57 protein-coding genes (1 of these 57 only partly in view) are annotated in these 54,534 nt (G+C 68.2%); 38 read left to right on the forward strand and 19 right to left on the reverse strand.

What is annotated here, in order from left to right; genetic code table 11:
• The 6 genes from H165_RS18505 to pqqE form a co-directional block, all read left to right on the forward strand.
• On the forward strand, positions 1 to 244 hold a 244-nt coding region (locus H165_RS18505; protein WP_017938756.1), incomplete at its 5' end, for an aldehyde dehydrogenase family protein.
• A 372-nt stretch (positions 245 to 616) separates the two neighbouring features.
• Positions 617 to 688 carry a pyrroloquinoline quinone precursor peptide PqqA gene (gene pqqA / locus H165_RS19155; RefSeq protein ID WP_003239771.1) on the forward strand — a complete coding sequence of 24 codons (72 nt, stop codon included), beginning with the start codon at positions 617 to 619 and terminating at the stop codon, positions 686 to 688.
• Between the two features lie 47 nt (positions 689 to 735).
• Positions 736 to 1,650, forward strand: a complete 915-nt coding sequence (gene pqqB / locus H165_RS0109805) for a pyrroloquinoline quinone biosynthesis protein PqqB (RefSeq protein WP_017938757.1) — start codon at positions 736 to 738, stop codon at positions 1,648 to 1,650.
• 24 nt (positions 1,651 to 1,674) lie between these two features.
• Positions 1,675 to 2,412 (forward strand): pyrroloquinoline-quinone synthase PqqC, encoded by a 738-nt coding sequence (pqqC, locus tag H165_RS0109810; protein ID WP_017938758.1) that lies wholly within the window; start codon positions 1,675 to 1,677, stop codon positions 2,410 to 2,412.
• A complete protein-coding gene (gene pqqD / locus H165_RS0109815) occupies positions 2,409 to 2,711 on the forward strand; it encodes a pyrroloquinoline quinone biosynthesis peptide chaperone PqqD (RefSeq protein ID WP_017938759.1) in 303 nt (100 codons plus the stop codon). The genes pqqC and pqqD overlap by 4 nt, the downstream gene beginning before the upstream one ends.
• Positions 2,683 to 3,837 carry a pyrroloquinoline quinone biosynthesis protein PqqE gene (pqqE, locus tag H165_RS0109820; RefSeq protein WP_017938760.1) on the forward strand — a complete coding sequence of 385 codons (1,155 nt, stop codon included), beginning with the start codon at positions 2,683 to 2,685 and terminating at the stop codon, positions 3,835 to 3,837. The genes pqqD and pqqE overlap by 29 nt, the downstream gene beginning before the upstream one ends.
• Positions 3,838 to 3,895: 58 nt before the next feature.
• On the opposite strand, the gene fahA is transcribed toward pqqE, so the two are convergent.
• Positions 3,896 to 5,200, reverse strand: a complete 1,305-nt coding sequence (gene fahA / locus H165_RS0109825) for a fumarylacetoacetase (protein WP_017938761.1) — start codon at positions 5,198 to 5,200, stop codon at positions 3,896 to 3,898.
• 1 nt (position 5,201) lies between these two features.
• Positions 5,202 to 6,488 (reverse strand): homogentisate 1,2-dioxygenase, encoded by a 1,287-nt coding sequence (hmgA, locus tag H165_RS0109830; protein ID WP_017938762.1) that lies wholly within the window; start codon positions 6,486 to 6,488, stop codon positions 5,202 to 5,204.
• A gap of 101 nt (positions 6,489 to 6,589) precedes the next feature.
• Here hmgA and H165_RS0109835 point away from each other — a divergent pair, with 101 nt between their 5' ends.
• A complete protein-coding gene (locus tag H165_RS0109835) occupies positions 6,590 to 7,387 on the forward strand; it encodes an IclR family transcriptional regulator (RefSeq protein WP_017938763.1) in 798 nt (265 codons plus the stop codon).
• A 40-nt stretch (positions 7,388 to 7,427) separates the two neighbouring features.
• Here H165_RS0109835 and H165_RS0109840 read toward each other — a convergent pair whose 3' ends face one another.
• Positions 7,428 to 8,240, reverse strand: coding sequence for a class I SAM-dependent methyltransferase (locus tag H165_RS0109840; protein ID WP_017938764.1), 813 nt, complete (start codon positions 8,238 to 8,240; stop codon positions 7,428 to 7,430).
• Positions 8,241 to 8,526: 286 nt separating this feature from the next.
• Here H165_RS0109840 and H165_RS0109845 point away from each other — a divergent pair, with 286 nt between their 5' ends.
• From H165_RS0109845 to H165_RS0109855, 3 genes are all read left to right on the forward strand, one after another.
• A complete protein-coding gene (locus H165_RS0109845; RefSeq protein ID WP_017938765.1) occupies positions 8,527 to 9,060 on the forward strand; it encodes an OsmC family protein in 534 nt (177 codons plus the stop codon).
• Positions 9,060 to 10,043, forward strand: a complete 984-nt coding sequence (locus H165_RS0109850; RefSeq protein ID WP_017938766.1) for an AraC family transcriptional regulator — start codon at positions 9,060 to 9,062, stop codon at positions 10,041 to 10,043. Before H165_RS0109845 ends, H165_RS0109850 begins: the two co-directional genes overlap by 1 nt.
• 133 nt (positions 10,044 to 10,176) lie before the next feature.
• Positions 10,177 to 10,590: a PaaI family thioesterase gene (locus H165_RS0109855; RefSeq protein WP_017938767.1), complete on the forward strand. Its 414-nt coding sequence runs from the start codon at positions 10,177 to 10,179 to the stop codon at positions 10,588 to 10,590.
• A 46-nt stretch (positions 10,591 to 10,636) separates the two neighbouring features.
• On the opposite strand, the gene H165_RS0109860 is transcribed toward H165_RS0109855, so the two are convergent.
• The 3 genes from H165_RS0109860 to H165_RS0109870 all read right to left on the reverse strand — a co-directional run bounded on the left by H165_RS0109860 (position 10,637) and on the right by H165_RS0109870 (position 13,746).
• A complete protein-coding gene (locus tag H165_RS0109860; RefSeq protein WP_017938768.1) occupies positions 10,637 to 11,317 on the reverse strand; it encodes a TIGR04211 family SH3 domain-containing protein in 681 nt (226 codons plus the stop codon).
• A 243-nt stretch (positions 11,318 to 11,560) separates the two neighbouring features.
• Positions 11,561 to 13,144, reverse strand: a complete 1,584-nt coding sequence (locus H165_RS0109865) for a rhodanese-related sulfurtransferase (RefSeq protein WP_017938769.1) — start codon at positions 13,142 to 13,144, stop codon at positions 11,561 to 11,563.
• On the reverse strand, positions 13,141 to 13,746 hold the full coding sequence (locus tag H165_RS0109870) for a cysteine dioxygenase family protein (protein WP_017938770.1): 606 nt from the start codon (positions 13,744 to 13,746) through the stop codon (positions 13,141 to 13,143). Before H165_RS0109870 ends, H165_RS0109865 begins: the two co-directional genes overlap by 4 nt.
• A gap of 92 nt (positions 13,747 to 13,838) precedes the next feature.
• Here H165_RS0109870 and H165_RS0109875 point away from each other — a divergent pair, with 92 nt between their 5' ends.
• The 9 genes from H165_RS0109875 to H165_RS0109915 all read left to right on the forward strand — a co-directional run bounded on the left by H165_RS0109875 (position 13,839) and on the right by H165_RS0109915 (position 23,705).
• Complete coding sequence (locus H165_RS0109875; RefSeq protein WP_017938771.1) at positions 13,839 to 14,753, forward strand: LysR family transcriptional regulator; 915 nt, start codon at positions 13,839 to 13,841, stop codon at positions 14,751 to 14,753.
• 270 nt (positions 14,754 to 15,023) lie between these two features.
• Positions 15,024 to 16,088 carry an LLM class flavin-dependent oxidoreductase gene (locus H165_RS0109880; protein WP_155943604.1) on the forward strand — a complete coding sequence of 355 codons (1,065 nt, stop codon included), beginning with the start codon at positions 15,024 to 15,026 and terminating at the stop codon, positions 16,086 to 16,088.
• Between the two features lie 17 nt (positions 16,089 to 16,105).
• Positions 16,106 to 17,053, forward strand: coding sequence for an ABC transporter substrate-binding protein (locus H165_RS0109885; RefSeq protein WP_017938773.1), 948 nt, complete (start codon positions 16,106 to 16,108; stop codon positions 17,051 to 17,053).
• A 59-nt stretch (positions 17,054 to 17,112) separates the two neighbouring features.
• Positions 17,113 to 18,192 carry an LLM class flavin-dependent oxidoreductase gene (locus tag H165_RS0109890; RefSeq protein ID WP_017938774.1) on the forward strand — a complete coding sequence of 360 codons (1,080 nt, stop codon included), beginning with the start codon at positions 17,113 to 17,115 and terminating at the stop codon, positions 18,190 to 18,192.
• The gene (locus tag H165_RS0109895; protein WP_017938775.1) at positions 18,189 to 19,364 is read left to right on the forward strand and encodes an acyl-CoA dehydrogenase family protein; all 1,176 of its coding nucleotides are present in this window, start codon (positions 18,189 to 18,191) and stop codon (positions 19,362 to 19,364) included. The genes H165_RS0109890 and H165_RS0109895 overlap by 4 nt, the downstream gene beginning before the upstream one ends.
• Before the next feature lie 247 nt (positions 19,365 to 19,611).
• Positions 19,612 to 20,106: a tripartite tricarboxylate transporter TctB family protein gene (locus tag H165_RS0109900; RefSeq protein WP_017938776.1), complete on the forward strand. Its 495-nt coding sequence runs from the start codon at positions 19,612 to 19,614 to the stop codon at positions 20,104 to 20,106.
• 10 nt (positions 20,107 to 20,116) lie between these two features.
• Entirely contained in the window at positions 20,117 to 21,616 is a 1,500-nt protein-coding gene (locus H165_RS0109905; RefSeq protein ID WP_017938777.1) for a tripartite tricarboxylate transporter permease, read from the forward strand.
• A 114-nt stretch (positions 21,617 to 21,730) separates the two neighbouring features.
• On the forward strand, positions 21,731 to 22,708 hold the full coding sequence (locus tag H165_RS0109910) for a Bug family tripartite tricarboxylate transporter substrate binding protein (protein ID WP_026146524.1): 978 nt from the start codon (positions 21,731 to 21,733) through the stop codon (positions 22,706 to 22,708).
• Between the two features lie 16 nt (positions 22,709 to 22,724).
• On the forward strand, positions 22,725 to 23,705 hold the full coding sequence (locus tag H165_RS0109915) for a Bug family tripartite tricarboxylate transporter substrate binding protein (protein WP_017938779.1): 981 nt from the start codon (positions 22,725 to 22,727) through the stop codon (positions 23,703 to 23,705).
• A gap of 15 nt (positions 23,706 to 23,720) precedes the next feature.
• On the opposite strand, the gene H165_RS0109920 is transcribed toward H165_RS0109915, so the two are convergent.
• From H165_RS0109920 to H165_RS0109965, 10 genes are all read right to left on the reverse strand, one after another.
• Positions 23,721 to 24,080 carry a hypothetical protein gene (locus H165_RS0109920; protein ID WP_017938780.1) on the reverse strand — a complete coding sequence of 120 codons (360 nt, stop codon included), beginning with the start codon at positions 24,078 to 24,080 and terminating at the stop codon, positions 23,721 to 23,723.
• Complete coding sequence (locus H165_RS0109925) at positions 24,077 to 24,535, reverse strand: pyrimidine dimer DNA glycosylase/endonuclease V (protein WP_017938781.1); 459 nt, start codon at positions 24,533 to 24,535, stop codon at positions 24,077 to 24,079. The genes H165_RS0109920 and H165_RS0109925 overlap by 4 nt, the downstream gene beginning before the upstream one ends.
• 10 nt (positions 24,536 to 24,545) lie before the next feature.
• Complete coding sequence (locus H165_RS0109930) at positions 24,546 to 25,376, reverse strand: SDR family oxidoreductase (RefSeq protein ID WP_017938782.1); 831 nt, start codon at positions 25,374 to 25,376, stop codon at positions 24,546 to 24,548.
• Positions 25,377 to 25,422: 46 nt separating this feature from the next.
• Positions 25,423 to 25,887, reverse strand: coding sequence for a hypothetical protein (locus tag H165_RS0109935; RefSeq protein ID WP_017938783.1), 465 nt, complete (start codon positions 25,885 to 25,887; stop codon positions 25,423 to 25,425).
• A 156-nt stretch (positions 25,888 to 26,043) separates the two neighbouring features.
• The gene (locus H165_RS0109940; RefSeq protein ID WP_017938784.1) at positions 26,044 to 27,147 is read right to left on the reverse strand and encodes an enoyl-CoA hydratase/isomerase family protein; all 1,104 of its coding nucleotides are present in this window, start codon (positions 27,145 to 27,147) and stop codon (positions 26,044 to 26,046) included.
• Between the two features lie 66 nt (positions 27,148 to 27,213).
• On the reverse strand, positions 27,214 to 28,032 hold the full coding sequence (locus tag H165_RS0109945) for an enoyl-CoA hydratase (protein WP_017938785.1): 819 nt from the start codon (positions 28,030 to 28,032) through the stop codon (positions 27,214 to 27,216).
• Between the two features lie 88 nt (positions 28,033 to 28,120).
• The gene (locus tag H165_RS0109950; RefSeq protein WP_017938786.1) at positions 28,121 to 28,546 is read right to left on the reverse strand and encodes a SufE family protein; all 426 of its coding nucleotides are present in this window, start codon (positions 28,544 to 28,546) and stop codon (positions 28,121 to 28,123) included.
• Entirely contained in the window at positions 28,543 to 29,748 is a 1,206-nt protein-coding gene (locus H165_RS0109955) for an aminotransferase class V-fold PLP-dependent enzyme (protein WP_017938787.1), read from the reverse strand. Before H165_RS0109955 ends, H165_RS0109950 begins: the two co-directional genes overlap by 4 nt.
• Positions 29,749 to 29,827: 79 nt before the next feature.
• Positions 29,828 to 30,862, reverse strand: a complete 1,035-nt coding sequence (gene dapD / locus H165_RS0109960) for a 2,3,4,5-tetrahydropyridine-2,6-dicarboxylate N-succinyltransferase (protein ID WP_017938788.1) — start codon at positions 30,860 to 30,862, stop codon at positions 29,828 to 29,830.
• Positions 30,863 to 30,893: 31 nt separating this feature from the next.
• The gene (locus H165_RS0109965) at positions 30,894 to 31,241 is read right to left on the reverse strand and encodes an ArsC family reductase (RefSeq protein WP_017938789.1); all 348 of its coding nucleotides are present in this window, start codon (positions 31,239 to 31,241) and stop codon (positions 30,894 to 30,896) included.
• Between the two features lie 944 nt (positions 31,242 to 32,185).
• Here H165_RS0109965 and yfiR point away from each other — a divergent pair.
• From yfiR to yfiB, 3 genes are read left to right on the forward strand one after another with little or no spacing between them, the layout of a single operon-like run.
• Entirely contained in the window at positions 32,186 to 32,740 is a 555-nt protein-coding gene (gene yfiR, locus H165_RS0109970) for a regulatory sequestration protein YfiR (protein WP_017938790.1), read from the forward strand.
• On the forward strand, positions 32,737 to 34,020 hold the full coding sequence (dgcN, locus tag H165_RS18510; RefSeq protein WP_017938791.1) for a diguanylate cyclase DgcN/YfiN: 1,284 nt from the start codon (positions 32,737 to 32,739) through the stop codon (positions 34,018 to 34,020). Before yfiR ends, dgcN begins: the two co-directional genes overlap by 4 nt.
• The gene (gene yfiB, locus H165_RS0109980; protein ID WP_017938792.1) at positions 34,017 to 34,502 is read left to right on the forward strand and encodes an outer membrane lipoprotein YfiB; all 486 of its coding nucleotides are present in this window, start codon (positions 34,017 to 34,019) and stop codon (positions 34,500 to 34,502) included. Before dgcN ends, yfiB begins: the two co-directional genes overlap by 4 nt.
• A 42-nt stretch (positions 34,503 to 34,544) precedes the next feature.
• On the opposite strand, the gene dapC is transcribed toward yfiB, so the two are convergent.
• The 3 genes from dapC to map are packed head-to-tail and all read right to left on the reverse strand — an operon-like array spanning position 34,545 to position 39,325.
• Entirely contained in the window at positions 34,545 to 35,741 is a 1,197-nt protein-coding gene (gene dapC / locus H165_RS0109985; RefSeq protein ID WP_017938793.1) for a succinyldiaminopimelate transaminase, read from the reverse strand.
• Complete coding sequence (locus tag H165_RS0109990; RefSeq protein WP_017938794.1) at positions 35,738 to 38,512, reverse strand: [protein-PII] uridylyltransferase; 2,775 nt, start codon at positions 38,510 to 38,512, stop codon at positions 35,738 to 35,740. Before H165_RS0109990 ends, dapC begins: the two co-directional genes overlap by 4 nt.
• A 27-nt stretch (positions 38,513 to 38,539) precedes the next feature.
• Positions 38,540 to 39,325 (reverse strand): type I methionyl aminopeptidase, encoded by a 786-nt coding sequence (gene map, locus H165_RS0109995; protein ID WP_017938795.1) that lies wholly within the window; start codon positions 39,323 to 39,325, stop codon positions 38,540 to 38,542.
• A gap of 272 nt (positions 39,326 to 39,597) precedes the next feature.
• Here map and rpsB point away from each other — a divergent pair, with 272 nt between their 5' ends.
• From rpsB to H165_RS0110075, 16 genes are all read left to right on the forward strand, one after another.
• On the forward strand, positions 39,598 to 40,338 hold the full coding sequence (gene rpsB / locus H165_RS0110000; RefSeq protein ID WP_017938796.1) for a 30S ribosomal protein S2: 741 nt from the start codon (positions 39,598 to 39,600) through the stop codon (positions 40,336 to 40,338).
• 131 nt (positions 40,339 to 40,469) lie between these two features.
• A complete protein-coding gene (gene tsf / locus H165_RS0110005) occupies positions 40,470 to 41,339 on the forward strand; it encodes a translation elongation factor Ts (RefSeq protein ID WP_026146526.1) in 870 nt (289 codons plus the stop codon).
• 186 nt (positions 41,340 to 41,525) lie between these two features.
• Entirely contained in the window at positions 41,526 to 42,269 is a 744-nt protein-coding gene (gene pyrH, locus H165_RS0110010; RefSeq protein ID WP_017938798.1) for a UMP kinase, read from the forward strand.
• Positions 42,266 to 42,823 carry a ribosome recycling factor gene (gene frr, locus H165_RS0110015; RefSeq protein WP_017938799.1) on the forward strand — a complete coding sequence of 186 codons (558 nt, stop codon included), beginning with the start codon at positions 42,266 to 42,268 and terminating at the stop codon, positions 42,821 to 42,823. The genes pyrH and frr overlap by 4 nt, the downstream gene beginning before the upstream one ends.
• 12 nt (positions 42,824 to 42,835) lie before the next feature.
• Positions 42,836 to 43,591 (forward strand): isoprenyl transferase, encoded by a 756-nt coding sequence (locus H165_RS0110020; RefSeq protein ID WP_017938800.1) that lies wholly within the window; start codon positions 42,836 to 42,838, stop codon positions 43,589 to 43,591.
• Positions 43,591 to 44,418 (forward strand): phosphatidate cytidylyltransferase, encoded by an 828-nt coding sequence (locus H165_RS0110025; RefSeq protein WP_017938801.1) that lies wholly within the window; start codon positions 43,591 to 43,593, stop codon positions 44,416 to 44,418. Before H165_RS0110020 ends, H165_RS0110025 begins: the two co-directional genes overlap by 1 nt.
• Complete coding sequence (ispC, locus tag H165_RS0110030; RefSeq protein WP_017938802.1) at positions 44,415 to 45,605, forward strand: 1-deoxy-D-xylulose-5-phosphate reductoisomerase; 1,191 nt, start codon at positions 44,415 to 44,417, stop codon at positions 45,603 to 45,605. The genes H165_RS0110025 and ispC overlap by 4 nt, the downstream gene beginning before the upstream one ends.
• On the forward strand, positions 45,605 to 46,957 hold the full coding sequence (rseP, locus tag H165_RS0110035; RefSeq protein WP_017938803.1) for a sigma E protease regulator RseP: 1,353 nt from the start codon (positions 45,605 to 45,607) through the stop codon (positions 46,955 to 46,957). Before ispC ends, rseP begins: the two co-directional genes overlap by 1 nt.
• A 74-nt stretch (positions 46,958 to 47,031) precedes the next feature.
• Positions 47,032 to 49,425 carry an outer membrane protein assembly factor BamA gene (gene bamA, locus H165_RS0110040; RefSeq protein WP_026146527.1) on the forward strand — a complete coding sequence of 798 codons (2,394 nt, stop codon included), beginning with the start codon at positions 47,032 to 47,034 and terminating at the stop codon, positions 49,423 to 49,425.
• Between the two features lie 48 nt (positions 49,426 to 49,473).
• Positions 49,474 to 49,977: an OmpH/Skp family outer membrane protein gene (locus H165_RS0110045; RefSeq protein WP_017938805.1), complete on the forward strand. Its 504-nt coding sequence runs from the start codon at positions 49,474 to 49,476 to the stop codon at positions 49,975 to 49,977.
• 2 nt (positions 49,978 to 49,979) lie between these two features.
• Complete coding sequence (gene lpxD / locus H165_RS0110050; protein WP_040640616.1) at positions 49,980 to 51,041, forward strand: UDP-3-O-(3-hydroxymyristoyl)glucosamine N-acyltransferase; 1,062 nt, start codon at positions 49,980 to 49,982, stop codon at positions 51,039 to 51,041.
• Positions 51,042 to 51,090: 49 nt separating this feature from the next.
• Entirely contained in the window at positions 51,091 to 51,534 is a 444-nt protein-coding gene (gene fabZ / locus H165_RS0110055; RefSeq protein WP_017938807.1) for a 3-hydroxyacyl-ACP dehydratase FabZ, read from the forward strand.
• Positions 51,531 to 52,307, forward strand: a complete 777-nt coding sequence (gene lpxA, locus H165_RS0110060) for an acyl-ACP--UDP-N-acetylglucosamine O-acyltransferase (protein ID WP_017938808.1) — start codon at positions 51,531 to 51,533, stop codon at positions 52,305 to 52,307. The genes fabZ and lpxA overlap by 4 nt, the downstream gene beginning before the upstream one ends.
• 5 nt (positions 52,308 to 52,312) lie before the next feature.
• Positions 52,313 to 53,446 (forward strand): lipid-A-disaccharide synthase, encoded by a 1,134-nt coding sequence (gene lpxB / locus H165_RS0110065; protein ID WP_026146529.1) that lies wholly within the window; start codon positions 52,313 to 52,315, stop codon positions 53,444 to 53,446.
• Complete coding sequence (rnhB, locus tag H165_RS0110070) at positions 53,446 to 54,051, forward strand: ribonuclease HII (RefSeq protein ID WP_017938810.1); 606 nt, start codon at positions 53,446 to 53,448, stop codon at positions 54,049 to 54,051. The genes lpxB and rnhB overlap by 1 nt, the downstream gene beginning before the upstream one ends.
• A 143-nt stretch (positions 54,052 to 54,194) precedes the next feature.
• Positions 54,195 to 54,534, forward strand: partial view of an alanine/glycine:cation symporter family protein gene (locus H165_RS0110075; protein ID WP_017938811.1) — the 5' end (the start) only. 1,073 nt of this gene lie beyond the right edge of the window; 340 of the gene's 1,413 nt are visible here — the first part of the coding sequence; its start codon is at positions 54,195 to 54,197; the stop codon falls past the right edge of the window.

Consider the following 54,534-nt stretch of genomic DNA (forward strand, 5'->3'; position numbering starts at 1 on the left):
CGAGTTCGGCCTGGGCGCTGGGGTGTGGACCCGCGACATCAACCGTGCCTACCGCATGGGCCGCGGCATCAAGGCCGGCCGCGTGTGGACCAACTGCTACCACCTGTACCCGGCCCACGCGGCCTTCGGCGGCTACAAGAAATCCGGGGTGGGCCGCGAGACCCACAAGATGATGCTCGACCACTACCAGCAGACCAAGAACCTGCTGGTCAGCTACGACATCAACCCGCTGGGCTTCTTCTGATCCCCGGTGGACTGGCGCCCGCCCTCCAGGTCTGGAGGGGGAGGGCTGGGTCGCCAGACCGTGCCCGGTTCGATCCTCGTGCTCGGTACGCCGCCTGCGCGTGCCGGTGAATTTTGCCGACGCACTTCGGTGCGCTCTGCCTGCGGGCTGCAACCCCTACTCCATTGCTTGGGCAGAGCCATGTCGCGACGCGGTCCTCGGACCGCGTTTTTTGTTTGTGCGGCCGCCTGCGCGGAGCTCCGGCGGCGCCGGACGCTGTCCTACCAATGCCAGCCGGAATTCCTCCCAAAGTACCATTCTGCCGCTCTGGTCCTCGGCGCCTAATGGAGCTCCCGGAACGTTCCGGTATTCCAACAACAAGAGGACGCCATCATGTGGACCAAACCTTCCTACACCGACCTGCGCATTGGCTTTGAAGTCACCCTGTACTTCGCCAACCGCTGAAACCGCATGCCCCGGCGCGTCCGGGGCATCCCCACCGGAACGCCGTCATGCTCATCCAGATCCTCGGTTCCGCCGCCGGCGGCGGTTTCCCGCAGTGGAACTGCAACTGCCGCAATTGCGCCGGCGTGCGCAGCGGCCGCCTCAACGCCAGGCCGCGCAGCCAGTCGTCCATCGCCCTCAGCGACGGCAGCGGCAACTGGATACTCTGCAACGCCTCGCCGGACATCCGTAGCCAGATCGAGGCCTTCCCGGCACTTCAGCCTGCCCGCCGACTGCGCGACACGGCCATCGCCGGGATCATCCTGCTGGACAGCCAGATCGACCACACCACTGGCCTGCTGACCCTGCGCGAGGGTTGTCCCCATGAGGTGTGGTGCACCGAGATGGTCCACCAGGATCTGACCAGCGGCTTCCCGCTATTCCACATGCTCGAGCACTGGAACGGTGGCCTGCGCTGGAACCCCATCGGCCTCGACGGCGAGGCCTTCGCCATCCCGGCCTGCCCGGAGCTGCGCATCACTGCCATTCCTCTCTTGAGCAGCGCGCCGCCCTATTCGCCGCATCGTGGCAACCCGCACCCGGGGGACAACATCGGTCTGTTCGTCGAGGACCTGCGCAGCGGCGGCAGGCTTTTCTACGCCCCCGGCCTCGGCCAGGTGGACGACGCCCTGCGCGCCTGGATGCGCCGCGCCGACTGCCTGCTGGTGGACGGCACCCTGTGGCGCGACGACGAGCTGCTGGTCTGTGGTGTGGGCGACAAGCTCGGCAGCGAAATGGGTCACCTGCCGCAGAGTGGTCCCGGCGGCATGCTCGAAGAGCTCGCCGACCTGCCGGCCGCGCGCAAGGTGCTCATCCACATCAACAACACCAACCCGATCCTTGACGAGGACTCGCCGCAGCGCGCCGAACTCACCGCGCGCGGCATCGAGGTCGCCTGGGACGGGATGGCCATCGAACTCTAGGAGGTACCGCCCGTGACCGCTCCCATGTCGCTCGCCGAGTTCGAGCAGGCCCTGTGCGCCAAGGGCGCCTACTACCACATCCACCACCCGTTCCACGTCGCCATGTACGAGGGCCGGGCGACCCGCGAACAGATCCAGGGCTGGGTGGCCAACCGCTTCTACTACCAGGTCAACATCCCCATGAAGGACGCGGCGATCCTCGCCAACTGTCCGGACCGCGAGACCCGCCGGCTGTGGATCCAGCGCATCCTCGACCACGACGGCGCGCCCGGCGAGGACGGCGGCATCGAGGCCTGGCTGCGCCTCGCCGAGGCGGTTGGTCTGGACCGCGAGCAGGTGCTCTCCGAAGAGTTGGTGTTGCCCGGGGTGCGTTTCGCGGTGGACGCCTACGTCAACTTCGCCCGCCGTGCCAGCTGGCAGGAAGCGGCCAGCAGCTCGCTGACCGAACTGTTCGCGCCGACCATCCACCAGTCGCGGCTGGACAGCTGGCCGAAGCATTACCCCTGGATCGACCAGGCCGGCTACGACTACTTCCGCATGCGCCTCGGCCAGGCCCGCCGCGACGTGGAGCACGGCTTGCGCATCACGCTCCAGCACTACCGCACCCGCGAGGCCCAGGAGCGCATGCTGGAAATCCTGCAATTCAAGCTGGACGTGCTCTGGAGCATGCTCGACGCCATGAGCATGGCCTACGAGCTGGACCGCCCGCCGTACCACACCGTGACCCGCGAGCGGGTCTGGCACAAGGGGATCGCGCTATGAGCCCGTCCGCCGCCCAGCCCGTCAGCACGGTGACCCCCGACAAGACCCCGCGTCTGCGCCGCGGCTTTCGCCTGCAGTGGGAGCCGGCGCAGAACGGCCACGTGCTGCTCTACCCGGAAGGCATGATCAAGCTCAACGACAGCGCTGCGGAGATTCTCCAGCGCGTCGATGGCCAGCGCAGCGTAGCCGCGATCGTCGCCGATCTGAGCGAGCGCTTCCCCGGCGTGCCGGGCATCGACGAAGACATCCTCGCCTTCCTAGAGGTGGCACATGCACAGTTCTGGATCGAGCTTCAGTAAACCGGGCCACGAGCCAGGTCCGCCGCTCTGGCTGCTCGCCGAGCTGACCTACCGCTGCCCGCTGCAGTGTCCGTACTGCTCCAACCCCCTGGACTTCGCCGCCCAGGGCGAGGAGCTGTCCACCGCCGAATGGATCGAGGTGTTCCGCCAGGCCCGCGAACTGGGCGCCGCGCAGCTGGGCTTCTCCGGCGGCGAGCCGCTGGTTCGTCAGGACCTCGCCGAGCTGATCGCCGCGGCGCGCGGCCTCGGCTACTACACCAACCTGATCACCTCGGGGATCGGCCTGACCGAGCGGCGCATCGCCGAGTTCGCCGAGGCCGGCCTGGACCATATCCAGATCAGCTTCCAGGCCGCCGACGAGGCGGTGAACAACCTGCTGGCCGGCTCGCACAAGGCCTTCGCCCAGAAGCAGGCCATGGCCCGCGCGGTGAAGGCCCATGGTTATCCCATGGTGCTCAACTTCGTCACCCACCGGCACAACATCGACGACATCGACAGGATCATCGAGCTGTGCATCGAGCTGGAGGCTGATTACGTCGAGCTCGCCACCTGCCAGTTCTACGGCTGGGCGCACCTGAACCGCGCCGGCCTGCTGCCGACCCGCGCCCAGCTGGAGCGCGCCGAGCGGATCACCAACGAGTACCGCCGGAAGCTGGCCGCCGCCGGTCACCCGTGCAAGCTGATCTTCGTCACCCCGGACTACTACGAGGAGCGCCCCAAGGCCTGCATGAACGGTTGGGGCAACCTGTTCCTCGACATCACCCCGGACGGCACCGCGTTGCCCTGCCACAGCGCGCGGCAGCTGCCGGTGCGCTTCCCCAACGTGCGCGAGCACGACCTGGAATACATCTGGAAGCACTCCTTCGGCTTCAACCGCTTCCGCGGCGACGACTGGATGCCCGAGCCCTGCCGCTCCTGCGACGAGAAGGGCCGCGACTTCGGCGGCTGTCGCTGCCAGGCCTTCATGCTCACCGGGGATGCCGCCAATGCCGACCCTGTGTGTGCCAAGTCCGCCCACCACGGGATGATCCTCGCCGCACGCGAGGAGGCCGAGCAGGTGCCTCTCGGCCTGGACGCCCTGCAGTTCCGCAACGAGCGGGCCTCGCGGCTGATCTGCAAGGCCTGAGATGGCAGGCGCCGCCATGTCCCGGCAGGCGGGGCGGCGTCCTTCCGGCCGGCCGCGCTCAGCGCGCCGGGAGGATCAGCCCTCGGCACTCGCCGAAGCCGATGGAGGGATAGCCCTCGCGCTGGCAGCGGGCGCGGAGGATCACCTCGTCGCCGTCCTCCAGGAAGCTGCGTTGTTCGCCGGAGGGCAAGTCGATCGGCTGCCGGCCGCCGAAGGTGGTCTCCAGCAGGCTACCGAAGCTGTCCGGCTCGGGACCGGAAAGGGTGCCGGTGCCGAACAGGTCGCCGGGCTGCAGCCGGCAGCCGCCGACGCTGTGGTGGGCGACCAACTGGGCCACCGTCCAGTACATGTACAGACTGTTGCTCAGGGTCAGGCGCACCGGCGCCAGGCCCTGCTCGCGCATGGCGGCGCTCTGCAGCAGCACCTCCAGCTGGATGTCGAGGGCCCCGCGGGCCTGATCGGCGGGATCCAGCAGGTAGGGCAGCGGCTGCGGATCGCCGGCCGGGCGCGGCGGCTGCGGACTGCGGAAGGGTTCCAGAGCCTCGGCGGTGACCACCCAGGGCGACACGCTGGTGGCGAAGTTCTTCGCCAGGAAGGGGCCGAGCGGCTGGTACTCCCAGGCCTGGATGTCGCGCGCCGACCAGTCGTTGAGCAGGCAGTAGCCGGCCACGTGGCGTTCCGCCTCGGCGATGGGGATGGGCTCGCCGAGGGGGTTGCCGGGGCCGATCCAGATGCCCAGCTCCAGTTCGTAGTCGAGCCGCCGGCTAGGGCCGAACTGCGGCGCTTCGGCTCCCGGCGGCAGGGTCTGTCCGCAGGGCCGGCGCACCGGGGTGCCGGAGACCACCACGGTGGAGGCGCGGCCGTGGTAGCCGATGGGTACGTGTTTGTAGTTGGGCAGCAGCGGATTGTCCGGGCGGAACAGGCGGCCGACGTTGCAGGCGTGGTGGATGCCTACGTAGAAGTCGGTGTAGTCGCCGACCCGTGCCGGGAGGTGCAGTACGCAGCTGCTCATGGTCGGCAGCAGGGCCTGGCCCATGGCCTGCAGGCGCTCCCGCGCCGGGCTGTCCTCGGCGAGCAGGGCCTGCAGCTGCTCGCGCAGGGCACGGCGCGGGCCGGCGCCGAGGGCGAACAGCTCGTTGAGCTGGCTCGTGCAGGCGGCCAGCGCGGCGTCCGCGGCGGCACCGACGAACAGCCCGGCGTCGCAGGCCACCTTGAGGTCGAAGATGTGCTCGCCGATGGCCACCCCGCCGCGCGGTGTGCCGTCCGGTGGGCTGAACACGCCGAACGGCAGGTTCTGCAGGGGAAAGTCGGGATGGCCGTTGGCGGAGGAGATCCAGCTGCGGCGCAGGTCGGTGTGGGTCATGTCAGTTCCTGCCCTGGTCGAAGGTTTTTCGCAGGCCGGCCCAGCAGGCGTCGTAGTCGCTCTGCAGCTGCGGACAGTCCAGCGCGTAGCGGGTCGGCCGCAGCACGGCGCCGGTCTCGAACATGAAGGCCATGGTGTTCTCCAGCTTGTGCGGCTTCAGCTCGGCGGCGACCGCCTGCGCGGTGGTGGCCTGGTCCGGGCCGTGGGCGCTCATGCAGTTGTGCAGCGAGGCGCCGCCGGGCGCGAAGCCTTCCGCCTTGGCATCGTAGACCCCCTGGATGAGGCCCATGAACTCGTTCATCAGGTTGCGGTGGAACCACGGCGGGCGGAAGCTGTGTTCGGCGACCATCCAGCGCGGCGGGAAGATCACGAAGTCGACGTTGGCCTGGCCGGGCACGGTGCTCGGCGAGGTGAGGACGGTGAAGATCGACGGGTCGGGGTGATCGAAGCTCACCGTGCCGAGGACGTTGAAGCGGCGCAGGTCGTACTTGTAGGGCACGTGGTTGCCGTGCCAGGCCACCACGTCCAGCGGCGAGTGATCGAGCTCGCAGGCCCACAGCTCGCCGAGGAACTTCTGCACCAGCTGCACCGGCGCCTCGACGTCCTCGTAGTGGGCTACCGGGGCGAGGAAGTCGCGTGGGTTGGCCAGGCCGTTGCTGCCGATCGGCCCCAGGTCGGGCAGGCGCAGGACGGCGCCGTGATTCTCGCAGACGTAGCCGCGCGCGCCGGCGTCCAGCAGCTCGACGCGGAACCGGATACCGCGCGGGATCACCGCGATCTCCAGCGGTTCCACCTCCAGCAGGCCCAGCTCGGTGGCCAGGCGCAGGCGGCCCTGTTGCGGGACGATCAGCCATTCGCCGTCGGCGTTGAAGAACACCCGCTGCATGGAGCGGTTGGCGCAATACAGGTAGAGGCTTACCCCGCTGGCCTGCTGTGGCTCGGCGGTGGCCGCCAGGGCCAGCAATCCGTCGAGGAAGTCGGTGGGTTCGGCGGGGATCTCCAGGGGATTCCAGCGCAGCCGGTTGGGATTCACCGGGCCTAGGCCGCCGCCGGTGATCTGCCGCTCCAGACGCGCGAAGCGCGGATGCAGGGCCGAGGGGCGGATGCGGTACAGCCAGGTGCGCCGGGCCTCGGCGCGTGGCACGGTGAAGGCGGTACCGGAGATCTGCTCGGCGTACAGGCCGTAGGGCACCTGCTGGGGCGAGTTCTGACCGATCGGCAGGGCGCCGGGCAGGGCCTCGCTGCTGAACTGGTTGTTGAAACCGGACTGGTAACGGAGGGCAGACATGGCGCACCTCGATATTTTTGTAATTGAGTTACGGTTAACGTAATTTGAGCGCCGGGAGAGGTCAAGCTATAACAGCGCCTCCATTGCAGCCGGACCGACCGATGAGCAACCACGCAGAGACGCCGAAACGCCAGAAGGTGCAGGCCGCCGAGGTGGGCACGGAGATCCTCCGGGGGCTGGCCGACCTGGCGCCAGCCACCTCGCTGTCGCGCCTCGCCGCGCACCTCGGCATGCCCGCGGCCAAGGTACACCGCTACCTGCAGGCGCTGATCGCCAGCGGCTTCGCCGAGCAGGACCCCGCCACCAACCACTACGGCCTAGGCCGCGAGGCGCTCTACGTGGGCCTTGCCGCCATCGGCGGACTGGACGTGGTGCGTGCCGCCATGCCGTCCCTTGCCGAGCTGCGCGACGCCCTCAACGAGACCTGCTTCCTCGCCGTGTGGGGCAACCGCGGGCCGACCGTGGTGCACGTCGAGCAGCCCCTGCGGGCGGTGACCCTGGTCACCCGGGTGGGGTCCGTGCTGCCGCTGCTGGGTTCCTCCACCGGACTGGTGTTCAACGCCTTTCTGCCGGAAGCCGAGACCGCGCCGCTGCGCGCGGCCGAGCAGGGCCTGCCGGGTGCGCCGGGTGCGGCGGAGCTGGAGAGCTGGATGGCGGCGATCCGCCGGCGCGGCCTGCAGTCGGTGCACGGTCTGCTGGTGCCGGGGGTGAACGCGCTGTCGGCGCCCCTCTTCTCGGTGGGCGAGCAGCTCGCCGGGGTGCTCACCGTGGTCGGCCCGGGCAGCGTGTTCGCCGCGGACACCGAAGGCGAGGCGGCTGAGCGGCTGCTGGCCGCGGCGCGGGCGATCAGCGCGAAGCTGGCCGGGGGCTGGCCGCTGCCCGCGGGCGACGAGGCATAGGGGGAAGGCCCCGGAGCGGAGGGCGCTCCGGGGCGAGGCGTCAGCGCCGGGTGATCACTACTTCCAGGTATTCGCTGGGCACCACCAGGGAATCCGGCCCGGCGTGGTTGAGGCTTTCCAGCAGTTCGGCCATGTCCTGCTCCAGCGCCGGCGCCCATTCCGCGGGCAGCGCGGCGAACGCCTTGTGCACCGGCCCGTACCAGGTGCGGAACACCTCGATGAAGTGCGCCGCCGAGCGGTAGCGGAAGTTGAAGTGCCGGCGGGTCACCTCGATGCGCGCGGCGCTGTCGGCGAACAGCTCGTGGAGGTGCGACTCCACCCCCCAGAGCACCGGCGGCTGTACCCCGGGCGGTGGCGGCAGGTGACGGCCGAGGGTCTTGAACAGCTGGCCGATGAAGCCCTCCGGCGTCCAGTTGGCCAGGCCGATGCGTCCGCCCGGCCGGCAGACCCGCGCCAGCTCGGCGGCAGCCTGGTCCTGGTTGGGGGTGAACATCACCCCGAAGGTGGACAGCACCGCATCGAAGCTGGCTTCGGCGAAGGGCAGGGCCTCGGCGTCCGCGGTGCGGAAGCTGACCGGCAGGCGCTCCGCCCGGGCGCGCTCCTCGCCGCGCTCGAGCAGGGTGCTCACGTAGTCGGTGGAGGTCACCCGGCAGCCGCGACGGGCGGCGGCCAGGGTGGCGTTGCCGTTGCCGGCGGCCACGTCGAGGACTGTCTCATCGCAGCGCAGATCGCACGCCTCGGCCAGCTGTTCTCCGACGATCTGCAGGGTGGTGCCGATCACGGCGTAGTCCCCGCTCGCCCAGGTGGCCATCTGGCGGCTTTTCAGTGCGGTGAAGTCGACGGCAGTGTTCATGTTCAGGCTCCGTGTACCGGCCGTGGCCGGCAGGTTGAGGGCGCCTCGCTGCACGGAATGCCGGCCTGGAAGCCCCGCACTCGGCGCCGTGGTTTCTTGTTGCCCGCCCCGGCCGGAGTGGCCGGGCACAGGTGGGCGGATTGTCGGAGCCGGCCGCTGGCGGCGTCCTGCCTGAGCGTCGGCCATTCTTGCCCGAGCGTCCGGATCTGCCCATTCATCGCCTGGCCGGCCGGGCCGCCCGCGCGTGACCACACTCAGGAGACAGGTTCCGGCGTGGAGAACGGCCATGACGAACCAGGACATCGCCACCGCGCTGCGGCGGCTGGAGACGGTGCTGGCGCGCCGTCCCGAGATGGGGATGCACCCGGACGTGCCGGCGCTGGCCCGCTGGCAGGGCGGCACCCGGGTGGAGGTTTGCCATGAAAGCGGAGCCCGGCTGCATACCGACCTGCCGGTGGAGTTGGGGGGCAGCGGCGAGCAGGTCACCCCCGGCTGGCTGCTGCGCGCGGGGCTGGCCGCCTGTGCGGTGACCCGCCTGGCGATGAGCGCCGCCGGCGCCGGCATCGAGCTGGCCGCCCTGGAGGTGGAGGTCGCCAGCCAGTCCGACCTGCGCGGCCTGCTGGGCCTGGCTGATGGCGCCGGCAAGCCGCCGTCCGCCGGGCCGCAGCAGCTGACCCTGGTGCTGCGCCTGTCGGCGCCCGGGGTGCCGGCCGAACGTCTACGCGCCCTTGCCGAAGACAGCCAGCGCCTGTCGCCGGTGAGCTGCGCCCTGCAGGAGCCGGTGCCCATCGACCTGCGCATCGAGGTGCTCGGCGGCTGATGGACGCGCTGTCGGAAGCCCTGCGGGTGGTGCGCCTGGTCGGCGCCATCTTCATCAGTGCGCGCTTCAGTGCGCCCTGGTGCTACCAGTCGCCGCGTGCCGATTCGGTGGCGCCGCTGCTGGAGTCGGGCGCCGAGCGGGTGGTGATCTTTCATCTGATCACTGACGGCGAGTGCTACGTGGAACTGGGCAGCGAGGCGCCGGTGCATCTGGTGGCCGGCGACGCCATCGTATTTCCCCAGGGCGATGCCCACCGCATGACCTCAGAGCCGGGGCTGGCGCCGGCCAAGGGCGCGCGCCTGGACGCGGTGCTGGCACGCCGGCCGCGGTTGCTCGCCTATGGCGGCGGCGGGGCGGTGACCCGCCTGATCTGCGGCTACCTGGCCTGCGATGCGCGCTTCGCCGGGCTGCTGCTGGCCGGGCTGCCGCCGCTGGTGCGGGTCAACGTACGCGGCTCCAGCGCTGGCGACTGGCTGGAGTCCTCGGTGCGCTACGCGCTGGCCGAGGCGCGCTCGCCGCGGCCGGGCGGCGCCGGGGTGCTGGCCAAGCTGGCCGAGGTGCTGTTCATCGAGGTGCTGCGCCTGTACATGCACGAGCAGGGCGAGGGGCGCACCGGCTGGCTGGCCGGCCTCAACGACCGCATCGTCGGCGCCGCGCTCAACGCCCTGCACCGCAAGCCGGCGCATGCCTGGACCCTCGACGAGCTGGCGCGTACCGCCGGCACCTCGCGTTCGGTGCTGGTCGAGCGCTTCCAGCTGCTGGTCGGCAACGCGCCCATGCAGTACCTGACCCAGTGGCGCATGCTGCTGGCCGCCAACCTGCTGCGCCACAGCACCACGCCCTTGCTGCGCATCGCCGAGGAGGTCGGCTACCAGACCGACAGCGCCTTCAGCCGCGCCTTCCGCCGTGAGTACGGCCTGCCCCCGGCGGCCTGGCGGCGCGCCCAGAGCGCGGCAAGCGGGGCCTCGGCGTTCGGCCGTTAGCTGGGAAGATTCGACTGGGCGCGGGTGATCCGGCAGCGGCGCTCGGGGCCTGCGGCTTGCCATCCGCTGGCGAAGCCGTTAACACTCCCCCCGGCAGCCCTTCCAATGATTCCAATCAGGATGCACCCCGCCCATGCCCACTACTGCCGAAGTCGCCGAATTCATCCGCCGCGAGTTTCCCCAGGCCCGGGTCGTCATCGACGCCGTGGGCGACCGTTCCGCCACCGTGTCCCAGCAGGTCGAGGAAGCCGACCTGCGCCCCGGCGGCACCGTCTCCGGGCCGACCCTGATGGCCCTGGCCGATGTCGCCCTGTATGCCGCGGTGCTGGGGGAGATCGGCATAGTACCGCTGGCGGTGACCACCAGCCTGACCATCAACTTCCTGCGCCGCCCGGATGCCGATCGCCGGGTGATCGCCGTGTGCCGGCTGATGAAGGTCGGCAAGAGCCTCGCCATGGGCGAGGTGTCGCTCTATTCGGAAGGCCTCGAGGAGCCGGTGGCCCACGCGGTGGGCACCTACGCGATTCCGCCCCAGCACCTGCGCTGAGCGGTTCGGCAGCGGACGGGGGTTGCCCGTCCGCCTAGGGAGCGGCTCAGAACCACTGGTCGTTGCGCTTGCGCCGCACGCGCAGCAGGGTCGGCAGGATCAGCCCGGCGAACAGCCCGGCGCCGGCGATGCTGCCGCCGTAGACCATGTAGCGCATCAGCACTTGCTGCTGTTCCTCGCCTAGCTGGGCCTGCACCTCGCGCAGCTCGGCGCGTGCCTCGCTGAGCTCGGTATCCAGCGCCGAGCGCGCCGCCTGCAGCTCCTCGATCAGTGCCTTGCGGGCGTCCAGGGTTTCCTGCATGCCCTGCACGCGGGTCTTCCAGGTGTCGTTGATGTTGGCCAGCTCGGCGCTCAGGCGCTCCAGGCGGCGTTCTAGCTGCGGCAGGCGCTCGGCCTGGCCGGGCACTTCCTGCAGGTCGCGGCTGGGAATCCATACGGCCTTGCCGTTTTCGGGGCGCACCTGGCTGTAGTCGCCCTGGATGCGTAGCAGCTCCACCTTCTGCCCGGAGGTCAGGGTGCCGACGATCCGGTAGCCGTCGGTGGGACCGCTGCGCACATAGGTGCTCAGCTTGTCGCTGACCCAGCGCGCGTTGCTGGCGCCTTCCTCGCCGGAAGCCTCCTCGGCTTGCGCCGGGGCGTGGGCCAGCAGGCTGCCCAGCAGGCAGGCGGCGAGGGCACAGGAGCGGAGCGGGAAAGCACGGACGGGGAAATGACGGGATAGGGTCATGGGCAATCTTCACATGGCGATCGAAAAGGGAGCGGCGCAGCCGGCCAGATGAATGGTGTTATGTCGGACGGAGTCGGCATGGCGAAGGGCCATGTCGTCCGCCCGGGCGGCCGACGGAGGACAGACCGCAGGTGGCCGGGGGAGTTCACTGGCGGTGGGCGGCGGGGGATGAGCGGTCGTTTCGGGAGGAAAGGCGCCGATCGATGCCGGGGCAGGGCGCCGGGAGACCGGCGCCCGGGCGGGTCAGATCACGAAGAAGCCGTGGGTGCCGTCGCGGCCGAGCTGCTCGATCAGGCCGAACTCCCAGTCGAGGTAGCCCTGCATGGCTTCGCGCGGGTTGTCGGTACCCTCGTAGGGGCGGCGGTAGCGGTCGGTGCGCGGCACCGCCAGGCGGGCCTCGCCGCTTTCCGTGGGCAGGCCGGCGGCCACCCAGGCCGTGGTGCCGCCTTCCAGCAGGTACACCGGCTTGCCGGTCAGGATCTTCAGTTCATCCACCACGAAGCGCGCCAGTAGGCTGCTGCCGCAGGTGAGCACGTAGCGGCCGGCCACTGGCAGGCGCTCCAGGGCCTGGGGCAGCTGCGAGCGCAGCGCCCACCAAGCGCCGGGGATGTGTCGAGCGACGTGGTTGGCGCTGGCGGTGAAGTCCAGCACCAGGGTGTCGCCCTCGGCCAGCCAGGCGCTGAGGGTCTGCGGGTCGATCGCCGCGGGCTGCGGCAGCGGCGGCAGCGGGGCCTTCCAGGCGCCCTGCTCGGTGAAGTCGGCGGCGCTCAGGTCGTCCAGCACGAACACTTCCCAGCCCATCTGCGCCAGCCAGGAGGCGCTCATGTTGGCGCGCACGCCGTCGTCGTCGGCCAGCACCACCCGGGCACCGCGCACGCTGGCGTAGTGGTCGGTCTCCTGGACCAACTGGCCGCCGGGGGTGGAACGCGCGCCGGGCAGGTGGCCGGCCTCGTATTCCTCCGGGGTGCGCACGTCGAACAGGTAGGTGGTGCGCCCGGCTTCCGCCTGCCAGCGCTTGAGGTCGGCCAGCCTGGCGCGGCCGACGCCGGCCTGGTCGGCCACCGCGCGGGCAGACTGGGCGGCCAACTGGCGGTTGGCCTCGCTGACTTCGCCGAAGCGCCGCGACTGGCCGTGCTCCAGCTGCTGGCCGGCCAGGGTCCAGCCGATGGTGCCGTTGCGCAGCGCCGCCACCGGGTTGGGCAGGCCGGCGTTGATCAGCGACTGGGTACCGATGATGCTGCGGGTGCGTCCGGCGCAGTTGACGATCACCCGGGTCTGGGGATTCGGTGCCAGCTCGCGGACGCGCAGCACCAGCTCGGCGCCCGGCACGCTGATCCCGGTGGGGATGCTCATGGTCTGGTATTCGTCGAAGCGGCGGGCGTCGAGGACCACCACGTCGGCCTTGGCATCGAGTAGGGCCTTGACCTCCTCGGCGGACAGCGAGGGGGTGTGGCGGCGGCTTTCCACCAGCTCGCCGAACGCCTTGCTGGGCACGTTGACGTCGCGGAACAGCTCGCCACCGGCATCGCGCCAGCCGGCCAGGCCGCCGTCGAGCAGGGCCACGTCGCTGTAGCCGAGGCCCAGCAGGCGTTCTGCGGCCACCTGGGCCAGCCCCTCGCCGTCGTCATAGACAGTGATCGGCGTATCGCGGCGCGGCACCCGGGCGTAGATCTCCAGCTCCAGCTTGGACAGCGGGATGTTGGCGGCAAACAGCGGATGGGCTTCGGCGAAAGGTGCCTCTTCGCGCACGTCGAGCAGGGCCACTTCACGGCGGTCGAGCAGGGCCTGGCGGATGTCGTGGAAGCTGCGGGTGGTGATTCGGCTCATGCAAGGTTCTCTTTGGAAAGGTCCCAGATATTGGGCAGATAGATGTTGGAATAGCCGGAGATGAACGGTTTCTCGCTGCCGTCCTCGAGGAACACCGCACGGCGTACCGCGCCGATGTTGGCGCCATAGACGTGGATGCTGATGGAGGCGCGGTCGGCGAAGGCGTTGCTGACCTTATGGATGTCGCCGATGCGCGGCGACACCGCTTCCACCTGGCCGGGCTCCAGGCGCACCGCCTCGCCCTGGGCGACCAGGCGGCCGTCAGTGCCGATGGCGTAGTTCTGCGAGTATTCGGCGCCACGCAGCATGCCGATCAGCCCCCAGACCCGGTGATCGTGCACCGGGGTGCTCTGCCCCGGGCCCCAGACGAAGCTGACGATGGAGAAGCGCTGCCGCGAGTCGGCGTGCAGCAGGTACTGGCGGTAGCGTTCGGGGTCCGGCTGGGCGAATTCCGCGGGCAGCCAGTCGTCGTGGCTGACCAGCTGGCGCAGCAGGTCGCCGCCGCGCGCCAGGATGGTCGGCTCGTCGGGCTTGGCGTCGAGCAGTGTGGCGAGCTCGGCGATGAAGGTGCGCAGGCGCTTGAGGTTGGGTTGGGCGTTCATGACGGGGTTCCAGTGACGGTCGGCGCTAAGGTAGCAATCCGGCTATAATTACAAAAATGCAATTTATTCATAAGCTAATATGCGAATAAAGAATGAAGATCGATGACATGGCCGCCTTCGCCGCGGTCGTCCGCCTGCAGTCGCTGAGCCAGGCCGCGGAAGCCCTGCAGCTCACTCAGTCGGCGGTCACCCGGCGTCTGCAGAACTTCGAGGAGGCTCTGGGCGTCGAGCTGCTGGACCGCCACACCAAGCCGCTCAAGCCGACGCCCATCGGCCTGCGGGTCTACGAGCAGTGCCGCGTGGTGCTGCGCGAGATAGACGCGCTGCGCGAGTTGGTGGCGAGCGACGCCGTGCCCTCCGGCGCCCTGCGTCTCGGCGTGCCGCAAACGGTGGGCGACACCCTGCTGCTGGAGGCCCTGCAGCGCCTGCAGGAAACCTACCCGGAGCTGCACGTGCAGGTCTCCAGCGGCTGGGGCAGCGGCTTGCTCAAGCGCCTGGAGAGCGGCGAGCTGGATGCCGTGGCGGCGCTGTTCCCGGCCGGCAAGGTGTTCCCCGAGGGGCTGGTCGGCCAGTCCCTGGCGCGCATGAATCTGGTGGTGGTGGCGCCGCGCGGCTTCGCCAGCAGGAAGCACTACCGCCTCGCCGAGTGCCAGCAGCATGGCTGGATCCTCAATCCGGACGGTTGCGGCTTCCGCGCCGGCCTGCAACGTGCCCTCGCCGAGCAGGGCCTGAACCTGGCGGTGAACCTGGAGATCTTCGGCACCGACCTGCAGCTCGGCCTGGTGGCCAACGGCATGGGCCTCGGCCTGGTCCCGCTGCCGCTGCTGGGGGGTAGCCGTCACCGCGAGCGCCTGGAGGTGCTCAACGTCACCGACTTCAAACCGGTGATCGACCTCTGGCTGGTGCGCGCCGCCTTCGTCGGCAACCTGCAGGGCGCCGTGGATCTGGTCGGCGAGGTGATCACCCGGCGCCTGGGCGGCACCCCGCCGACCGTGCCGGCGGCCTGAGCCACTCCGCCCGGGCGCGGGGCGGCGCTGCGTCCGGGGCATGTCCAGCTTTCCTGAATATGCGTATTGCGCAATATGGAGAATTTCATTGATGCGTATTATGCATATTAGCTTATGCCTAAATTGAATTTCCATCCTGTGAAACTTGTCGATAGCCTTATAAGTATTCGTTAGGCACGTAGCGCTTTCTTATAATCAAAAAGCAATCTGCTGCGTGCCTCCGGTATAACCGACAGAGGATCGCAGGACATGAGCCTGGAAATCTTGGGCATGATCACGGCCACGCCGAGCGCCGAGGTGGACCAGCCGCTGGGCGAGGCCGTGGACGCCGAGTTCGTCCGCGAGTTCGCCCAGGCACACGAGCAGGCTGGCTTCGACCGTGCGCTGGTGGGCTACTTCTCCAATGGCGCCGAGGGCGCGGTGGTCAGTTCCTTCATCGCCGCGGCGACCAGTCGCCTGGGCATCCTGCTCGCCTACCGCCCCGGAGTGATCGCCCCGCCGTTGGCCGCCCGCCAGCTGGCCACCCTCGACCAGTTCAGCGACGGCCGCCTGGCCCTCAACGTGATCAGCGGCGGCAGCGACATCGACCAGCAGCGCGACGGCGACTTCCTCGACCATGACCAGCGCTACGCGCGCACCGACGAGTACCTGAGCATCCTGAAGTCGATCTGGACCGCCGAGCGGCCGGTGGACCACGAGGGACGCTTCTACCGCTTCAAGGGCGCGTTGCCCAACGTGCGCCCCCGCCAGAAGCCGCACATCCCCATCTACTTCAGCGGTTCCTCGCCGGCGGCCATCCAGGTGGCGGCGCGGCATGCCGACACCTACATGCTCTGGGGCGAGCCGCTGGCCGACTTCGCCGAGCAGGTGCAGCGCGTGCGCCGGGCCGCCGCGGCTCTGGGGCGCAGACCGCGGATCTCGGTGTCCTTCCGGCCGATCGTCGCCGACACCGAGGAGGCGGCCTGGAAGCGCGCCGCGGAGATCCTCGAACGGGTCCGCGAGAACCGTCTGCGCCTCGGCCTGCCGATCAGCGATCACGCCCCGGCCAACGCCGGCTCGCAGCGCCTGCTGGCCGCCGCCCGGCGCGGCGAGGTGCTGGACGAGCGGCTGTGGACCGGCGTAGCCCGGCTGACCGGCGCGCAATGGAACTCAACCGCCCTGGTGGGCACCCCCGAGCAGGTAGCCGAGGCCCTCGGCCGCTACTGGCAGCAGGGTGCCGATACCTTCCTGATCCGCGGCTTCGACCCGCTGGACGACGCCCGACTCTACGGCCGGGGCCTGATCCCGGCGATCCGTGAACACATTGCCGCCCTGCAACGCCGCAAGGCCGGCTGAGCCTCTGGAGACCATCGATGAACCTGCTTCGCCTGTTCCGCCGCAGCCTCGCGGCCCTCGCCATCGCCGCACCGCTCAGCCAGGCCGCCGACTCCCTGGTGCTGCGCATCGGCGACCAGAACTACTACAACGTGCGCGCCTCGGTGGAAGCCTCCGGGGTGCTGGAAGGCGCGCCCTACCAGGTGGAGTGGAAGCACTTCCAGTCCGCCGCGCCGGTGGCCGAGGGCCTCGAGGTGGGCGCCCTGGACCTGGGCTTCCTGGGCGACTCCGGCTTCCTGTTCCTGGCCGCCAAGGGCGCGCCGGTGAAGCTGATCGGCGTGTCCCGGCAGAACCCGGACACCATCGCCTTGCTGGTGCCCAAGGACTCCCCGGCGAAGAGCATCAAGGACCTCAAGGGCAAGAAGGTCGCCTACTGGCCGGGTGCCTGGAGCCAGCAGCTGACCCTGCGCGCCCTGGAGAAGGCGGGCCTGCCCAGCGACTACGTGGAGTTCGTCAAGCTGATGCCGATCGACGCCGCCGCCGCCTTCCCACGCGGCAGCATCGACGCCTTCCCGGTATGGGAGCCGTACATCTCCCAGCAGGTGGTGTTCTCCGGCGCCAGGCCGATCATCACCGCCCGCGATCTGATGCCGGGGCTCTCCAGCATCGCCGCCAACGCCCAGGCCATCGAGCCGAAGCGTGCAGCCATCGCCGACTTCCTCGGCCGCCTGAAGAAGGCCCGTGCCTGGGTGGAGGCCAACAAGGAAACCTACGCCGACCTCTGGGCGAAGAAGGCCAATCTCGACCAGGCGGTGTCCCGCCACTGGATCGGCCAGGCCAACATGACCATCGGCCCGGTGGACGAGCAGGCCGCCCGCGACTACCAGGAGACCGCCGACTTCCTGGTCGAGACCGGCGCCCTGGCCGAGCGCTTCGACACCAGCCAGATCATCGACACCTCCTTCGCGCCGGCCTACGCCGACTGACCACGGCCGGGGCCTTGACCCAGTCGTCATCCCCAACAAGAAGCAGGGAATTCGCAACCATGAGCATTCAATTCATCGGCATGATCGGCCATCGCCTCGGTTCGGAAATCATCGCTCCGACGGCACCGGTGTTCGACAAGGACTACATCGTGCGCAGCGCCCAGGCCCACGAGGCCGCCGGCTTCGACCGCATCCTGGTCGGCTACTGGTCGGATCAGCCGGACGGCTTCCTGGTCACCGCACTGGCCGGGTTGTCCACCTCGCGGATCAACTTCCTGCTCGCCCACCGCCCCGGCTTCGTCGCCCCGACCCTGGCCGCGCGCAAGCTGGCGACCCTGGAGAACCTGCTCGACGGTCGTCTCGCCGTGCACATCATCAGCGGCGGCAGCGACGCCGAGCAGCGCAAGGACGGTGACTACCTCGATCACGACCAGCGCTACGCGCGCACCGAGGAGTTCCTCGACGTGGTCAAGCAGGTCTGGACCTCGGCCCGGCCGTTCGACCACCAGGGCGAGTTCTTCCGTGCCGAGGCGGCCTTCTCGGCGCTCAAGCCGGTGCAGCAGCCGCACCTGCCGGTGTACTTCGGCGGTTCCTCGCCGGCGGCGATCCGCGTCGCCGGCCGGCACGCCGACGTCTTCGCCCTGTGGGGCGAATCCCTGGCGCAGACCCGCGAGACCATCGAGAAGGTCCGTGCCGAGGCCGCCCGGCATGGCCGGCAGATCGGCTTCAGCGTGTCCTTCCGGCCGATCATCGCCGAAACCGAGGAGAAGGCCTGGGCCAAGGCCGAGGCCATCCTGGAGCAGGCCCGCCAGCGCATGGCGGAAAGCGGCTGGGTGTTCACGGCCAAGCCGGATAGCGTCGGCGCCCAGCGCCTGCGCGAGCTGGCCGAGCAGGGCGAGCGGGTGGATACCCGGCTGTGGACCGGAATCAGCAAGCTGGTCGGCGGCGCCTACAACTCCACCGCGCTGGTCGGTACCCCGGAGCAGGTCGCCGATGCTCTGCTCGACTACTACGACCTGGGGGTGCGCAACTTCCTGATCCGCGGCTTCGACCCGCTGAACGACGCCATCGACTACGGCCGCGAGCTGTTGCCGCTCACCCGAGCCAAGGTGGCCGAACGCGAGGCGCGCGCCGCATGACCGCCATCAGCCTGGCCGTGCCGGACGCCACGCCGGTGCTCGACGAGGCCTTTCTCGCAGAGCTGACCCGCAGCCTCGCCGCGGACGCGGAGCGCTACGACCGAGACGGCGCCTTCCCGCACGCCAACCTGGCCTTGCTGCACCGCCACGGCCTGCTCGGCCTGGCCTGCGAGCGCAAGGCCGGTGGCGGTGGCGCCGACCTGGGGGAGCTGCGCCGGGTGATCGGCGCGGTGGCCAAGGGCGAGCCGTCCACCGCACTGGTGCTGTGCATGCAGTATCTCTACCACCGGCGCCTGGCCGCCAATCCCAACTGGCCGGAGGCTCTGAAGCGCCGGGTGATCCGTGAGGCGGTGGAGGAGGGCGCGCTGATCAACAGCCTGCGCGTGGAGCCGGAGCTCGGCTCGCCGGCCCGCGGCGGCCTGCCGCAAACCGTCGCCAGGCGCCAGGCCGACGGCTGGCTGCTCGACGGCCACAAGCTGTACACCACCGGCATTCCGGGGCTGACCTGGCTGGCGGTATGGGCGCGCAGCGACGATCCGGTACCGTTGGTCGGCACCTGGCTGGTGCATCGCGACGCCCCCGGCATCCGCGTCGTCGAGAGCTGGAACCACCTGGGCATGCGCGCCACCGGCAGCCACGAGGTGATCTTCGAGAACGTGCGCCTGCCCCGGGAGCATGCCGTGGACGTCTACCCGGCGGACCGTCCGCCGCCGCTCAACGCCCCGGCGCAGGCCGACTTCAACCGTTCCACCGCGGTGCTGCTTGGCGCCCTCTACGACGGCGTGGCCCAGGCTGCCCGCGACTGGCTGGTGCAGTGGCTGGCCGAGCGCATCCCGGGCAGTCTGGGCGCGCCGCTGTCCAGCCTGCCCAGGGTGCAGGAGGCGGTCGGGCAGATCGAGGGCTGGTTGCTGGCCAACCGCCTGCAGCTGGACGTGCTCGCCAGCCAGCCGCTGAGCAGCCAGGAAGCCGGACTGATCAAGGTCGCGGTCACCGAGAACGCGGTGGCCGTGGTGGAGAAGGCCCTGGAGCTGACCGGCAACCACGGCCTGTCCCTGGACCACCCGCTGCAGCGCCACTACCGCAACGTGCTCTGCGGCCGGGTGCATACCCCGCAGCGTGACAGCGCGCTGGTACTGGCCGGCCGGCTGGCCTTCGAGACGCTGCAGGACTGAACCTGCGGCGCCCTCACCCCCGGGCCCTCTTCCGCGAGGCGGGAGAGGGGAGCGAAGTGGCGCTGCCGGGATGATTTTTCCCCGCTCTCCTCCGGGGAGCGGTCAGGGAGCGGGGCATTGCCCGCTTCTCTCCCCCCCTGCCGGCGAGCAGGCGAGGGGTGAACGACGAATCGGTCTGCGACCGCACCGGCGGAGCAGGTTTCACGACTGTGACAACCGGCTCCGCTTCGGGGCCTCGGAGACGAGCATGTCAGCCGTTGCAACTTCCCGGACCGCCCGCGGCGGTCTGCAGATCCGCGAGCCGCGCGACGCCCTCGCCGGCGCCCTGTTCATCGCCTTCGCCCTGGCCGCGGGCGCCATTTCCGCCACCTACCCGCTGGGCAGCGCCATGCGCATGGGCAGCGGCTACTTCCCGCTGCTGGTCAGCACGCTGCTGGGGCTGCTTGGCGCTGTGGTGCTGCTGCGCAGCCTGTCGTTCGGACGTGTCGAACGCCGCGCCGAGGGGCCGGCCTTCGCCCTGCGCCCGGCACTCTGCGTGGCCGCCGGAGTGGTGGCCTTCGCCCTGCTGGTGTCCGACCTGGGCCTGCTGCTGGCGACCCTGGTGCTGACCCTGCTCTGCGGCCTGGCCCACCGTCAGGTGCGCTTCGCCGAGCTGGCCGGCCTGGGTGTGGTCCTGGCCTGCTTCGGGGGGCTGGTGTTCGCCTGGGGACTGGGCCTGCAGCTGCCCGTGCTGCCGGGTTGAGGACGTCGCCATGGACCTGTGGGCCAATCTCGCCGTCGGCTTCGAGGCCGCGCTGACCTGGAGCAACCTGCTGTACTGCCTGATCGGCGTGACTCTCGGCACCCTGGTTGGCGTGCTGCCAGGGCTGGGGCCGGTGGCGACCATTGCCATGCTGCTGCCGATCACTTACGGACTGTCCCCCGCGGAAGCGCTGATCATGCTCGCCGGCATCTACTACGGCGCCCAGTACGGCGGCTCGACCACCGCCATCCTGGTCAACCTGCCGGGGGAGTCCTCCTCGGTGGTGACCTGCCTGGACGGCCACGCCATGGCCCGCCAGGGCCGCGCCGGAGTGGCCTTGGGGATCGCCGCGATCGGCTCCTTCGTGGCTGGCAGCCTGGCCATCCTGCTGGTGGCCGCGGCCTCCACGCCACTGGCCGAGTTCGCCCTGAGCTTCGGCCCGGCGGACTACTTCTCGCTGATGCTGCTTGGCCTGGTGGCCGCCGTGGTGCTGGCCCAGGGCGATCTGCTCAAGGCCCTGGCCATGGCGCTGCTCGGCCTGCTGCTGGGACTGGTGGGGGTGGACGTCAACTCCGGCGAGGAGCGCTTCACCTTCGGCCTGCCGCAGCTGGCCGACGGCATCAGCTTCGTGGTCATTTCCATGGGCATCTTCGGCATCGGCGAGATCATCGCCAACCTGGAGCGCGACGAGTCGCGCTCGCCGCTGTCCCGCCAGCTGGGACGCCTGCTGCCGACCCGCGACGACTACAGGCGCGCCTGGAAGCCGGTACTGCGCGGCGCCGGCCTGGGCTCGCTGCTCGGCATCCTGCCCGGCGGCGGAGCGATGCTCAGCTCCTTCGCCTCCTACCTGGTGGAGAAGCGCCTGGCCAGGGACCCGGAGCGCTTCGGCCAGGGCGCCATCGAAGGAGTGGCCGGGCCCGAGGCGGCCAACAACGCCGGGGCGCAGACCTCCTTCATCCCGCTGCTGGTCATGGGCCTGCCGTCCAACGCGGTGATGGCGCTGATGGTCGGCGCCATGATGATCCACGGCATCGTCCCCGGCCCGCAGGTGATGGGCGAGCGGCCCGAGCTGTTCTGGGGGCTGATCGTCAGCATGTGGGTGGGCAACGTGCTGTTGCTGTTGCTCAACCTGCCGCTGGTGGGGATCTGGGTGAGGCTGCTGGCGGTGCCCTACCGGCTGCTCTACCCGGCGATCCTGCTGTTCTGCTGCATCGGCGTGTACAGCGTCAACAATAGCCTGTTCGACGTGCTGCTGACGGTCCTCTTCGGCCTGCTCGGCTACCTGCTGATCAAGCTGCGCTGCGAACCGGCGCCGCTGCTGCTCGGCTTCATCCTCGGCCCGCTGATGGAGGAGCACCTGCGCCGCGCCATGCTGCTGTCACGCGGCGACCCCAGCGTGTTCGTCACCCGGCCGCTGAGTCTGACGCTGCTGCTGACCCTCGGCCTGGTCCTGATCCTCTGTCTGCCGCGCCTGCGCGCCACCCGGCAGGCGGCGTTCAGCGAGGACTGAACGCTACGGCCGCCTTCATCGACCTGGACGTTCGTCGACCACGGCGCCGCCAACGGCTCCGCTCACGACTGTCAGGGTTCTTCTCTGCCCTCGTGAACCACAAGGAAGCCAACCATGACAACAACGAAAACCGCCTTGCGACGCCTGCTCGGGCTGACCGCCCTGTGCGCCTCGCTGCTCGCCGGCGCTGCCGAATGGCCCAGCCAGCCGGTGAAGATAGTCGTGCCCTATCCGCCGGGCGGCGCTGCCGACACCGTGGCGCGCATCTATGCCGACGCGCTAAGCGGAGCCCTCGGCCAGAGCGTGCTGGTGGACAACCGGCCGGGCGCCGGCACCGCCATTGCCGCCGAGTACGTGGCCGCCGCCCCGGCCGACGGCCACACCCTGGCATTGGTCCCCACCGGCCAGCTCACCGTGCTGCCGCATATCGTCCAGCGGCTCAAGTTCGACCCGGAGAAGAGCTTCGCGCCGATCTCCCTGCTGGCCTACACCAGCGTGGTGTTCGCCGCCAACCGACAGGTGCCGGCGCAGAGCCTGACGGAACTGGTCGAGCTGGCCAGGAGCAGGCCGGGCGAGCTGTCCTACTCCTCCAGCGGCAGCGGCACCATCATCCATCTGGCCGGCGAGTACTTCCGCCTGACATCCGGTGCCGACCTGCTGCACGTGCCCTTCAAGGGCAGCGCCCCGGCCGTCACGGCGGTGCTCGGTGGCAGCGTGGACGTGGCGGTGGACTCCCTGACCATCCTCGCCCCGCAGATCCAGGCCGGAAAGCTCAAGGGCCTGGCCATCGCCTCCCGCCAACGCTCGCCGCTGCTGCCTGATGTGCCCACCGTGGCCGAGCTTGGCTACCCGGGCTTCGAGGTCACCTCCTGGTTCGGCCTGAGCGCTCCGGCGGCCACCCCGCAGGCGATCATCGAGCGGCTCAATGTCGAGATCGCCAAGGCCGCCGCTTCGCCGGCGGTGCAGGAAAAGCTGGCCGCCCAGGGCCTGGTGGCCTGGCCGTCCACGCCCGAAGCCTTCGCCGAACAGGTGCGCAGCGACTCGGCCAAGTACGCCGAAGTCGTCGCCAAGTCCCACATCACTTTCGACTGATTCCGGGAGACCGAACATGCGCATTTCCCTTCGCATCCTGTTGCGCCGCCTGAGCCTCGGCGCTCTGCTGCTGGCCTCTGGCGCGGTCTGGGCGGCCGAGTGGCCGAGCAAGCCCCTGACCCTGATCGTGCCCTTCCCGCCGGGTGGCGGGGCCGACACCGTCGGCCGCTACTACGCCGACCAGTTGTCCAAGGCCCTCGGCCAGCCGGTGGTGGTGGACAACAGGCCGGGCGCCGGTACCGCCATCGCCGCCGAGGCCGCCGCCAAGGCTGCCCCTGACGGCTATACGCTGTCCCTGGCCACCGCCGGGCAGCTCACCGTGCTGCCCAACCTGGCCGACAACCTGCGCTACGACCCGCAGACGTCCTTCGCCCCGGTTTCGGTGGTGGCCTCGATTCCCAACGTGATTGCGGTGAACGGCAACCTCGAGGCGACCAGCCTGGAGGAGCTGGTCGCCGACGCCAGGGCGCGTCCCGGAGCGATCAGCTATTCCTCCTGCGGCAATGGCACCCTCTGCCACCTGAGCGGCGAGCTGTTCAAGCGTCTGGCCGGCATCGACCTTCTGCACGTACCCTACAAGGGCAGCGCACCGGCGATCACCGCGCTGCTCGGTGGCGAGGTGGACGTGGCGGTGGATACCCTGACCATCCTCGCCCCGCAGATCCAGGCCGGAAAGGTGCGCGGGCTGGCGCTGACCAGCGCGCAGCGCTCGCCGCTGCTGCCGGAGGTGCCGACCGCCGCCGAGGTGGGCCTGCCTGAGCTGGAGAACGCCGGCTGGTTCGGCATCGTGGTGCCGGCCCGGACGCCCAGGGCCATCGTCGAGCGGTTGAACGCGGAGATCGGTCGAATCGCCAAGGACGCGCAGACCGCCGAGCGCTTCGGACAGAGCGGAATTACCCCGGAGTACGGCACGCCCGAGGCGTTCGCCGAGCTGATCCGTGCCGACCTGAAGCGCTGGGGCGAGGTGGCCCGGGCTGCCGACGTACGGATCGACTGAAGCAGGAGGCCTGCCTCAGCCCCGGCCGAAGAGCCGGGGCGACAGGGTCAGCCACAGGCCCAGGGGATAGAGCAGGTAGTGCAGGAAGAACAGCGCGGTGCCCATGGCGCCGGGGGCATCCTGCAGGTACATCATCCCCAGCAGGCCCAGATAGAGCAGCCCCAGGCCGGCGCCATACAGGGCGGTCAGCCGCCAGCGCTCGGCGGCCGACGGCGGGCGCCCCTCCCGCCAGCGGAAGGCCAGTGCCAGGGCTGCCGCGACCAGCAGGGCGACGAGCAGGGTGGCGAAGATCCCGCCGACCCGCACGAAGCCGCGCAGCAGCAGGTTGAGCAGCACCACGCCGGCGATCCCGGCCAGAGCGTAGTAGCGGATCATTCCCGGGCCTCCGGGGTGGTGCGGCGCAGCGGGCGCTCCCAGGGCTCGACGGGCCCCGGGCGCAGTTCGAACAGCGGATGCAGGTGGGGCTCGCCGGTAGCCTGCCACTTGGCGTGGAGCGCCGGGCTGCGCCGCGCCAGCTTGGCCATCAGGTGCTGCCATTCGTAGGCGATCTGACCGCTGGAAACCGGCAGCACTACTGCCGGTCCGGGCGTGGCGATCTTCGCTCCGTCGAAGCGGTAGCCGCGGCTTACCGCCTCAGCGTGCACGGCGAGCAGGTAGTGGGCGATGGCGGAGAGCGCCTGAGGATGCTGGCGGAAGCGCTCCAGCTGCGGATGGTTGCGATAGCCTCGGGTTTCCCCGCGCAGCACGGCCTGGGCGAGCAACGCCTCGCGCCACAGGGCGACCAGGCCCGGCGGATCGAGGTAGGCGGGGTGCAGGGACCAGAGGCGCATGGCGATTCCTTCAGAGGCGGCGGTCGAGGCCGAAGCGCCTGATCAGCACCCGCTCCAGCAGGGCCTTGGGCAGCAGGCTGGCGAGCAGCGGCAGGCTGTGGCTGCCGTTGCCGAGGCGCAGCAGGCGCGGCGGATTGGGCTTGCGTGCTGCGGCGAGCAGGCCGTGGGCGAACTCCTCGGCCGGGGTGGGCCTGTCCTGGGAGGCCCGGGCGCGGGCCAGGATGCCGTCGCGGAACGGCCACCAGGGCGAGTCCTCGCGCAGCAGTTGTTCGGCCTCGCGACTGGCGTGGCTGCCGAAGTGGGAGGCGATGGCTCCCGGCTGCACTTCCATGACGCGGATGCCGAATGGTGCCAGCTCCAGGCGCAGGGCGTCGGAGAGGGCGTGCACCGCCGCCTTGGAGGCACAGTAGGCACCGGCGAAGGGGGTGACCAGCACGCCGGAGACGCTGCCGATGTTGACCACCAGGCCGCGCCTGCGGCGCAGCGCCGGGAAGAGCGCGCGGGTGACCTCCAGCACGGCGAACAGGTTGGTTTCGAATTGCCGGCGCAAGGCCTCGCTGCCGCCGTCCAGCAGGGGGCCCATGGCGCCATAGCCGGCGTTGTTGACCAGCACGTCGAGACCCTCGGTTTCCCGTGCCAGGCGCTCGCCCAGGGCGGCGACCGCCGCGCCGTCGGTGACGTCCAGCTGCACGCCGACGAAGCCGGCGGCTTCCAGGGCGGCGACGTCCGCCGCCTTGCGGGCGGTGGCCCAGACCCGGTAGCCGGTGGCCTGGAATGCCTCGGCCAGGGCGCGGCCGATGCCGCTGGAGCAGCCGGTGATCAGGACGCTGGCTTGGCTCATGGTGTGACTCCTTGTCGATCGTTCTGTACTGGGGCGACGGAGAGGTTCAGTCCGCGAAACGGCCCTGCAGGCGTTCGGCGCGGAATTCCAGGGTGGCGGCGCGATAGCCGGGGCGCAGCGCCGGCAGCGGCAGGCAGTCGCGCCAGCTGTCGCCCGGCAGCAGCTCGCCGGGGCCGCGGTAGCGCGGGGCGTCGTAGAGATTCTGCACCAGGTTGACGGTGTCCCCCGGGCGGTAGGCGGCAATCTCGAAGCGCAGCTCGACCAGCGGCAGCTGGCTACCGTTCTTCAGCTCCATGGCCAGCGGGCGGTCCGCTGGGCAGCTGTCGGGGGCGTGGCTCAGGCGCAGTTCCAGGCGGGCCAGGTTGCGCTGCTCGCGCAGGTCGTCCCAGTAGGTCCAGGCGCCGACCAGCAGCAGGCCGAGCAGCGCCGCCGCCGACACCGGCAGGGCCTTGGTAGGGTAGCGGATCAGCAGCACCAGCCAGGTGAGTACGAGCAGGATGCCGATCAGCATGCCGGGCGACCTGCGAGGGATGGGGAATGCAACATGGGAAGGGCCTCCTGCCAGGGGAGGGCTCATCCTAGTGGGGGAGGGCGGTGGAAAGGAAGTGGGAGCCCTCACCCTTGCCTCTCCCTGTGGGAGAGGCAAGCGCGTCGCTCCTGATCCTTGTTACAGATCCGCCAGCGGGTGCGGGCCACTCCAGGTGGGCTGGAAGTGCGCCTCGATCACCGCCTCGGGGAGGCTCTCCACGTCTGGCCAGTGCCAGCGAGGAGCATTGTCCTTGTCGATCAGCCGGGCGCGCACGCCCTCCGGGAATTCCGGGTGGCGGCAGCAGTTCAGGCTCATGGTGTATTCCATGCGGAACACCTCGGCGAGGGACAGGTAGCGGGCGCGGCGCAGCTGCTCCCAAACCAGGTGGGCGGTGAGCGGGCAGCCGTTGGCCAGGGTTTCGCCGGCCTTGACCAGGAAGGGATCGGGATCCTCGCGCAGGCTGGTGATCGCCCGCCAGGCGCCGGGCAGGTCGGCCACGTCGAGCAGGTGGTCGAGGTACTCGCGGCGCGGCAGCAGCTGGGAGTCCGGGCGCTCCGGCACGGCCTGGCGCTCCAGGGCCTGGAGCAGGCTGTTCAGCTGCCGGGCCGGCTGTTCCTGCCAGTTGAGGCGCTGCAGGCCGTGGATCAGCTCCTCCTGGTGGTCGCCGAGCAGGAAACGGTCGGCGAGGCCCAGCTCCAGGGCGTCGCGGGCGTTGATCTGGGTGGCGGTCAGGCTGAGGAACAGGCCGAGCCTGCCGGGCAGGCGGTTGAGGAACCAACTGCCGCCGACGTCCGGGTACAGGCCGATGCTGATTTCCGGCATGGCCAGGCGGGTGTTGCTGGTGACGATGCGGATCGCCGCGCCCTGCATCAGGCCCATGCCGCCGCCCATCACGTAGCCGTGGGCCCAGCAGATCAGCGGCTTGGGGTAACGGTGGATGAGGTAGTCGAGGCGGTACTCGTCGGCGAAGAAGCGCGCCGCCAGCGGCGGTACCTCACCGGGGTGGGCGCGGCAGGCCTCGACCAGCCTGACAACGTCGCCGCCGGCGCAGAACGCCTTGGGCCCGTTGCCGCGCAGCAGCACGCAGGCGATCGCCGGATCGTCCTGCCAGGCGCGCAGTTGGTGGCTCAGTGCCTCGATCATCGGCAGCGACAGAGCATTCAGGCTGCGCTCGGCATCCAAGGTGGCGATGCCGATGCGTGCGCCGTGCAGACCGGGCAGTTCTTGGAAAATCACGTTCATGGAAACAGCAGCCTCCAGCTTCCGGTGCCGGGCGGCAGGTCGGCCCTGCGCACCCGGGGCCTGGGTTCACTTGTTGCGCCAACGGGGCTCGCGTTTTTCCAGGAAGGCGTTAACCCCCTCGCGGGTATCCTCGGCGTCGAACAGGTCGACGAAGCGCTCGCGCTCCTCGGGCAGCCAGCTGTTCGGGCCGCGCTCGCGGGCGCCCTGGATCAGCGGCTTGATGGTGCGTACCGCCACCGGGCTCTGGCGGCCCACCCTGGCCGCTAGCAGTAGGGCGTGGTCGCGAGCCTCGCCGCTGTCCACCACCTGCTCGACCAGGCCGATGCGCAGCGCGGTGTCGGCATCCACCCGCTCGCCGCAGAGGATCATGCGCTTGGCCCAGCCTTCGCCGACCAGCCAGGGCAGCGCCTGGGTGCCGCCGGCGCAGGGCAGCAGGCCCACCGCGGCTTCCGGCAGGGCCATCTGCGCGTGGCGCTCGGCGATGCGGATGTCGCAGGCCAAGGCGCACTCCAGGCCGCCGCCCATGGCGTAGCCGTTGATCGCGGCGATGGACACGCCGCGGAAGTCGCGCAGGGTCTCGAAGGCCTCGCCGAAGCGCCGCGCCAGCTCGCGGGCACGGGCCTTGTCGCCGTCGGCGAAGAGGTTGAGATCGGCGCCGGCGCTGAAGAACTTGCTGCCTTGGCCGGTGATCACCAGGGCGTAGATATCGTCGTCGCGGTTGAGGTGCTCGACCACCAGCTTGAGACCGATCAGCGAGTCGCGGTCCCAGGTGTTGGCGGGCGGGTGGTTGATGGTCAGCAGGGCGGTGTGGCCATGCTTCTCCACGGTCAGCTTGTGGGTGACGTCGAGCAGGCCGGGTTTGTAGGGTTCGACGGCGTGACTCATGCCGGGCTCCATTTCTTGCTGTTGTTGTCTGGCTACAGATTTACAACAGTTGGCGCCGGAAGTCCCGCGCGGATGTCTAGGACGCGTCTCAGCCTCCGGCGGACAGCTCGCCCATGCGCTGCAGCACGGCGTTCAGGCCGTTGCTGCGCGACGGGGAAAGATGCCGGGCCAGGCCCAGGCGGGCGAACCAATCGGCCAGGTCGATGCGCTGCAGTTCGCCGGGCTCCAGGCCGTCGACCCGGGCCAGCAGCACCGCCAGCAGCCCGCGCAGCAGGCGCGCCTCGCTGCTGGCACGGAAGTGCCGGCGGCCGTCGCGGGTTTCCGCGACCAGCCAGACCCGGCTCTCGCAGCCGTGCACCAGGTTGGCCGCGCAGCGCTCCGCCTCGTCCAGCGGCTCCAGGCGCTCGCCCCACTGAATCAGCAGGCGCACGCGCTGTTCCCAGCCGGGGCATTGGGCGAAGGCCGCCAAGGCCTCGCAGGCGCGGGGCGGCAGGTGCGGCGTCTGGTCGTTCATCGCAGCAGCTCCAGGGCGCGGTCCAGGGCGGCGAAGAAGCGCTCCAGGTCCGCGCCGTCGTTGTACAGGCCGAGGGACACCCGCACTGCGCCGCCGAGGCCTAGGGAGGCGTACAGCGGCATGGCGCAGTGGTGGCCGGCGCGCACCGCGATGCCCTGCTCGCCGAGCAGCTGGGCGAGGTCGGCGTTGTGCACACCCTCGACCACGAAGCTGGCCAGAGCCACCTCGGGCGCGCCGAGCACGCGCAGGCCGTCGCGCTGGCGCAGGCCTTCCAGCAGCCGGGCATGTAGCGCCGCCTCGTGGCGGGCCACGGCCTCGGCATCCAGACCCAGCAGGTAATCGAGCGTGCTGCCCAGGGCGATCACCGCGCCGATCGCCGGGGTGCCGGCCTCGAAGCCCAGGGGCGGCGGGCGGAAGGTGGCGCTGCGGTAGTCGGCCACCTGCACCATCTCGCCGCCGAACTGCCAGTGCTCGAGGCGCTGCAGGGCTTCCGCGCGGCCATAGAGCACGCCGACCCCTTCCGGGCCGTACAGCTTGTGCGCGGAGAAGGCGTAGAAGTCGCAGTCCAGGGCCTGCACGTCGGGGCGCGCATGGACCGCGCCCTGGGCGCCGTCGACCACGGTCAGGGCGCCGCGGGCGCGGGCCAGAGCGAGCAGCTCGGCCAGCGGCTGCCAGCGGCCGAGAACGTTGGACAGTTGGCCGATGGCCAGCAGCCGGCACTGCGGGCCGATCAATCGGGCCGCCTCGGTGAGGTCGATGGCACCGTCCGCGTCCAGCGGCAGCACCACCAGTTCCAGGCCGCGACGCAGGGCCAGCTGCTGCCAGGGCAGCAGGTTGGCGTGGTGTTCGGCGGCACCGATCACCAACTGGTCGCCGGGGTGGAACTGCTCCTCCAGGGCATAGGCCAGCAGGTTGATGGCCTCGGTGCAGCCGCGGGTGAAGATGATCTGCCCCGGCGAGTCGGCGTTCAGCCAGTGCGCGACCTTCGCCCGGCTCGCTTCGAAGGCGCGGGTGGCGCGCTCGGCGGGCAGGTGCTGGGCGCGGTGCACGTTGGCCGTGCCGCGGGCGTAGTAGTCGGTGAGGGCGGCGGTCAGCGCCTGGGGTTTCTGGCTGGTGGCGGCGCTGTCCAGGTAGGTCTGGCCTTCCTTCTCGAGGGCCAGGATGCCGGGAAAGTCGCCGCGCCAGGGAGAGGACAGGGTCATGGGTACAAGCCTCGAGCTGCAAGACCAAGCGCCAGGGCTGGTGCCAGCAGCTTAGGGCTTGCAGCGCGTCTCTGCCGGATCAGTTGTGGGCGTGCAGGGCTTCGTTCAGTTCGATCGCGGTGCGGTTGGTCTTGCACTCCACTGCGCCAGTCTGCGAGTTGCGGCGGAACAGCAGGTCGGACTGGCCGGCCAGATCGCGGCCCTTGACCACCTTGACCAGGTTGTTCTGGTCGTCGAGCAGAGCCACCTTGGTGCCGGCGGTGACGTACAGGCCGGCTTCCACGGTACAGCGGTCGCCCAGCGGGATGCCGATGCCGGCGTTGGCGCCGATCAGGCAGCCTTCGCCCACGGAGATGACGATGTTGCCGCCGCCGGACAGGGTGCCCATGGTCGAGCAGCCGCCGCCCAGGTCGGAGCCCTTGCCGACGAACACGCCGGCGGAAACGCGGCCTTCGATCATGCCCGGGCCTTCGGTGCCGGCGTTGAAGTTGACGAAGCCCTCGTGCATCACGGTGGTGCCTTCGCCGATGTAGGCCCCCAGGCGCACCCGGGCGGTGTCGGCGATGCGTACGCCGCTCGGCACCACGTAGTCGGTCATCTTCGGGAACTTGTCCACCGAGATGACCTCCAGCAGCTCGCCCTTCAGGCGCGCTTCCAGCTGGCGCTCGGCCAGCTCGGCCAGGTCGATGGCGCCCTGGTTGGTCCAGGCCACGTTGGGCAGCAGAGGGAAGATGCCGGTCAGGTTGACGCCGTGCGGCTTGACCAAGCGGTGGGAGAGCAGGTGCAGCTTGAGGTAGGCCTCCGGGGTGGAGCTCAGCGCGGCGTCCTCGGCCAGCAGGGTGGCGACCAGCGGCCGGTGGCTCTCGGCCAGGCGGGTGAGCAGGGCGGACTGCGCGGCGTCCACGCCCTTCAGGGCGTCGGCCAGCTTGGCGGCCTGGTTGTTGCTGATGGCGATGGCCTGGTTGCCGCCGGTGTAGCCGAGGACTTCACTGACCTTGGCGACCAGTTCGGTGGAAGGGGCAAGCAGGGGCCGAGCATAGAAGACTTCCAGCCAGTTGCCCTGGCGGTTCTGAGTGCCGACGCCGAAGGCGATGCTGAACAGGGAGGTGGTCATGAGCGGGGTTCCTTGTAACGAATGGGGATGGTCAGGCCAGGGCGGCAGCGTAGAGTTCGGGCTTGAAGCCGACTAGGGTACGCTCGCCGAGGTCGAGCACCGGACGCTTGATCATCGACGGCTGGGCGAGCATCAGCTCGATGGCCTTGGCTTCGTCGAGATCGGCCTTCTGGGCCTCGTCCAGCTTGCGGAAGGTGGTACCGGCGCGGTTCAGGATGGTCTGCCAGCCATGCTCGGCACACCACCTGCGCAGACTGTCGCGGTCGATGCCGGCGCTCTTGTAGTCGTGGAAGCGGTACTCCACCTGATGCTCGTCGAGCCAGGCGCGGGCCTTCTTCATGGTGTCGCAGGCCTTGATGCCATAAAGGGTGTAGGTCATCGGTCTCCTCGAGAAAGGGGCAACCCTGAGTCTGGGCGGCGATTATGCCATGTCGTGCTGCTTCCCGGTCGCTCCTGCGTGCGCCCTCGTGGCGCACCTTTCCCGAGAGTCTCAGGGGGCGTCGTGCTCGCTTTCCCCGGGCAGCGCCGGCACCGGGACGGCCCAGCGGCGCCAGCTGGCACTGCTTGAGCCACCCGGTCAGCGGCAGCTCCATGAGCCGGTAGATGCCGATCGCTACCCGCAGAGAGCCAGGGGCAGGGGCGCCAGTCCTCCGTCGCGTCGGGCGGCGCCATGGGCGTAGAGGACGTAGCAGGCCATGTCGAAGACTAAGTCGGGATAAGTCGGGAAGGATGTCGTCGGTATAGAAATCCAGCACCACCGATTTGAAGTGCAGCAGCGAGCCCAGCTTGACCCGCCCCACGAGCAGGGCCACGCTGCCCCCCGAAGGTACCCGGCCAGTGCAGCGGCACGATGCGAATGAGGCGCCGGATGAAGAATTGCCGGGGGAGCGCTCGGTGACCAAGGCCATGGATGAAGCCGCTGATCATGAAGAAGATGTCTACGCCCCAGGCGCCTTCGCGGAACAGCGGGATGTGCTGGACGACCACCGCCGGGTGGCGATCGCCAGCAGGACCTGGGCGCTGTCCGGCTTGTCGGCCGAAGTCGGAATGGCTGTCATCGGGAGGTCGCTTTTCGCGTGGAGCCGGCGGGCAGTACGATGCTTGAGTAAAGCCGCTGCGAATCGTTTTGCAGCTGGCGCGGAGCTGGACGCGTGGGCGGTGGGCACAACGAAGAGTGCCGCAGGACTTCCGGTAACCTCTCGTCCGGTGGGAGATGCACGGAGATGGAGCCTACCGGCGTCAAGGGTATCGCGGGACGAATCATATTCTTTAAACTCTGCCGGAACCCTTCGCAGAGCAGACGAAATCCTTCGGAGCCTTTCCTTGATTCCTTTTCTTCTGGTCTCGCTGTGGCGCTGTTTCGTCTGCCTCCTGCTTATTATCGGCATCGCTCTGCCGCTACGGGCCGAGGAGGCGCACCTGCCGCTGGACCAGCAGACCGCGGCGGTCAGCCAGGTGGTGCTGGGCATCCTCAGCTTCGCGCGCTGGCCGCAGCCCGTCGAGGTGCTGCAGCTCTGCGTGGTTGGTCCCACCGAATACGCTGACGGCCTCCTGCAGGGGGCGGTGCAGTCCGACGGCCTGCCTGTGCAGGCGCGTCGTCTGGCTCTCGACGATCCTCGCCTGGTCAGTGATTGCCAGGCGCTCTACCTGGGAGTGCTCAGCGAAGCGGAGCACCGCGGGCTGTTCACCCGGATCGCCGGCCAGGCGGTACTGTCGATCAGCGAGCACGACCCCGAGTGCAGCGTGGGCACCATGTTCTGCCTGAAGACCGGCGGCCCCCGGGTGGGCTTCGCTGTCAACCTCGACTCGGTGGCGCGCAGCGGCGTGCGCGTGCATCCCAACGTCCTCAAGCTGGGCCGACGGGGGAGCGCGCCATGAAGCCGCAGCCATCCGGTGCCCAGGTGCGGCGCCCCTCGTTGCGCCGAGTGTTCTACCGCGCCAACCTGCTGGTGGCGCTCGGCGCGGTGTGCATGGCTGGCCTGGCGGTGACCGTGGTCGGCCTGCTCACCCTGCGCGCATACGCCGAGCACAACCTACACCTGATCGCCCGCTCCATGACCTACACGGTGGAAGCCGCCGTGGTATTCGACGACCCGGTCGCTGCCGAGGAGGCCCTGCGCGCCATCGCGGTCGAAGAGGAGGTGGCCGAGGCCGCGGTGCACGACGCCCGAGGTCGGTTGCTGGCCGTCTACCAGCGTGCCGGAGGGCCTATGGTCGGTGTGGAGCGACGGCTGAGCGTCTGGCTACTCGGCGATGGGATCTCCCAGCCGATCCTCCGCGACGGACGGTACCTCGGCGAGGTGTGGGTGGCCGGCTATGGCGGCAACCTGCTGCTCTACCTGCTCGCCGCGCTCGCGGGTGTCTTCCTCGGCCTGGCGCTGTCCGCGCTGGGCGCGCTCTACCTGTCGCGGCACATGGTGGCCAGGGTGCTTGGTCCCCTCGACCGCCTGGCGAGCGTTGCCCATGCCATCCGTCGCGACCGCGACTTCGCCCAGCGGGTGCCGCCGGCCCATATCGTCGAGCTCAACGAGTTGAGCGAGGACTTCAACGCCCTGCTCGACGAGCTGAATGCCTGGCAGGTCCACCTGGAGCAGGAAAATGCCGTCCTGGCCCACCAGGCCAGCCACGACAGCCTGACCCGTCTGCCCAACCGCGCCTTCTTCGAGGGCCGCCTGAGCCGCGTGCTGCGCGATGCCGCGGCGCGTGGCGAGCAGGTGGCGCTGATGTTCATCGACAGCGACCGCTTCAAGGAAATCAACGACAAGCTCGGCCACGCGGCCGGCGACGCGGTGCTGGTCAACGTCGCCGCGCGCATTCGCGGCCAGCTGCGCGAGAGCGATCTGGTGGCGCGCCTGGGCGGCGACGAGTTCGCGGTGCTGCTGGCGCCGATCGGTTGCGCCGAGGATGCGGTGCGCATCGCCGAGGACATCATCGCCAGCATGGAGGTGGCGATTCCGCTGCCGGACGGCAGCCAGGTACATACCTCGCTGACCATCGGCATTGCCCTCTTTCCCGAGCATGGCGACGGTCCGGAAGCGCTGCTGCACAGCGCCGACCTGGCCATGTACCACGCCAAGCGCCAGCAGCGGGGGACCTGGCACTTGGCGCAGCCTAGCCTGTTGTCCGCCCCCACTCGAGATACGGGAGAAGTTTCATGAAACTGCCGAACCGCCTGCTTACCCTTGTCCTGTTGGCAGTGGCCCTGGTTGCCTGCCAGACGCAGCCGTCGTCCGGCTTGACCGCGGAGCAGATAGCCGTGCTCAAGCGCGAGGGCTTCCGGCTGACCGACGACGGCTGGGAGTTCGGCCTGTCCAGCAAGGTGCTGTTCGGCAACAACAAGGACGAGATATTTCCGGAGAGCCGGGCGACCATAGAGCGGCTCGGCCGCACCTTGCACGAGGTGGGCCTGGATCAACTGCGCCTGGAGGGGCATACCGATTCCTACGGTGATCCCGAGTACAACCGGCAGCTCTCGGTGCGCCGTGCCCAGGCGGTGGCCGACGTGCTGGTCGGCGTCGGCATGCGGGCGGAGCACCTGGAGGTGCGCGGCCTCGGCATGAGCAAGCCGGTGGCCGACAACAGCACCGCCGCCGGGCGCATGGAGAACCGCCGGGTGGCGATCATCGTGCCGGTGGAGTGAGTTCGCGGGGTGCCCACCGGCCGGGCGCCCCACCGGCCAGCCTCAGAGACTGGAGCAGAGCTCGCGGATGCGCTGGGCGGCTTCCACGCACTCGGCGAGCGGCGCGACCAGGGCCATGCGCACCCGGTTGGCGCCCGGGTTCTCGCCGTTCACCTCGCGGGACAGGTAGGAGCCCGGCACCACGGTGACGTGCTGGCGGGCGAACAGCTCGCGGGTGAAGGTCTGGTCGTCCACCGGGGTCTTCGGCCACAGGTAGAAGCCGCCGTCCGGGCGCTGCACGTCCAGCGCCCCGGCGAGGATGTCCAGCACCGCATCGAACTTCTCGCGGTAGAGGGCGCGGTTGGCACGCACGTGGACCTCGTCTTGCCAGGCGGCCACGCTGGCCAGCTGGGTCTGCACCGGCATGGCGCAGCCGTGGTAGGTGCGGTAGAGCAGGAAGGCCTTGAGGATGTCGGCGTCTCCGGCCACGAAGCCGGAGCGCAGCCCCGGCAGGTTGGAGCGCTTGGACAGGCTGTGGAACACCACGCAGCGCTTGAAGTCGCTGCGGCCCAGTTCGGCGCAGGCGGTCAGCAGGCCGGGCGGCGGGTTCTGCTCGTCGAAGTACAGCTCGCTGTAGCATTCGTCGGCGGCGATCACGAAGTCGTACTCGTCGGCCAGGGCGATCAGTTTCTTCAGGGTCTCCAGCGGCACCAGGGCGCCGGTGGGGTTGCCCGGCGAGCAGAGGAACAGCAGCTGGGTGCGCTGCCAGATCTCGGCGGGCACTGCGTCGAAGTCCGGGTTGAAGCCGTTCTCCGCCAGGCACGGCAGGTAGTGCGGGGTGGCCCCGGCGAGCAGGGCTGCGCCCTCGTAGATCTGGTAGAAGGGGTTGGGGCTGACCACCAGGCCGGCCTCGCTGCGGTTCACCACGGTCTGGGTGAAGGCGAACAATGCCTCGCGAGTGCCGTTGACCGGCAGCACGTGACGCGCGGCGTCCAGCCAGCCGGCCGGAACCCGGAAGCGTCGTTCGCACCAGCCGGCGATGGCCTCGCGCAGGGCCGGCAGCCCCAGGGTGGTCGGGTAGACTGCCAACTGGTCGAGATTGCTGCTCAGCGCCTCGGCGACGAAGCTCGGCGAGCGGTGCTTGGGCTCGCCGATGGACAGGGCGATGGCCCGCTTGTCGGCTGGCGGCTGCACGCCGGCGAGCAGGGCACGGAGTTTCTCGAAGGGGTAGGGCTGCAACTGGTTCAAGGCGTCGTTCATTTCGGTTTCCTGGCGCCCGGCGTGCCGGCGCTTGCTGCTTGTGGCTCGCAGCTGGCTGCTGCTTTTCTTCTAGATGCTGATCCGGGGGGCACGTTCGCCGTGTCGCGGGTCGGTGACAACTGCTCGATGATCGCCTGCTGCAGCCGGGCGCAGAGTTCCGGGTCGGACAGCGGCTGGTTGTTGGCGTCGGTGACGAAGAACACGTCCTCGACCCGTTCGCCCAGGGTGGCGATCTTGGCGTTCTGCACCGACAGGTCGAAGTCGAGGAAGATCCGCCCGATGCGCGCCAGCAGGCCCGGGCGGTCCGGGGCGGTGATTTCCAGCATGGTGACCTGGCGCTGGGCGTCGTTGGAGATGGTCACCTCCGGGGCGAAGGCGAAGTGCTTGAGCTGGCGCGGCACGCGGCGCTGGATGATCGCCGGGTAGTCGTCGGGGTTCTTCAGGGCGTCCACCAGCCCCTCGCGGATTTCCTTGATCCGCGCCGGATCGTTGCCGATCTGCCCGCCGTCGGCATCCAGCACTATGTAGGTGTCCAGGGTGAACTGGCTGGTGGAGGTGAGGATCCGCGCGTCGTGGATGTTCAGGTTGAGCTGGTCCATGGCCGCCACGGTCACCGCGAAGAAGTCGTGCTGGTCGGGGGCGTAGATGAAGATCTGGGTGCCGCCCTCGAACTCGCGCTGGGTGGTTTCCTTGATCAGCACCAGCGGGCCGCCGTCCTGCGGGTGCTGGAGGATCGCCTCGGTGTGCCAGGCCACGTCGCCGGCGGTGTGGCGCAGGAAGTAGTCGTCGCCGAGCTGGGCCCAGAGCTGCTCAGCGTCGTCCTGGTCGGTGCCGTTGCGCACCAGGATGTCCAGCGCAGCGCTCTGGGTACGGCGGATCTGCTCCTCGCGATCAAGCGGGTTCTCCAGGCCGCGGCGCAGGGCGCGCTTGGTCTCGGTGTAGAGCTGGCGCAGCAGGCTGGCTCGCCAGGAGTTCCACAGCGTCGGGTTGGTGGCGTTGATGTCCGCCACGGTTAGCACGTAGAGGTAGTCGAGGCGCGTCTGGTCACCGACGTGCTGGGCGAAGTCGTAGATCACCTGCGGGTCGGAGAGGTCCTTGCGCTGCGCGGTGGTGGACATCACCAGGTGGTTGCGCACCAGCCAGACTACCAGGCGGGTGTCCCAGGCAGGGAGGTGGTGGCGGACGCAGAAGGCCTCGGCGTCCACCGCGCCCAGCTCGGAGTGGTCGCCGCCGCGGCCCTTGCCGATGTCGTGGTAGAGTCCGGCGATGTAGATCAGCTCGGGCTTGGGCAGGCGGTCGATGAGCTTGCTGGCCAGCGGGAACTTCTCGGCCAGTTCCGGCCACTTCAGCTTGCGCAGGTGCTTGATCAGGTTGAGGGTGTGGGCGTCGACCGTGTAGATGTGGAACAGATCGTGCTGCATCTGCCCGACGATGTGCCCGAACTCCGGCAGGTAGCGGCCGAGGATCCCGTAGCGGTTCATCCGCCGCAGGTTGCGGTGGATGCCCTGACTGCACTTGAACAGCTCGATGAACAGACTGGTGTTGCGGATGTCCTTGCGGAAGTCGTCGTCGATCAGGTGGCGGCTGTCGCGCAGTAGGCGAATGGTGTCGGCGCGCACGCCCTTGATCTCCGGGTGCTGGGCCATCAGCACGAAGATCTCCATGATCGCGAAGGGGGTACGTCTGAAGACGTGTGGGTGGGTCACCTCGATGTAGTCGTCGCGCACCTGGAAGCGACTGTTCAGCGGGCGCACCTGGCCGCTGCCGCCGTCGCCGAGGATGGCCTCCTCGAAATGCAGCACCACCAGCTCGCTGAGCTCGGCGATGCTCATCACCGTACGGTAGTACTTCTGCATGAAGCGCTCGATGGCACGCTTCGGGTCGCTGTCCACGAAACCGAGCAGCTCGGCGATGTTTCGCTGGTAGTCGAACAGCAGGCGGTCCTCGGCCCGGCCGGCCAGCATATGTAGGGCGTAGCGCACCTTCCAGAGGAACTCCTGGGCCGAGGAGAGCAGAGCGTACTCACTCTCCAGCAGGAAGCCCTGGCCGACCATGGCGTGCAGGTTGAGGGTGCCGAAGTGGCGGCGGGCCACCCAGAGGATGGTCTGCACGTCGCGCAGACCGCCCGGGGAGCCCTTCACGTTGGGCTCCAGGTTGTACTCGGTGTCGTTGTACTTGGCGTGGCGGGCGCGCTGTTCCTTACGCTTGGCGAGGAAGAAGTGCCTGCTCGGCCACATCCGCTCCGGGCCGGTGACCTCGATCATGCGCTGGCGCAGCTGCTCGGGGCCGGCGATGGTGCGGCTCTCCATCAGGTTGGTGATCACCGTCAGGTCGGCGCGCGCCTCCTCGGCGCATTCTTCCACGCTGCGCACGCTCTGGCCGACTTCCAGACCGATGTCCCAGAGTAGGGTGAGGAAGCGTTCGATGGGTTCGCGGTAGCGCTCGTGGTCGGCGTCGCCGAGGAGGATCAGCAGGTCGATGTCGGAGAAGGGATGCAGCTCGCCGCGTCCGTAGCCGCCCACCGCCAGCAGGGCGATGTCGGCGTCCGTGCCCCAGTCGAGGCGGGCCCAGGCCTCGCGAAGGATCTGGTCGACGAACCAGGCGCGGGCCTCGACCAGGCGGCGTATGTCATGGCCCTGGCGGAAGCGCGCGTCGAGCACCTCGTTGGCGGTGCGGATGGCCTTCTTGAAAGCGGCGATGGGGCTCGCCTTGAGGGCCAGCTCGGCCTGGAACTGGCCGCGGTCGAACAGCTCGGAGTCAACCTGCGGCATGCTGCTTCCTTCTCTTGTGGCGGCGGATCAGTGGGACGAGGTGCGCGGGATGGTGTCGTCGCTGCGCAGGGTGAGGATCTCGTAGCCGTCGGCGGTGACCAGCACGGTGTGTTCCCACTGGGCGGACAGCTTGCGGTCCTTGGTGATCGCGGTCCAGCCGTCGCCGAGCAGGCGGGTTTCCGGGCGGCCCTGGTTGATCATCGGCTCGATGGTGAAGGTCATGCCTTCCTTCAGTTCCAGGCCGGTACCGGCGCGGCCGTAGTGCAGCACTTGGGGCTCCTCGTGGAACACCGCGCCGATGCCATGGCCGCAGTACTCGCGGACCACCGAGAAGCCATGCTTCTCGGCATGCTTCTGGATCACCTCGCCGATGTCGCCGAGACGGGCGCCCGGGCGGACCAGTTCGATGCCCTTGTACATGCACTCCTGGGTGATCCGGCTGAGGCGCTCGGCCCACTCCGGCACCTTGCCGACCAGGAACATCTTGCTGGTGTCGCCGTGATAGCCGTCCTTGATCACCGTGACGTCGATGTTGAGGATGTCGCCTTCCTTCAGCGGCTTCTCGTTGGGAATGCCGTGGCAGACCACGTGGTTGATCGAGGTGCAGATCGACTTGGGGAAGCCCTTGTAGTTGAGCGGCGCCGGGATGGCCTTCTGCACGTTGACGATGTAGTCGTGACAGATACGGTCCAGTTCCTCGGTGGTGACCCCGGGTTTGACGTACTCCCCGATCATCTCCAGCACTTCGGCGGCCAGGCGGCCGGCGACGCGCATTTTTTCGATTTCCTCGGGCGTCTTGATGGTGACGGTCATGGCGACTCTCAGGCGTGTTTCCGGAAACAAAGAGTGTAATCTTAACAGTTGGAGGGCCGAAGCATGAAGCTGAAAGGGCGTTCGGCCGGGCGGCACTCCGTGGCTTTGGCTTATAGCTTCGGGGCGCTTTTTGTGCTATAAAACGCGCCGCTTTGCGGGCAGGTGTCCGTAAAAGCCTTAACCCACACACGCATCGACACGGTTTCCTGGGTGCCCGCGAGGGTTGGAAATTGGGGTGCGTGGAGGCCTAACCCGACTACTGAGGAACGATCATGTCCCAAGTCACCATGCGCGATATGCTGAAGGCCGGTGTGCACTTCGGCCACCAGACCCGTTACTGGAACCCGAAAATGGGTAAGTACATTTTCGGCGCGCGTAACAAGATTCACATCATCAACCTCGAGCAGACCCTGCCGATGTTCAACGAAGCCCTGAGCTTCGTTGAGAAGCTGGCGGCCGGCAAGAACAAGATCCTGTTCGTCGGCACCAAGCGTTCGGCCAGCAAGATCGTCGCCGAGGAAGCTGCCCGTTGCGGCATGCCCTACGTCGACCACCGCTGGCTGGGCGGCATGCTGACCAACTACAAGACCATCCGCGCTTCCATCAAGCGTTTGCGCGAGCTGGAAACCCAGTCCCAGGACGGCACCTTCGACAAGCTGACCAAGAAGGAAGCCCTGATGCGCACCCGCGACCTGGAGAAGCTGGAGCGCAGCCTGGGTGGTATCAAGGACATGGGCGGTCTGCCGGACGCGCTGTTCGTGATCGACGTTGACCACGAGCGCATCGCCGTCTCCGAAGCCAACAAGCTGGGCATCCCGGTCATCGGCATCGTCGATACCAACAGCAGCCCGGAAGGCGTCGACTACGTGATCCCTGGCAACGATGATGCCATCCGCGCCATCCAGCTGTACATGGGGGCCATGGCCGATGCCGTGCTGCGTGGTCGCAGCAACGCCGTTGGTGGTGCCGAAGAGTTCGTCGAGGAAACTGCCGTCGAGGCCAGCGAAGGCTGATCGGGCGGGCGATAGACGTTTCCCGTTGCGCAGGAAGGGGGCTAGGCCCCCTTTTTGCCACTTTGGAATTAGAGCGCACCCGGGCGTTCCGGGTGAAATGGTCGAAACACCGTTTCTAGAGGATTTTGAACATGACAGAAATTACCGCAGCCCTGGTTAAAGAACTGCGTGAGCGCACCGGCCAAGGCATGATGGAATGCAAGAAGGCCCTGGTGGCTGCCAACGGCGACATCGAGAAGGCCATCGACGACATGCGCGCTTCCGGCGCCATCAAGGCCGCCAAGAAAGCCGGCAACATCGCCGCTGAAGGCTCCATCGCCGTGAAAGTGGCCGACGACCACAAGTCCGCGGTGATCATCGAAGTCAACTCGCAGACCGACTTCCTGGCCCTGCAGGACGACTTCAAGGCCTTCGTTGCCGAAAGCCTGAACGAAGCCTTCGAGCAGAAACTGACCGACGCCGCTCCGCTGATCGCTTCCCGCGAAGAAGCTCGCCAGGCACTGGTCGCCAAGTGCGGTGAGAACGTCAACATCCGTCGCCTGACCCGCGTCGAGGGTGATCTGGTCGGCGCCTATCTGCACGGCCACCGCATCGGCGTGGTGGTTGCACTGAAAGGCGGCAACCCCGAGCTGGCCAAGGACATCGCCATGCACGTGGCGGCCAGCAACCCGCAGTTCCTGAACCCCAGCGACGTTTCCGAAGAGGCCATCGCCAAGGAGAAGGAAATCTTCCTGGCTCTGAACGCCGACAAGATCGCCGGCAAGCCGGAAAACATCGTCGAGAACATGGTCAAGGGCCGCATCAACAAGTTCTTGGCCGAAAGCAGCCTGGTCGAGCAGCCGTTCGTCAAGAACCCCGACGTGAAGGTCGGCGAGCTGGCCAAGCAGGCCGGTGCCGAGATCGTCTCCTTCGTCCGCTACGAAGTGGGTGAGGGCATCGAGAAGGCCGAAGTGGACTTCGCTGCCGAGGTTGCCGCGCAGGTCGCCGCTTCCAAGCAGTAAGGCCTTTATACTGCTGTCCCGAAGAGGCTGCCCGCTCAAGCGCGCAGCCTCTTTTTCAAGGTGGGAGTGGACTTTCCCCGCCACGATGCAATGAATGTTCGCGGGCGCGGTCATAGCGTCCGACTGAAGCCGGAGTCCTAGCAGACAGACTCCGGTTCCCCCAACAGCGCCGCAGGAGAGATACGCATGGCTCAGCAGGTGAGTGGTCGACAACCTCGCTATAAACGCATTCTGCTCAAACTAAGCGGCGAGGCCCTGATGGGCTCGGAAGATTTCGGCATTGATCCCAAGGTGCTCGATCGCATGGCCCTGGAGGTCGGCCAACTGGTCGGCATCGGCGTGCAGGTCGGCTTGGTGATCGGCGGTGGCAACCTGTTCCGCGGCGCGGCACTGCATGCCGCCGGCATGGACCGGGTGACCGGCGACCATATGGGCATGCTGGCCACGGTGATGAACGCCCTGGCGATGCGCGATGCCTTGGAACGCTCCAACATTCCCGCTCTGGTCATGTCGGCGATCTCCATGGTCGGCGTCACCGACCATTACGACCGCCGCAAGGCCATGCGCCACCTGAGCAGCGGCGAGGTGGTGATTTTCGCCGCCGGTACCGGCAACCCCTTCTTCACTACCGACTCGGCCGCCTGCCTGCGGGCCATCGAGATCGATGCGGACGTGGTGCTGAAAGCCACCAAGGTCGATGGCGTATACACTGCCGATCCGTTCAAGGACCCGCACGCCGAGAAATTCGAGCGGCTGACCTACGACGAGGTGCTGGACCGCAAGCTGGGTGTGATGGACCTGACCGCCATCTGCCTGTGCCGCGACCATGCCATGCCGCTGCGGGTATTCAACATGAACAAGCCCGGCGCCCTGCTCAACGTGGTGGTGGGGGGAGCCGAAGGCACTCTGATCGAGGAGGATGCACAATGATCAACGAGATCAAGAAAGACGCGCAGGAGCGCATGAAGAAGTCCGTGGAAGCGCTGGAGCATGCCTTCGCCAAGATCCGTACCGGCCGCGCGCATCCCAGCATTCTGGACGGCATCATGGTCTCCTACTACGGCAGCGATACCCCGCTGCGGCAGATCGCCAACGTGGTGGCGGAGGACTCCCGCACCCTGGCTCTGACCGTGTTCGACAAGAGCATGATCCAGGCGGTCGAGAAGGCCATCATGACTTCCGATCTGGGCCTCAACCCGGCCACCGCCGGCACCACCATCCGCGTGCCCATGCCGCCGCTGACCGAGGAAACCCGCAAGGGCTACACCAAGCAGGCTCGTCAGGAGGCCGAGAATGCCCGCGTGGCGGTGCGCAACATCCGGCGCGATGCCCTGGCGCAGCTCAAGGACCTGGTCAAGGAGAAGGAAATCAGCGAGGACGAGGAGCGTCGTGCGGCCGACGAGGTGCAGAAGCTCACCGACAAGTTCGTGGCCGAGATCGACAAGGCGCTGGAAGCCAAAGAAGCCGACCTGATGGCTGTCTGACGGCCTGCGACCATGGATACGAAGGACAAGGCGGTACCGGCCAAAGTGCCCCGGCACGTGGCCATCATCATGGACGGCAACAACCGCTGGGCGAAGAAGCGCCTGATGCCGGGTGTCGCCGGGCACAAGGCAGGCGTTGATGCGGTGCGCGCGGTCATCGAGGTGTGCGCCGAGGCCGGGGTCGAGGTGCTGACCTTGTTCGCCTTCTCCAGCGAGAACTGGCAGCGCCCGGCCGATGAGGTCAGCGCCCTGATGGAGCTGTTCCTCAACGCCTTGCGCCGCGAAGTGCGGCGCCTCGACGAGAACGGTATCCGCCTGCGCATCATCGGCGATCGCTCGCGCTTCCATCCCGAGCTGCAGGCCGCGATGGACAAGGCCGAGGCGGCTACTGCCGGCAACTCGCGGTTCATCTTGCAGGTCGCGGCCAACTACGGCGGACAGTGGGACATCACCCAGGCCACCCAGCGCCTGGCCAAGCAGGTCAGCGAGGGCCGGCTGCGGCCTGAGGAGATCACCCCGGCGCTGCTGCAGTCCCAACTGGCCACCGGCGAGCTGCCGTTGCCGGACCTGTGCATCCGTACCGGCGGCGAGCATCGCATCAGCAACTTCCTGCTCTGGCAACTGGCGTACGCCGAGCTGTACTTCTCCGATCTGCTCTGGCCGGACTTCAAGCACGAGGCCATGCGCAACGCGCTGGCCAACTACGCAACCCGGCAGCGACGCTTCGGTAAGACCAGCGAGCAGGTGGAAGCCGAGGCCCGTCAATAATGCTGAAACAACGAGTCATCACCGCCCTGATCCTTCTGCCGATCGCTCTGGGTGGTTTCTTCCTGCTCGACGGTGCGGTCTTCGCCGCCTTCATCGGGCTGGTCGTGACCCTGGGCGCCTGGGAGTGGGCGCGTCTGGCCGGCATCGAGACGCAGCCCGGGCGGATCGCCTACGCCGCTCTGGTGGCGGCGCTGGTGCTGCTGCTGTACCTGGCTCGCGCCGGCCTGCCCTGGCTGGCCGGCGCCGTGCTGCTGCTGGCCATGCTCTGGTGGCTGGCGGCCATCGCCCTGGTGATTGGCTATCCGGCGAGCAGCCGCTGCTGGTCGGCCGTGCCGGTACGTCTGGCGATCGGTCTGCTGATCCTCCTGCCAGCCTGGCAGGGGCTGGTACTGTTCAAAGAATGGCCGCTGGCCAACTGGCTGATCGTCGCGGTGATGGTACTGGTCTGGGCCGCGGACATTGGCGCCTACTTCGCCGGGCGGACTTTCGGGCGCCGCAAGCTGGCGCCGCGGGTCAGCCCCGGCAAGAGCTGGGAGGGGCTATACGGCGGTCTGGCGTTCAGCCTGCTGATCGTGGTCGGCGTCGGTCTGTGCCGTGGCTGGGCGCCCGTCGACTTCGTTAAGGGGCTGCTCGGCGCCGCGCTGGTGGTGCTGCTCTCGGTGGTCGGTGACCTGGCCGAAAGCATGTTCAAGCGTCAGGCCGGGGTGAAGGACAGCAGTAACCTGCTGCCCGGCCACGGCGGCGTGCTCGACCGCATCGACAGCCTGACGGCGGCCATCCCGGTGTTCGCCGTGCTGCTCTGGAGTCAGGGCTGGGGGACGCTGTGAACAGGCCGCAACAGATTACCGTGCTGGGGGCGACCGGCTCGATCGGTGCCAGCACCCTGGACGTGCTGGCGCGCCATCCGGAGCGCTACCAGGTGTTCGCGCTGACCGGCTTCTCCCGGCTCGCCGAGCTCAGGACCCTCTGCCTGCGCCATAACCCGCGTTTCGCGGTGGTGCCCGACGAGCGTGCCGCGCGCAATCTGCAGGAGGCCCTGAGGGCCGCCGGGCTGAGCACCGAGGTGCTGCACGGCGAGGCCGGGCTCTGCACGGTGGCCGCGGCACCCGAGGTGGACGCGGTGATGGCCGCCATCGTTGGCGCCGCCGGTCTACGGCCGACCCTGGCGGCGGTGCAGGCAGGCAAGAAGGTGCTGCTCGCCAACAAGGAAGCTCTGGTGATGTCCGGCGCTCTGTTCATGCGCGCGGTGCAGGCCAGCGGCGCCATGCTGCTGCCGATCGACAGCGAGCACAACGCCATCTTCCAGTGCCTGCCGAGCAACTATGCTCGCGGCCTGGCGGCCAGCGGCGTGCGGCGCATCCTCCTCACCGCCTCCGGCGGGCCGTTCCGCGAGACGCCCCTGGCGGCCCTGGATCATGTGACCCCGGAGCAGGCCTGTGCCCACCCCAACTGGACCATGGGGCGGAAGATCTCGGTGGACTCGGCGAGCATGATGAACAAGGGGCTGGAGCTGATCGAGGCCTGCTGGCTGTTCGATGCCCGCCCGGCCCAGGTCGAGGTGCTCATCCATCCGCAGAGCGTGATCCACTCGCTGGTGGACTACGTGGATGGCTCGGTACTCGCCCAGTTGGGCAATCCGGACATGCGCACGCCCATCGCCCATGCCCTGGCCTGGCCGGAGCGCATCGACTCCGGGGTGGCGCCGCTGGACCTGTTCTCCGTGGCTCGCCTGGACTTCCAGGAGCCGGACGTCGAGCGCTTCCCCTGCCTGCGCCTGGCGCGTCAGGCCGCCGAGGCGGGCGGCACCGTGCCGGCCATGCTCAATGCGGCCAACGAGGTGGCGGTGGCGGCATTTCTCGAACGGCGCGTCCGCTTCACCGAGATCGCGAGTATCATCGACCACGTGTTGAATCACGAGGCTAGCGGCACCGCGGACAGTCTCGACTGCGTACTGGGCGCCGACGCGCGGGCGCGTGCTCAGGCCAGACGCTGGCTGGAGCGAGGAGGGCGGTAATGAACACCCTGTACATGGTTCTGGGCTTGCTGGTGGCACTGGGGGTGCTGGTCACCTTCCATGAGTTCGGCCATTTCTGGGTGGCACGTCGGTGTGGCGTCAAAGTGCTGCGCTTCTCCGTGGGTTTCGGTACCCCGCTGCTGCGCTGGCACGATCGGCACGGCACCGAGTTCGTGGTCGCCGCCGTTCCCTTGGGTGGCTACGTGAAGATGCTCGACGAGCGGGAAGGCGAAGTGCCCGCCGAACTGCTCGATCAGGCGTTCAACCGCAAGTCGGTTAAGCAGCGCTTCGCCATCGTTTCTGCCGGGCCGATCGCCAACTTCCTGCTCGCCCTGCTGTTCTTCTGGATCCTTGCCATGCTGGGCAGCCAGCAGGTGCGCCCGGTCATCGGCGCGGTGGAGGAGGGCAGTCTGGCCGCCCAGGCCGGTCTCGTGGCCGGTCAGGAAATCGTCGCGGTGGACGGCAAGCGCACCCCGGGCTGGGCCGCGGTAAGCCTGCAGCTGGTGCGCAGGCTGGGGGAAAGCGGTGAGCTGGCGCTGACCGTCCGGGAGTCGGACTCCAGCCTCGAGCGCGACTATCGGCTGAGCCTCAACGACTGGCTGCGTGGCGCTGACGATCCTGATCCCGTCGCCTCCCTGGGCATCCGCCCGTGGCGTCCGCAGACCCCCGCGGTGCTCGCTCAGTTGGCGCCGGACGGCCCGGCCCTGGCGGCCGGCCTGCAGGTGGGCGACCGCGTGCTGGCCATCGACGGTCTGGTCCTGGCCGACTGGCAGCAGCTGGTCGATGCGGTGCGCCAGCGCCCGGACGAGGCGGTCACCCTGCGCATCGAGCGCGGCGGCGAGGAGCGCGAGGTGCGTCTGACCCTGGCCTCGCGCGGCGAAGGCGAGGCCCGCATGGGCTATCTGGGCGCCGGGGTGGAAGGCGTCGAATGGCCGGCGGAAATGCTCCGCGAAGTCAGCTTCGGCCCGTTCGAGGCGGTGGCCGAGAGCCTGCGCCGGACCTGGTCGATGAGCGTGCTGACCCTCGACTCGCTGAGGAAAATGCTGTTCGGCGAGCTCTCGGTAAAAAACTTGAGCGGGCCGATAACCATTGCTAAAGTGGCGGGCGCTTCGGCCCAGTCCGGGGTGGGGGATTTCCTCAATTTCCTCGCCTATTTGAGCATCAGCCTGGGGGTTCTGAACCTCTTGCCGATCCCCGTGCTGGATGGGGGGCATCTGCTGTTCTACCTCATCGAGTGGGCGCGGGGGCGCCCGCTTTCGGAACGGGTGCAGGTTTGGGGAATGCAGATCGGTATCAGTGTGGTCGTAGGGGTCATGCTGCTGGCCTTGGTCAACGATTTGAGCCGGCTGTAACGACGTAACGAATGACAAATCTGCTGCCTTGGCGGCAGATTTTTTTATCGCCAGTTGGAAATAAAAAGGACTTCATGAAACGTCTGCTGCTACCTGTGGCGCTGGCCACATTGATGATTGCCGAAGTTCACGCCGAGTCCTTCACCATCTCCGACATCCGCGTCAACGGCTTGCAGCGGGTCTCCGCCGGCAGCGTTTTCGGGGCCCTGCCGCTCAACGTCGGTGATCAGGTCGACGACCGCGAACTGGTCGAGGCGACCCGTGCCCTGTTCAAGACCGGCTTCTTCCAGGACATCCAGCTCGGCCGTGATGGCGACGTGCTCGTCATCACCGTGGTCGAGCGTCCGTCCATCTCCAGCATCGAGATCGAGGGCAACAAGGCGATTTCCACCGAAGATCTGCTCAAGGGGCTGAGCCAGTCCGGCCTGGCCGAGGGCGAGATCTTCCAGCGCGCCACCCTGGAAGGCGTGCGCAATGAGCTGCAGCGCCAGTACGTGGCTCAGGGCCGCTACTCGGCGGAGATCGAGACCGAGGTGATTCCCCAGCCGCGCAACCGGGTGGCGCTGAAGATCACCATCAATGAAGGCACTGTGGCGTCCATCCAGCATATCAACGTGGTGGGCAACACCGTTTTCCCCGAAGAGGATCTGCTCGACCTCTTCGAGCTGAAGACCACCCACTGGCTGTCGTTCTTCAAGAACGATGACAAGTACGCCCGCGAGAAGCTTTCCGGTGACTTGGAGCGGCTGCGTTCCTACTATCTGGACCGCGGCTACATCAACATGGACATCACCTCCACCCAGGTGTCCATCACCCCGGACAAGAAGCACGTCTACATCACCGTGAACATCGACGAGGGCGAGAAGTACACGGTGCGTGAGGTCAAGCTGTCCGGCGACCTCAAGGTGCCGGAGGACGAGGTCCGCAAGCTGCTCCTGGTGCAGAAGGGTCAGGTGTTCTCCCGCAAGGTGATGACCACCACCTCCGAGCTGATCACCCGCCGCCTGGGCAACGAGGGCTACACCTTCGCCAACGTCAACGGCGTGCCGGAAGCCCACGACGAGGATAACACCGTCTCCATCACCTTCTTCGTCGACCCTGGCAAGCGCGCCTACGTCAACCGCATCAACTTCCGCGGCAACACCAAGACCGAGGACGAGGTGCTGCGTCGCGAGATGCGCCAGATGGAAGGCGGCTGGGCCTCCACCTACCTGATCGACCAGTCGAAGACCCGCCTGGAGCGCCTCGGCTACTTCAAGGAGGTGAACGTCGAGACCCCGCAGGTGCCGGGTACCGACGATCAGATCGACGTCAACTACACGGTCGAGGAGCAGCCTTCCGGTTCGATCACCGCCAGCGTCGGCTTCGCCCAGAACGCCGGTCTGATCCTCGGCGGCTCGATCAGTCAGAGCAACTTCCTGGGTACCGGCAACAAGGTCAGCATCGGTCTGACCCGCAGCGAGTACCAGGAGCGCTACAGCTTCGGTTTCGTCAATCCCTACTGGACCGTGGACGGCGTCAGCCTGGGCTGGAACGCCTTCTACCGCACCACCGACTACGACGACCTGGATGTCGACGTGTCCAGCTATGCAGTGGATAGCTACGGCCTGGGTGTCAACATCGGCTACCCGATCAGCGAGACCTCGCGCCTGAGCTTCGGCCTGACCGTCCAGCAGGACGACATCAACACCGGCGTCTACACCGTCGATGAGATCTTCGACTTCATCAAGCAGGAAGGCGACAGGTATCTGAACTTCAAGGGCTCCATCGGCTGGTCCGAGTCGACTCTGAACCGTGGCGTGCTGGCCACCCGCGGCCACTCGCAGAGCCTGGTGCTGGAAACCACCCTGCCGGGCAGTGACCTGTCGTTCTACAAACTCGACTACCGGGGTCAGATCTTCGCGCCGTTGACCCAGAACACCGCGCTGCGCTTCCATACCGAGCTGGGCTACGGCGACAGCTACGGCTCCACCGCCGAGCTGCCGTTCTACGAGCACTACTATGCGGGTGGCTTCAACTCGGTCCGCGGCTTCGAGGACAGCAGCCTCGGTCCGCGCAGTACCCCGAGCCGCGGCGCCAGCGTGACCGGCAACGAGGGCACCCTGGCCGACCCGGACACCGATCCGCTGCCGTTCGGTGGTAACGTGCTGATCCAGGGCGGTGTCGAGTACCTGTTCCCCTTGCCCTTCGTGAAGGATCAGCGTCAACTGCGCACCGTGCTGTTCTGGGACGTGGGTAACGTGTTCGACACCAACTGCAGTAGCGCGCAGAAGCACGGCGTGGCGGGCTTCCGCAGCAAGGACGAGGCGTGCGATATCGACTTCTCCAACCTGGCCAGCTCCGTGGGTGTCGGCCTGACCTGGATCACCGCGTTGGGCCCGCTGAGCTTCAGTCTGGGCATGCCGATCAAGAAGCCGGACGATGCGGATACCCAGGTCTTCCAGTTCTCGCTGGGCCAGACTTTCTAACCGTGACCTGATCCCGGCCACGACAACAGTGTTTCGCAGGAGTGCATCGTGCGTAAGTTGACTCAACTGGTTCTGCTGGCCGCGGTCTGCGCGGCTTCCCCGGCATTCGCGGAAATGAAGATCGCGGTGCTCAACTATCAAATGGCGCTGCTCGAGTCCGACGCTGCCAAGCGCTACGCCGTGGATGCCGAGAAGAAATTCGGCCCCCAGCTGAACAAGCTGAAGGCCCTGGAGAGCGATGCCAAGCGCATCCAGGACCGACTGATCAAGGACGGTTCGAAGATCGCCCAGGCCGAGCGCGAGCGCCTCGAGCTGGAATTCAAGCAGAAGGCCCGTGACTTCCAGTTCCAGTCCAAGGAGCTGAACGAGGCCAAGGCCCTGGCCGACCGCGAGATGCTGCAGAAGCTCAAGCCGAATCTGGACAAGGCCGTCGAGGAAGTGATCAAGAAGGGCGGTTATGACCTGGTGCTGGACCGCGCCGCAGTGGTGGATGTCAAACCCCAGTACGACATCACCCGTCAGGTCATCGAGCGCATGAACCAGCTGCGTTGATCATGTCTGCCCCGCTCTTCACCCTTGGCCAACTGGCCGAACGTCTCGGCGCCACTCTGCGTGGCGCCGCCGACAAGCCGATCAACGGTCTGGCCACCCTGCAGGAGGCCGGTCCGGATCAGCTGAGCTTCCTGGCCAACCCGCAGTACCGCAAGTTCCTGGCCGACACCAGGGCCGGCGCGGTGCTGCTGACCCCCGCGGATGCCGAGGGTTATGCCGGCGATGCGCTGCTGATCGACAACCCCTATCTGGCCTACGCACGGCTCTCCCACCTGTTCGACCGCAAGCCCCAAGCGGTGCCCGGACAGATCCACCCCAGCGCAGTGATCGCCGCGGATGCGCAGGTCGATCCCAGCGCCAGCATCGGTGCCTATGCGGTGATTGAGAGCGGTGCGCAGATCGGCCCCGGCGTCAGTATCGGCGCGCACTGCTTCATTGGCGCCCGCTCGGTGATCGGCGAGGGCGGCTGGCTGGCGCCGCGGGTGACCCTCTATCACGACGTGAAGATCGGCAAGCGGGTGGTGATCCAGTCCGGCGCGGTGATCGGCGGCGAGGGCTTCGGCTTCGCCAAGGAGCAGGGTGCCTGGCAGAAGATCGCGCAGATCGGCGGGGTGACCATCGGCGACGACGTCGAGATCGGTGCCAATACCACCATCGACCGCGGTGCGCTGTCCGACACCCTGATCGGCAACGGCGTCAAGCTGGACAACCAGATCATGATCGCCCACAACGTGCAGGTCGGCGATCACACCGCCATGGCCGCCTGTTGCGGGATCTCCGGCAGCGCCAAGATCGGCAAGCACTGCATGCTGGCCGGCGGCGTCGGCCTGGTCGGGCACATCGAGATCTGCGACGGGGTGTTCATCACCGGCATGACCATGGTCACCCGCTCGATCACCGAGCCGGGGGCCTATTCCTCGGGCACGGCCATGCAGCCGGCGGCGGAGTGGAAGAAGAGCGCCGCGCGCATCCGTCAGCTCGACGACATGGCGCGTCGTCTGCAACAACTGGAAAAGCGCCTGGCTGCCGTGACCTCGGCCGGGGATGCTTCATCTGATGTCTGATCATGCGCAAGGCGCGCATGCTTTTCTCTTGACTACAGGCTTCCCCACTATGATGGACATCAATGAAATCCGCGAATACCTGCCCCACCGCTATCCCTTCTTGCTGGTGGATCGGGTAGTCGAGCTGGATGTCACTGAAGGCAAGACCATTCGCGCCTACAAGAACGTCAGCGTCAATGAGCCGTTCTTCAATGGGCACTTCCCGGCCCACCCGATCATGCCGGGCGTGCTGATCATCGAGGCCATGGCCCAGGCGGCCGGCATCCTCGGCTTCAAGATGCTCGACGTGAAGCCGGCCGATGGCACTCTCTACTACTTCGTCGGCTCCGACAAGCTGCGCTTCCGTCAGCCGGTGCTGCCGGGCGACCAACTGGTCCTTGAGGCCCGTTTCCTGAGCAACAAGCGCAGCATCTGGAAATTCGAATGCCGGGCCAGCGTCGACGGCAAAGAGGTCTGTTCGGCGGAAATCACCTGTGCGGAACGCAAGCTATGAGTTTGATCGACCCTCGCGCCATCATTGATCCGTCGGCCAAGCTGGCGGACGACGTCGAAGTCGGCCCCTGGTCGATCATCGGGCCCAATGTGGAAATCGGCGAGGGTACGGTTGTAGGTCCGCACGTGATCATCAAGGGGCCTACACGGATCGGCAAATATAACCGCATCTTCCAGTTCTCCACGGTGGGCGAGGACACCCCCGACCTCAAGTACAAGGGTGAGCCCACCCGGCTGGTGATCGGCGATCACAACGTGATCCGCGAGGGGGTCACCATCCACCGCGGTACCATCCAGGACCGCTCGGAAACCACCATCGGCAATCACAACCTGATCATGGCCTATGCCCACATCGGCCATGACAGCGTGATCGGCAACCACTGCATCCTGGTCAACAACACCGCGCTGGCCGGCCACGTGCACGTCGACGACTGGGCGATCCTCTCCGGCTATACCTTGGTCCACCAGTTCTGTCGCATAGGCGCGCACAGTTTCTCCGGCATGGGCAGCGCCATCGGCAAGGACGTGCCAGCCTTCGTCACGGTGTTCGGCAACCCCGCCGAGGCGCGCAGCATGAACTTCGAAGGCATGCGCCGGCGCGGCTTCAGCGACGAGGTCATCCAGGCGCTGCGACGCGCCTACAAGGTGGTCTACCGCCAGGGGCTGACCGTCGACAAGGCGCTCGCCGAGCTGGCCGAGGCCGCCGCCCAGTACCCCGAGGTGGCGGTGTTCGTCGAGTCGATCCGCGCCTCCTCGCGGGGCATCACCCGCTGACCGGCATGAGCCGTAGGTTGCGAATCGCCCTGGTGGCCGGCGAAGCCTCGGGCGACATCCTCGGCGCCGGGCTGATGCGCGAGCTCAAGCGCCAGTATGGCGAGGTGGAATTCATCGGTGTCGGCGGCCCGCTGATGGCCGCCGAAGGGCTGAACTCCTACTTCCCAATGGAACGCCTGGCGGTAATGGGGCTGGTCGAGGTGCTCGGCCGCCTGCCCGAGCTGCTGGCGCGCCGCAAGCGGCTGATTCTCAGCCTGATCGAGGCGCGCCCGGATGCCTTCATCGGCATCGACGCGCCGGACTTCAACCTGGGCGTCGAGCTGCGCCTGCGTCGTGCGGGAATCCGCACCGTGCACTACGTCAGTCCCTCGGTGTGGGCCTGGCGCCAGAAGCGCGTGCTGAAGATCCGCGAAGCCTGCGACCTGATGCTCACCCTGTTTCCCTTCGAGGCGCAGTTCTACGTCGAGCACGGCGTGCCGGTGCGCTTCGTCGGCCATCCGCTGGCCGATACCATCCCCCTGGAGGCCGACCGACAGGCTGCCCGTGGCGAGCTGGAGCTGCCCCAAGATGCCCCGGTGGTAGCCCTGATGCCCGGCAGCCGCGGCGGCGAGGTGGCGCGCCTGGGCGGCCTGTTCCTGGACGCCGCTGAGCAGTTGCTGGCCGAGCGCCCGGAGCTGCGCTTCGTGCTGCCCTGTGCCTCGCCCGAGCGGCGCGCCCAGTTGGAAGCCCTGCTGGCCGGCCGCGACCTGCCGCTGATCCTGCTCGACGGCCGTTCCCACACGGCTCTGGCGGCCTGCGATGCGGTGCTGATCGCCTCGGGCACCGCCACCTTGGAGGCCCTGCTCTACAAACGGCCGATGGTGGTGGCCTATCGGCTGGCGCCGCTGACCTATCGGATCCTCCGCCACCTGGTGAAGAGCCCCTACGTCTCCCTACCCAACCTGCTGGCCCAGCGTCTGCTAGTGCCCGAGCTACTGCAGGATGCGGCGACCCCCGCGGCGCTGGCCGCGACCCTGCTGCCGCTGCTGGACGACGGCGCCACCCAGACCGCGGGCTTCGACGCCATCCACCGTACCCTGCGCCAGGACGCCTCGTGCAGTGCCGCCACCGCGGTGCTGGAACTGGTGGGGGCGGCCTGATGCAGCTGGGCCTGGATTTCGCCCTGGTCGAGGAGCTGGTCGCCGGGGTCGACGAGGTGGGCCGTGGCCCGCTGTGTGGTGCGGTGGTCACCGCCGCGGTGATTCTCGACCCGCAACGGCCGATCCAGGGCCTCAACGACTCCAAGCAGCTCAGCGAGGCGCGCCGCGAGCATCTCTTCGACGAGATCCGCGAGAAGGCCTTGGCCTGGTGCATCGCCCGCGCCGAAGTGGAGGAGATCGACCGTCTGAACATCCTCCAGGCCACCATGTTGGCCATGCAGCGGGCTGTGGCGGGTCTATCCGTCACCCCGATGCTGGCGCTGATCGACGGCAACCGCTGTCCGAAGCTGCAGGTGCCGGCCGCTCCGGTGGTCAAGGGCGATAGCCGGGTGCCGGCGATAGCCGCTGCTTCCATTCTCGCCAAGGTCAGTCGCGACCGGGAGATGCTCGAGCTGGATCGCCAGTATCCCGGCTATGGCATCGCCGGGCACAAGGGCTATCCTACCCGCGAGCATCTCGAGGCTCTGCGCCGCCTAGGCCCGACCCCCATCCACCGGCGCTCCTTCGGTCCGGTGCGTGCTTTGCTGGAAGGCCGGCCCTGCTAGGCCGAACGCTCAGCCTGCCGCTGTGCTTCGGGCAGGCCGGACTGGTCCGGCCCCGTGCCTGGCGTATGTAGGCACGCACCTATACTCGAGCGGACCCTAGGTCTCTCCTGTGGTTTTCATTTCGTCCTGACAGGGAGTCTCCCATGCAAGAAATCGCCGATAACCTAGTCAACCTCCTCAACGGTCTGATCTGGGGCAAGATCCTTATCTGGCTGTTGGTTGGGGCAGGCATCTACTTCACCCTGCGTCTAGGACTGATCCAGCTGCGTCATTTCGGGCATACCTTCAGTGTCCTCAAGGGCAGCCGACAGAGCGACGAAGCGGGCATCTCCTCGTTCCAGGCGCTGTGTACCTCGTTGGCTGCCCGGGTCGGTACCGGCAACGTCGCCGGGGTGGCGGTGGCCATCACCCTGGGTGGCCCCGGGGCGATCTTCTGGATGTGGGTGATTGCCCTGGTGGGCATGGCCACCGGTTTCGTCGAGG

The sequence above is a fragment of the Pseudomonas thermotolerans DSM 14292 genome (assembly GCF_000364625.1).
Lineage (GTDB): Bacteria > Pseudomonadota > Gammaproteobacteria > Pseudomonadales > Pseudomonadaceae > Aquipseudomonas > Aquipseudomonas thermotolerans.

Bases quoted from the DNA above. Each gene is read 5' to 3' on its own strand.
- pqqB (WP_017938757.1), top strand. From the start codon at position 736: ATGCTCATCCAGATCCTCGGTTCCGCCGCCGGCGGCGGTTTCCCGCAG.
- pqqC (WP_017938758.1), top strand. From the start codon at position 1,675: ATGTCGCTCGCCGAGTTCGAGCAGGCCCTGTGCGCCAAGGGCGCCTAC.
- pqqD (WP_017938759.1), top strand. From the start codon at position 2,409: ATGAGCCCGTCCGCCGCCCAGCCCGTCAGCACGGTGACCCCCGACAAG.
- pqqE (WP_017938760.1), top strand. From the start codon at position 2,683: ATGCACAGTTCTGGATCGAGCTTCAGTAAACCGGGCCACGAGCCAGGT.
- fahA (WP_017938761.1), bottom strand. From the start codon at position 5,200: ATGACCCACACCGACCTGCGCCGCAGCTGGATCTCCTCCGCCAACGGC.
- hmgA (WP_017938762.1), bottom strand. From the start codon at position 6,488: ATGTCTGCCCTCCGTTACCAGTCCGGTTTCAACAACCAGTTCAGCAGC.
- H165_RS0109835 (WP_017938763.1), top strand. From the start codon at position 6,590: ATGAGCAACCACGCAGAGACGCCGAAACGCCAGAAGGTGCAGGCCGCC.
- H165_RS0109840 (WP_017938764.1), bottom strand. From the start codon at position 8,240: ATGAACACTGCCGTCGACTTCACCGCACTGAAAAGCCGCCAGATGGCC.
- H165_RS0109845 (WP_017938765.1), top strand. From the start codon at position 8,527: ATGACGAACCAGGACATCGCCACCGCGCTGCGGCGGCTGGAGACGGTG.
- H165_RS0109850 (WP_017938766.1), top strand. From the start codon at position 9,060: ATGGACGCGCTGTCGGAAGCCCTGCGGGTGGTGCGCCTGGTCGGCGCC.
- H165_RS0109855 (WP_017938767.1), top strand. From the start codon at position 10,177: ATGCCCACTACTGCCGAAGTCGCCGAATTCATCCGCCGCGAGTTTCCC.
- H165_RS0109860 (WP_017938768.1), bottom strand. From the start codon at position 11,317: ATGACCCTATCCCGTCATTTCCCCGTCCGTGCTTTCCCGCTCCGCTCC.
- H165_RS0109865 (WP_017938769.1), bottom strand. From the start codon at position 13,144: ATGAGCCGAATCACCACCCGCAGCTTCCACGACATCCGCCAGGCCCTG.
- H165_RS0109870 (WP_017938770.1), bottom strand. From the start codon at position 13,746: ATGAACGCCCAACCCAACCTCAAGCGCCTGCGCACCTTCATCGCCGAG.
- H165_RS0109875 (WP_017938771.1), top strand. From the start codon at position 13,839: ATGAAGATCGATGACATGGCCGCCTTCGCCGCGGTCGTCCGCCTGCAG.
- H165_RS0109880 (WP_155943604.1), top strand. From the start codon at position 15,024: ATGATCACGGCCACGCCGAGCGCCGAGGTGGACCAGCCGCTGGGCGAG.
- H165_RS0109885 (WP_017938773.1), top strand. From the start codon at position 16,106: ATGAACCTGCTTCGCCTGTTCCGCCGCAGCCTCGCGGCCCTCGCCATC.
- H165_RS0109890 (WP_017938774.1), top strand. From the start codon at position 17,113: ATGAGCATTCAATTCATCGGCATGATCGGCCATCGCCTCGGTTCGGAA.
- H165_RS0109895 (WP_017938775.1), top strand. From the start codon at position 18,189: ATGACCGCCATCAGCCTGGCCGTGCCGGACGCCACGCCGGTGCTCGAC.
- H165_RS0109900 (WP_017938776.1), top strand. From the start codon at position 19,612: ATGTCAGCCGTTGCAACTTCCCGGACCGCCCGCGGCGGTCTGCAGATC.
- H165_RS0109905 (WP_017938777.1), top strand. From the start codon at position 20,117: ATGGACCTGTGGGCCAATCTCGCCGTCGGCTTCGAGGCCGCGCTGACC.
- H165_RS0109910 (WP_026146524.1), top strand. From the start codon at position 21,731: ATGACAACAACGAAAACCGCCTTGCGACGCCTGCTCGGGCTGACCGCC.
- H165_RS0109915 (WP_017938779.1), top strand. From the start codon at position 22,725: ATGCGCATTTCCCTTCGCATCCTGTTGCGCCGCCTGAGCCTCGGCGCT.
- H165_RS0109920 (WP_017938780.1), bottom strand. From the start codon at position 24,080: ATGATCCGCTACTACGCTCTGGCCGGGATCGCCGGCGTGGTGCTGCTC.
- H165_RS0109925 (WP_017938781.1), bottom strand. From the start codon at position 24,535: ATGCGCCTCTGGTCCCTGCACCCCGCCTACCTCGATCCGCCGGGCCTG.
- H165_RS0109930 (WP_017938782.1), bottom strand. From the start codon at position 25,376: ATGAGCCAAGCCAGCGTCCTGATCACCGGCTGCTCCAGCGGCATCGGC.
- H165_RS0109935 (WP_017938783.1), bottom strand. From the start codon at position 25,887: ATGCTGATCGGCATCCTGCTCGTACTCACCTGGCTGGTGCTGCTGATC.
- H165_RS0109940 (WP_017938784.1), bottom strand. From the start codon at position 27,147: ATGAACGTGATTTTCCAAGAACTGCCCGGTCTGCACGGCGCACGCATC.
- H165_RS0109945 (WP_017938785.1), bottom strand. From the start codon at position 28,032: ATGAGTCACGCCGTCGAACCCTACAAACCCGGCCTGCTCGACGTCACC.
- H165_RS0109950 (WP_017938786.1), bottom strand. From the start codon at position 28,546: ATGAACGACCAGACGCCGCACCTGCCGCCCCGCGCCTGCGAGGCCTTG.
- H165_RS0109955 (WP_017938787.1), bottom strand. From the start codon at position 29,748: ATGACCCTGTCCTCTCCCTGGCGCGGCGACTTTCCCGGCATCCTGGCC.
- dapD (WP_017938788.1), bottom strand. From the start codon at position 30,862: ATGACCACCTCCCTGTTCAGCATCGCCTTCGGCGTCGGCACTCAGAAC.
- H165_RS0109965 (WP_017938789.1), bottom strand. From the start codon at position 31,241: ATGACCTACACCCTTTATGGCATCAAGGCCTGCGACACCATGAAGAAG.
- dgcN (WP_017938791.1), top strand. From the start codon at position 32,737: ATGAAGCCGCAGCCATCCGGTGCCCAGGTGCGGCGCCCCTCGTTGCGC.
- yfiB (WP_017938792.1), top strand. From the start codon at position 34,017: ATGAAACTGCCGAACCGCCTGCTTACCCTTGTCCTGTTGGCAGTGGCC.
- dapC (WP_017938793.1), bottom strand. From the start codon at position 35,741: ATGAACGACGCCTTGAACCAGTTGCAGCCCTACCCCTTCGAGAAACTC.
- H165_RS0109990 (WP_017938794.1), bottom strand. From the start codon at position 38,512: ATGCCGCAGGTTGACTCCGAGCTGTTCGACCGCGGCCAGTTCCAGGCC.
- map (WP_017938795.1), bottom strand. From the start codon at position 39,325: ATGACCGTCACCATCAAGACGCCCGAGGAAATCGAAAAAATGCGCGTC.
- rpsB (WP_017938796.1), top strand. From the start codon at position 39,598: ATGTCCCAAGTCACCATGCGCGATATGCTGAAGGCCGGTGTGCACTTC.
- tsf (WP_026146526.1), top strand. From the start codon at position 40,470: ATGACAGAAATTACCGCAGCCCTGGTTAAAGAACTGCGTGAGCGCACC.
- pyrH (WP_017938798.1), top strand. From the start codon at position 41,526: ATGGCTCAGCAGGTGAGTGGTCGACAACCTCGCTATAAACGCATTCTG.
- frr (WP_017938799.1), top strand. From the start codon at position 42,266: ATGATCAACGAGATCAAGAAAGACGCGCAGGAGCGCATGAAGAAGTCC.
- H165_RS0110020 (WP_017938800.1), top strand. From the start codon at position 42,836: ATGGATACGAAGGACAAGGCGGTACCGGCCAAAGTGCCCCGGCACGTG.
- H165_RS0110025 (WP_017938801.1), top strand. From the start codon at position 43,591: ATGCTGAAACAACGAGTCATCACCGCCCTGATCCTTCTGCCGATCGCT.
- rseP (WP_017938803.1), top strand. From the start codon at position 45,605: ATGAACACCCTGTACATGGTTCTGGGCTTGCTGGTGGCACTGGGGGTG.
- bamA (WP_026146527.1), top strand. From the start codon at position 47,032: ATGAAACGTCTGCTGCTACCTGTGGCGCTGGCCACATTGATGATTGCC.
- lpxD (WP_040640616.1), top strand. From the start codon at position 49,980: ATGTCTGCCCCGCTCTTCACCCTTGGCCAACTGGCCGAACGTCTCGGC.
- fabZ (WP_017938807.1), top strand. From the start codon at position 51,091: ATGATGGACATCAATGAAATCCGCGAATACCTGCCCCACCGCTATCCC.
- lpxA (WP_017938808.1), top strand. From the start codon at position 51,531: ATGAGTTTGATCGACCCTCGCGCCATCATTGATCCGTCGGCCAAGCTG.
- lpxB (WP_026146529.1), top strand. From the start codon at position 52,313: ATGAGCCGTAGGTTGCGAATCGCCCTGGTGGCCGGCGAAGCCTCGGGC.
- rnhB (WP_017938810.1), top strand. From the start codon at position 53,446: ATGCAGCTGGGCCTGGATTTCGCCCTGGTCGAGGAGCTGGTCGCCGGG.